The sequence below is a fragment of the Bradyrhizobium cytisi genome, assembly GCF_008123515.1.
Lineage (GTDB): Bacteria > Pseudomonadota > Alphaproteobacteria > Rhizobiales > Xanthobacteraceae > Bradyrhizobium > Bradyrhizobium cytisi.
In genome coordinates, this window is sequence record NZ_VSSR01000077.1 from 1 (window position 1) to 41089 (window position 41089).

The 41089-nt window shown below is 64.3% G+C and carries 42 protein-coding genes, 1 tRNA gene and 3 pseudogenes; 25 read left to right on the top strand and 21 right to left on the bottom strand.

Annotated elements, in window-relative coordinates; genetic code table 11:
- Positions 1–292 precede the first annotated feature (292 nt).
- From atzD to FXB38_RS44955, 5 genes and pseudogenes are all read left to right on the top strand, one after another.
- On the top strand, positions 293–1411 hold the full coding sequence (gene atzD / locus FXB38_RS36535) for a cyanuric acid amidohydrolase (RefSeq protein ID WP_148755781.1): 1119 nt from the start codon (positions 293–295) through the stop codon (positions 1409–1411).
- 108 nt (positions 1412–1519) lie between these two features.
- The gene (locus FXB38_RS36540) at positions 1520–2995 is read left to right on the top strand and encodes an amidase (protein ID WP_187435399.1); all 1476 of its coding nucleotides are present in this window, start codon (positions 1520–1522) and stop codon (positions 2993–2995) included.
- Between the two features lie 34 nt (positions 2996–3029).
- Positions 3030–3377: a hypothetical protein gene (locus FXB38_RS43240; protein WP_187435403.1), complete on the top strand. Its 348-nt coding sequence runs from the start codon at positions 3030–3032 to the stop codon at positions 3375–3377.
- On the top strand, positions 3325–3519 hold the full coding sequence (locus FXB38_RS45165; RefSeq protein ID WP_148755782.1) for a DUF1186 domain-containing protein: 195 nt from the start codon (positions 3325–3327) through the stop codon (positions 3517–3519). Before FXB38_RS43240 ends, FXB38_RS45165 begins: the two co-directional genes overlap by 53 nt.
- Positions 3520–3614: 95 nt before the next feature.
- A pseudogene (locus FXB38_RS44955) lies at positions 3615–3719 on the top strand (SEC-C metal-binding domain-containing protein); the annotation flags it as partial.
- A gap of 9 nt (positions 3720–3728) precedes the next feature.
- Here the strand turns inward: FXB38_RS44955 and FXB38_RS36555 are convergent.
- Positions 3729–4046 (bottom strand): hypothetical protein, encoded by a 318-nt coding sequence (locus FXB38_RS36555; protein ID WP_148755783.1) that lies wholly within the window; start codon positions 4044–4046, stop codon positions 3729–3731.
- Positions 4047–4191: 145 nt separating this feature from the next.
- Here FXB38_RS36555 and FXB38_RS36560 point away from each other — a divergent pair, with 145 nt between their 5' ends.
- From FXB38_RS36560 to FXB38_RS36570, 3 genes are all read left to right on the top strand, one after another.
- Positions 4192–5118, top strand: a complete 927-nt coding sequence (locus tag FXB38_RS36560) for a PaaI family thioesterase (protein WP_148755784.1) — start codon at positions 4192–4194, stop codon at positions 5116–5118.
- A gap of 140 nt (positions 5119–5258) precedes the next feature.
- The gene (locus tag FXB38_RS36565) at positions 5259–5582 is read left to right on the top strand and encodes a hypothetical protein (protein ID WP_148755785.1); all 324 of its coding nucleotides are present in this window, start codon (positions 5259–5261) and stop codon (positions 5580–5582) included.
- 128 nt (positions 5583–5710) lie between these two features.
- Positions 5711–6076 (top strand): hypothetical protein, encoded by a 366-nt coding sequence (locus FXB38_RS36570; RefSeq protein ID WP_187435400.1) that lies wholly within the window; start codon positions 5711–5713, stop codon positions 6074–6076.
- On the opposite strand, the gene poxB is transcribed toward FXB38_RS36570, so the two are convergent.
- From poxB to FXB38_RS36585, 3 genes are all read right to left on the bottom strand, one after another.
- The gene (poxB, locus tag FXB38_RS36575) at positions 6073–7809 is read right to left on the bottom strand and encodes a ubiquinone-dependent pyruvate dehydrogenase (protein ID WP_148755786.1); all 1737 of its coding nucleotides are present in this window, start codon (positions 7807–7809) and stop codon (positions 6073–6075) included. The two genes, FXB38_RS36570 and poxB, sit on opposite strands and share 4 nt — an antisense overlap.
- Positions 7810–7890: 81 nt before the next feature.
- The gene (locus FXB38_RS36580; RefSeq protein WP_148755787.1) at positions 7891–8523 is read right to left on the bottom strand and encodes a 2-dehydro-3-deoxy-6-phosphogalactonate aldolase; all 633 of its coding nucleotides are present in this window, start codon (positions 8521–8523) and stop codon (positions 7891–7893) included.
- A 13-nt stretch (positions 8524–8536) separates the two neighbouring features.
- Positions 8537–9451 carry a 2-dehydro-3-deoxygalactonokinase gene (locus tag FXB38_RS36585; RefSeq protein ID WP_148755788.1) on the bottom strand — a complete coding sequence of 305 codons (915 nt, stop codon included), beginning with the start codon at positions 9449–9451 and terminating at the stop codon, positions 8537–8539.
- 232 nt (positions 9452–9683) lie between these two features.
- Between FXB38_RS36585 and FXB38_RS36590 the strand changes: the two genes are divergently transcribed.
- Together FXB38_RS36590 and FXB38_RS36595 are read left to right on the top strand one after the other, a co-directional pair.
- Complete coding sequence (locus FXB38_RS36590) at positions 9684–10781, top strand: LLM class flavin-dependent oxidoreductase (protein WP_148755789.1); 1098 nt, start codon at positions 9684–9686, stop codon at positions 10779–10781.
- Positions 10782–10838: 57 nt separating this feature from the next.
- Positions 10839–11393, top strand: coding sequence for a flavin reductase family protein (locus tag FXB38_RS36595; protein ID WP_148755790.1), 555 nt, complete (start codon positions 10839–10841; stop codon positions 11391–11393).
- A 168-nt stretch (positions 11394–11561) separates the two neighbouring features.
- Here FXB38_RS36595 and FXB38_RS36600 read toward each other — a convergent pair whose 3' ends face one another.
- The 4 genes and pseudogenes from FXB38_RS36600 to FXB38_RS36615 all read right to left on the bottom strand — a co-directional run bounded on the left by FXB38_RS36600 (position 11562) and on the right by FXB38_RS36615 (position 19442).
- Positions 11562–13412, bottom strand: coding sequence for a sigma-54-dependent Fis family transcriptional regulator (locus FXB38_RS36600; RefSeq protein ID WP_187435401.1), 1851 nt, complete (start codon positions 13410–13412; stop codon positions 11562–11564).
- Between the two features lie 228 nt (positions 13413–13640).
- Entirely contained in the window at positions 13641–16946 is a 3306-nt protein-coding gene (locus FXB38_RS36605; RefSeq protein WP_148755792.1) for an acetyl-CoA carboxylase family protein, read from the bottom strand.
- A 127-nt stretch (positions 16947–17073) separates the two neighbouring features.
- Positions 17074–17747 (bottom strand): annotated as a pseudogene (locus FXB38_RS36610) (aspartate/glutamate racemase family protein).
- Between the two features lie 12 nt (positions 17748–17759).
- A complete protein-coding gene (locus FXB38_RS36615) occupies positions 17760–19442 on the bottom strand; it encodes a methyl-accepting chemotaxis protein (RefSeq protein ID WP_148755793.1) in 1683 nt (560 codons plus the stop codon).
- A 301-nt stretch (positions 19443–19743) separates the two neighbouring features.
- Between FXB38_RS36615 and FXB38_RS36620 the strand changes: the two genes are divergently transcribed.
- Positions 19744–20244, top strand: a complete 501-nt coding sequence (locus FXB38_RS36620; protein WP_148755794.1) for a hypothetical protein — start codon at positions 19744–19746, stop codon at positions 20242–20244.
- Positions 20245–20255: 11 nt separating this feature from the next.
- A complete protein-coding gene (locus tag FXB38_RS36625) occupies positions 20256–20660 on the top strand; it encodes a hypothetical protein (RefSeq protein ID WP_246230412.1) in 405 nt (134 codons plus the stop codon).
- Positions 20661–20663: 3 nt separating this feature from the next.
- Here FXB38_RS36625 and FXB38_RS36630 read toward each other — a convergent pair whose 3' ends face one another.
- Complete coding sequence (locus tag FXB38_RS36630; RefSeq protein ID WP_148755795.1) at positions 20664–21263, bottom strand: TetR/AcrR family transcriptional regulator; 600 nt, start codon at positions 21261–21263, stop codon at positions 20664–20666.
- Between the two features lie 164 nt (positions 21264–21427).
- On the opposite strand from FXB38_RS36630, the gene FXB38_RS36635 reads away from it, so the two are divergent.
- Positions 21428–21805, top strand: a complete 378-nt coding sequence (locus FXB38_RS36635) for a tautomerase family protein (protein ID WP_148755796.1) — start codon at positions 21428–21430, stop codon at positions 21803–21805.
- Positions 21806–21914: 109 nt separating this feature from the next.
- On the opposite strand, the gene FXB38_RS36640 is transcribed toward FXB38_RS36635, so the two are convergent.
- From FXB38_RS36640 to FXB38_RS36655, 4 genes are all read right to left on the bottom strand, one after another.
- Entirely contained in the window at positions 21915–22787 is an 873-nt protein-coding gene (locus FXB38_RS36640; protein WP_187435402.1) for an urea carboxylase-associated family protein, read from the bottom strand.
- Between the two features lie 44 nt (positions 22788–22831).
- On the bottom strand, positions 22832–23761 hold the full coding sequence (locus FXB38_RS36645; protein WP_148755798.1) for a CobW family GTP-binding protein: 930 nt from the start codon (positions 23759–23761) through the stop codon (positions 22832–22834).
- A 3-nt stretch (positions 23762–23764) separates the two neighbouring features.
- Positions 23765–25255: an amidohydrolase family protein gene (locus FXB38_RS36650; RefSeq protein ID WP_148755799.1), complete on the bottom strand. Its 1491-nt coding sequence runs from the start codon at positions 25253–25255 to the stop codon at positions 23765–23767.
- An 810-nt stretch (positions 25256–26065) separates the two neighbouring features.
- A complete protein-coding gene (locus FXB38_RS36655) occupies positions 26066–27025 on the bottom strand; it encodes an AraC family transcriptional regulator (RefSeq protein ID WP_148755800.1) in 960 nt (319 codons plus the stop codon).
- A gap of 132 nt (positions 27026–27157) precedes the next feature.
- On the opposite strand from FXB38_RS36655, the gene FXB38_RS36660 reads away from it, so the two are divergent.
- The 6 genes and pseudogenes from FXB38_RS36660 (at position 27158) to FXB38_RS45170 (ending at position 29916) form a co-directional block, all read left to right on the top strand.
- Complete coding sequence (locus FXB38_RS36660) at positions 27158–27694, top strand: carboxymuconolactone decarboxylase family protein (RefSeq protein ID WP_148755801.1); 537 nt, start codon at positions 27158–27160, stop codon at positions 27692–27694.
- 42 nt (positions 27695–27736) lie between these two features.
- On the top strand, positions 27737–28234 hold the full coding sequence (locus tag FXB38_RS36665; RefSeq protein WP_148755802.1) for a YkgB family protein: 498 nt from the start codon (positions 27737–27739) through the stop codon (positions 28232–28234).
- 20 nt (positions 28235–28254) lie between these two features.
- A complete protein-coding gene (locus tag FXB38_RS36670) occupies positions 28255–28431 on the top strand; it encodes a hypothetical protein (RefSeq protein ID WP_210250982.1) in 177 nt (58 codons plus the stop codon).
- Between the two features lie 75 nt (positions 28432–28506).
- Entirely contained in the window at positions 28507–29217 is a 711-nt protein-coding gene (locus tag FXB38_RS36675; protein WP_488226229.1) for a DUF7986 domain-containing protein, read from the top strand.
- 123 nt (positions 29218–29340) lie between these two features.
- Positions 29341–29419, top strand: a pseudogene (locus FXB38_RS36680) (SEC-C metal-binding domain-containing protein); the annotation flags it as partial.
- The gene (locus FXB38_RS45170; RefSeq protein WP_187435404.1) at positions 29392–29916 is read left to right on the top strand and encodes a hypothetical protein; all 525 of its coding nucleotides are present in this window, start codon (positions 29392–29394) and stop codon (positions 29914–29916) included. The pseudogene FXB38_RS36680 and the gene FXB38_RS45170, both read left to right, overlap by 28 nt.
- Positions 29917–30097: 181 nt before the next feature.
- On the opposite strand, the gene FXB38_RS36685 is transcribed toward FXB38_RS45170, so the two are convergent.
- Complete coding sequence (locus FXB38_RS36685; protein WP_148755804.1) at positions 30098–30631, bottom strand: 2'-5' RNA ligase family protein; 534 nt, start codon at positions 30629–30631, stop codon at positions 30098–30100.
- 46 nt (positions 30632–30677) lie between these two features.
- Entirely contained in the window at positions 30678–31397 is a 720-nt protein-coding gene (locus FXB38_RS36690; RefSeq protein WP_148755805.1) for a hypothetical protein, read from the bottom strand.
- 287 nt (positions 31398–31684) lie between these two features.
- Between FXB38_RS36690 and FXB38_RS36695 the strand changes: the two genes are divergently transcribed.
- The 3 genes from FXB38_RS36695 (at position 31685) to FXB38_RS36705 (ending at position 34050) form a co-directional block, all read left to right on the top strand.
- Positions 31685–32710, top strand: coding sequence for an alpha/beta hydrolase (locus tag FXB38_RS36695; protein WP_148755806.1), 1026 nt, complete (start codon positions 31685–31687; stop codon positions 32708–32710).
- A 345-nt stretch (positions 32711–33055) separates the two neighbouring features.
- A complete protein-coding gene (locus tag FXB38_RS36700) occupies positions 33056–33526 on the top strand; it encodes an aminoacyl-tRNA deacylase (protein ID WP_148755807.1) in 471 nt (156 codons plus the stop codon).
- Positions 33527–33630: 104 nt separating this feature from the next.
- Entirely contained in the window at positions 33631–34050 is a 420-nt protein-coding gene (locus FXB38_RS36705; RefSeq protein ID WP_148755808.1) for a CBS domain-containing protein, read from the top strand.
- Between the two features lie 194 nt (positions 34051–34244).
- Here the strand turns inward: FXB38_RS36705 and FXB38_RS36710 are convergent.
- Together FXB38_RS36710 and FXB38_RS36715 are read right to left on the bottom strand one after the other, a co-directional pair.
- Positions 34245–34319: transfer RNA gene (locus tag FXB38_RS36710), tRNA-Glu, on the bottom strand.
- A gap of 57 nt (positions 34320–34376) precedes the next feature.
- A complete protein-coding gene (locus tag FXB38_RS36715) occupies positions 34377–34721 on the bottom strand; it encodes a hypothetical protein (RefSeq protein ID WP_148755809.1) in 345 nt (114 codons plus the stop codon).
- On the opposite strand from FXB38_RS36715, the gene FXB38_RS36720 reads away from it, so the two are divergent.
- From FXB38_RS36720 to FXB38_RS36730, 3 genes are all read left to right on the top strand, one after another.
- Positions 34720–35727: an RluA family pseudouridine synthase gene (locus FXB38_RS36720; protein WP_148755810.1), complete on the top strand. Its 1008-nt coding sequence runs from the start codon at positions 34720–34722 to the stop codon at positions 35725–35727. The genes FXB38_RS36715 and FXB38_RS36720 overlap by 2 nt on opposite strands.
- A gap of 219 nt (positions 35728–35946) precedes the next feature.
- Positions 35947–36846 carry an RNA polymerase sigma factor RpoH gene (rpoH, locus tag FXB38_RS36725; RefSeq protein WP_148755811.1) on the top strand — a complete coding sequence of 300 codons (900 nt, stop codon included), beginning with the start codon at positions 35947–35949 and terminating at the stop codon, positions 36844–36846.
- A 187-nt stretch (positions 36847–37033) separates the two neighbouring features.
- Positions 37034–37375 (top strand): hypothetical protein, encoded by a 342-nt coding sequence (locus tag FXB38_RS36730; RefSeq protein ID WP_148755812.1) that lies wholly within the window; start codon positions 37034–37036, stop codon positions 37373–37375.
- A gap of 9 nt (positions 37376–37384) precedes the next feature.
- On the opposite strand, the gene FXB38_RS36735 is transcribed toward FXB38_RS36730, so the two are convergent.
- The 4 genes from FXB38_RS36735 to FXB38_RS36750 form a co-directional block, all read right to left on the bottom strand.
- On the bottom strand, positions 37385–38005 hold the full coding sequence (locus tag FXB38_RS36735) for a peptidoglycan recognition protein family protein (RefSeq protein WP_148755813.1): 621 nt from the start codon (positions 38003–38005) through the stop codon (positions 37385–37387).
- Between the two features lie 36 nt (positions 38006–38041).
- The gene (locus FXB38_RS36740; protein WP_148755814.1) at positions 38042–39244 is read right to left on the bottom strand and encodes a GGDEF domain-containing protein; all 1203 of its coding nucleotides are present in this window, start codon (positions 39242–39244) and stop codon (positions 38042–38044) included.
- Positions 39245–39824: 580 nt separating this feature from the next.
- Positions 39825–40436 (bottom strand): LysE family translocator, encoded by a 612-nt coding sequence (locus FXB38_RS36745; RefSeq protein ID WP_148755815.1) that lies wholly within the window; start codon positions 40434–40436, stop codon positions 39825–39827.
- Positions 40437–40525: 89 nt separating this feature from the next.
- Positions 40526–40900, bottom strand: a complete 375-nt coding sequence (locus FXB38_RS36750; protein WP_148755816.1) for a response regulator — start codon at positions 40898–40900, stop codon at positions 40526–40528.
- Between the last annotated feature and the right edge of the window lie 189 nt (positions 40901–41089).

A 41089-nucleotide genomic window follows, 5' to 3' on the forward strand; every position in this document is an offset into this window, starting at 1 on the left:
CCATGTGAGCAATCCAGAATCCCTGCGCGGAAATACTCTGGATTGCTTCGCTGCGCTCGCAATGACGGAGTATGGAGCAACAGCGTCACTCTTGCAGCTCTCTTTTCATCTGCAGAACACCTTCGCATCCTCCGAATTTCGGTAAAGTGGAATATTTTGGCAAGCGTTGATTGACCCAGCGGTCGTGTCTTGCCTGGTGGAGGACACATGATCTTTTTGCCGCTTGACAGATGCCCCCTTCCACGGCTGGTTGCCCCCTGCCGGACCACCGAACTTCCCACGAGGACTATCCATGCGGACAATATCGGTCGGCGTCTTCAAGATCGCCACCAGGGGCCCCGGCGACGTTTCCGGCCTCATGAGCCTGATCGGCTCGGGCGCGATCGATCCGACATCCATCCTGGCGATCCTCGGCAAGACCGAAGGCAATGGCGGCGTCAACGACTTCACCCGCGAATATGCCGTCGCTGCGCTGTGCGCGGCGCTGGCGCCGAAGCTCGGCTTGACGCCGCATGAGGTCGAGCAGCGCATTGCGTTTGTGATGTCCGGTGGCACCGAGGGCGTGCTCAGCCCGCACATCACGGTGTTCACGCGCCAGGAGGCGGCGGCGCGTCCGGCAGGCATCTCCGGCAAGCGCCTGAGCATCGGCATGGCTCAGACGCGCGATTTTCTGCCTGAAGAGCTCGGCCGCTCGGCACAGATCGCCGAGACCGCCAAGGCGGTGAAGGCCGCGATGGCGGATGCCGGCATCGCTGACGCCGCCGACGTCCATTTCGTCCAGATCAAGTGCCCGCTGCTCACCAGCGACCGTGTCGAGGCGGCGGCCGCGCGCGGCAACAAGACGGCGACGATCAGCGCCTACAGCTCGATGGCCTATTCGCGCGGCGCCTCCGCACTCGGGGTTGCGGTTGCGCTCGGCGAGGTCGCGTCCGACATAAGCGATGACATCATGCTGCGGCGCTACGATCTGTTCTCGAAGGTCGCCTCGACCTCATCAGGGATCGAGCTGATGCACAATGTCGTCATCGTGCTCGGTAATTCGGCCTCATCAGTAAGCGAGTTCGAGATCGGGCATGCCGTGATGAGCGATGCCATCGATTCCGCGGCGGTGATGTCCGCATTGAAGAGCGTTGGGCTTGACGTCGATCTTGGCACCACGCCGCAACCGGGCCGCGAGCTCGTCAATATCTTCGCCAAGGCCGAGGCCTCGCCGAACGGCAGCGTCCGCGGCTTCCGTCACACCATGCTGGAGGACACCGATATCAGCTCGACACGCCACGCCCGCGCGGCCGTCGGCGGCTTGATTGCGGGCCTTGCCGGCACCAGCTCGGTCTACGTCTCCGGCGGCGCCGAGCACCAGGGACCTGCCGGCGGCGGACCAGTCGCGGTGATTGCGAGGCTTACGGACTGAGGTGGCGACCTCTCCGCCCGGCGCAACCCTGCCCTTCGCGCCGGCTCAGTTGATTCACGCGAGCGCTTGCGAAAAAGGTGGCCCCCGCACCTTGAGGGATTTGATTTCATGACTTTGCCGATGAGCTGGAACGAATGGGCGCAGCAGGATGGCGTGGGCCTGGCGGCGCGCGTCCGCAAGGGCGAGCTGACGGCGAAGGAACTGGCACGTCAGGCCGCAGCGGCCGTTGCCAAGGTCAATCCGACGCTGTCGGGCGTGGTCGAGCTGTTCGATGACGTGATCGCCGATCCCGCCAAGGACGGCGCCAATCTCGCCGGTCCGTTCGCCGGCCTGCCGTTCCTGATGAAGGATTTGGGGCCGACCATGAAGGGCCGTCTGCAGGAGATGGGATCGCTGCTGATGCGCGGCAATCGCGCTGCGGCAGACACGTTCCTGACCGGCAAGTTCCGCCACGCCGGCCTCAACCTGATCGGACGCACGACGACGCCGGAATTCGGCGTGTGCAGCTCGGCCGACAATCCCGCCGTGTATGTCACCCGCAATCCCTGGAACACCGACTACACCACCTGCGGCTCGTCCGCGGGCAGCGCCGCGATGGTCGCGGCCGGCGTGGTGCCGATCGCGCACGCGACCGACGGCGGCGGCTCGATCCGCATTCCCGCCGGCGTCAACGGCAATATCGGGCTGAAAGTGTCGCGCGGCGTGTTCTCGCTGGCGCCGCAGATGTCGGATCTCACCGGCCTGGTCTCGATCCAGGGCTGCCAGTCGCGCACGGTGCGCGACACCGCCGCTTTCGTCGACCATGCCCGCGGGCCGGCGCCCGGCGAGTTCATGCCGTTCTGGACCACGGCACAGCCCTACGGCGAGATGATCAAGCGCGACCCGTCAAAGCTGCGCATCGCGCTATCGCACACCTGGGGCGATTACACCGCGACGGCTGAGATCGCCGCCGAGCTGGAGAAAACCGGCCGCTTCCTCGAAGGTCTCGGCCATCACGTCGAGTACGCGCTGCCCGAGCTCGATTTCCGCGCCGCCTTCGCGGCGCAGACCACCTGCTACATCTCGAATTTTTCCGTGGTGATCTCCAACATGCTCGCCGCGCGCGGGCTGGAGCGCCCGCCGGAGGATCTGATCGAGCCGATGAACATCCGGATCTGGGAAGCCGGGCTTCACACCAGCTTTGCCGATCGGGCGAAGATGCAGGCTGTATTCAATACGACCTCGCGCGGCTTCGGCAGCTTCTTCGAGCAGTGGGACGTGATCCTGACGCCGATCACGGCGCTGCCGACGCCGAAGGTCGGCACCAGGGAATATCTCACCATCTCCGACAATCCCGATGTGCTCGACTGGTTCGGCAATCTCTGGCGCTTCTTCGCCTTCACGCCGCTCGCCAATCTCTGCGGCATGCCGGCGATCTCGATGCCGATGGCAGCACAAGAGCACGGCCTGCCGCTCGGCATCCAGGCGATTGCGAAGCAGGCCAATGACGGCCTGCTGCTGCAGCTCGCCGCCCAGATCGAGCGCGCGCTCGACGGCAAGTGGAACGGCGGCAACACGGCAAAGGTTCACGTGGCGAAGGGATGAAGTAATATTACGCTGATCCATCGGAGGACACGACGTGGACCCGTTACAGATCCTGGACAGCCTCAACAAGAAAGAGGGTCTTCGGACCGAAGCGATTCAAGCGGCGCGGGCCGATAAAGACTCGGTCATTCCTGTCTTTTTACGTGCCTTCGAAGAAGTCGAATCTCCTGGTCAAACGGATTACAAAGCAGCCTTGTTCTTCGCGTTTCACCTCCTTGGCGAATGGCGCGTGAACCCTGCCTACCCCGAGCTTGCAACATTCTTGCGCAAGCCCCCGACATCGTCAAGTCGTCTTGGGCGGTGCAATCACCGAGACGACTCACCGCGTGATGGCCTCCGTGTTCGATGGCAACCCGCAGCCATTGTGCGAGATCATCCATGATGAAAATGCTGATGAGTTCGTTCGTTCACGCATGATCGAGGCGATCGCACTGTTGACCTTGCGCGGAGACGTTTCGCGGGGGATCTGCAATACATGCTCGACAATCCCGATGCTCCGCCTTTCCGCGCCGAAAATGATTTGACCTTATTCGACGACACGATTCTGGAACTGTCCACATGGGCCGCCTTCAATCGGGAGCCACCCGCAAGGAAACCAGCCCCGGTCTCTTTCTATCATCCCGAACGCAATCCGTTTCGTCACGTCGGCCGCAACGATCCCTGCCCCTGTGGCAGTGGAAAGAGATTCAAGAAATGCTGCCTTAATGCGAGTCCCGCCGGCTGAGTTCCGGCCTCAGTTCTTCACGGTCGGAATCGCTTCGTCGGGCTGCTGCTGTCCGAGCTTGAGCATTGCAAGCGCCTTGTCGAGCGCTTCGCGCAAGGCCAGCGCCGCTGCCGGGCTGCAGCGCAGATGCGCGGTCTGAACCACGTCGACCCTGACGGCGGCGCCGATCGGCATCAGGAGGTTCGCAGCGAGCTCGATCTGGATCGCACCGTTGTGATGGCCGAAGCAGGAGGCGCCGTCGAAATAGATGATCGGCGCCCGCTCGGAGCTCGAGCTGGAAATGGTCACAGGGCCCTGGCTGGTGGCGGGCGTTTCGGGATCGGCCATGGGCACTCCTTGGGCTAGTCGACGGGCGAAGCGCGCCCACCATCGTTGCTTCGGCCGGCTCTGTCGAGGCCAAACCGGCCGCAGGGCCGCCGCGGGGCACATTCAGAGTTTTGCGCCGTTCCCGACACTGGTCTAAAACGTCAGCATGTCCACCACACCGACCACACTTCCCTTCGAGGAACTCGCCGAAGCCATCAAGGGCCGCCGCTCCGATTACGGCCATATCAGCGGGCTCCAGCTCGACCGGTTCGCGCCGGGCGAAGCCTGGTCGAGCCTGCCCTACCGCCCCGTCTTCGTCGGCGACACCGAGACCGGCGTGCTGCATGGCGGCGTCGTCACCGCGATGCTGGACGAGAGCTGCGGCATGGCGGTGCAGCTCGCGCTCGACGGCACCAGCGCGATCGCGACGCTCGATTTGCGCATCGACTACCAGAAGCCGGCTACGCCCGGCCTCGACATCAAGGCGCATTCGGTCTGCTACCGCACCACCCGCTCGATCGCCTTCGTGCGCTCCACGGCTTACCAGGAGTCGGAGGACGATCCGGTGGCGACCGCCACCGCCTGCTTCATGATCGGCGCCAACCGCACCAACATGCTTGCAGACCGCAGGATGGAGTCGCGCAGCATTCCGACGCTGGAGGCGCCGGAGGATCCGGATGGGCCGTTCGCCAACAGCCCGTTCGCGCGCTGCCTCGGTATTCGCCTGAATGATGACGGCACGTTGACGATGCCGTTCTCGCCAAAAATCATCGGCAACCCGATCCTGCCGGCGATCCATGGCGGCATGACCGGTGCCTTCCTCGAGACCACCGCGATCCTCGGCGTGCGGCGCGAGCTCGGGATCGCGACGCTGCCGAAGCCGATCGGGCTGACCGTCAACTATCTGCGCTCCGGCCGGGCACTGGACACAATTGCCAATGTCTCCATTGTGAAGCAGGGCCGGCGTATTGTCGCTTTCGAGGCGCGGGCCTGGCAGGACGATCCGGACAAGCCGATCGCCTCGGCCTTCGGTCATTTCATGCTGCGCCAGAGCCCGGGGATGGAGCAGGATCAGGCCGAGATCTCGCGGTGACGAACACGAGGCTGCCATGCGGCCACCGCGACAATGCTCCGTAGACTCCCGGAGGTACCGAAAACCGATCGTCTCCTTCACGAGCGCTTAAGTTGCACGTCTTATGATCGCCCATCATTGATCAGCGGGCGGTGCAGCACATGAGCATGCGGGAAAAGCGCCGCAAGAAGCGCGTCGCGTTCGACATTGCATCGCTCGCGGAATCCATTGATGCGGTCATTGCCGGACTCATCGCCGAGCGGACCGGTTTGATTCGGCGGGTGAAGCGACTTCTGGATGAACCCGAAACTCTCGCGAAATGGAGTTCCGCCAGCAACGTGCAGCCGTCCAAGTCGGAGTTAAAACGTGTCGAGAACCGTCTCCGATCGCTCGACCTTCAGCTCTCGGAATGCCGGCACATCGAGGGCGCAATCGCGAATTTGCGCGGCCTGACAGGTGGCACGGGGCGAGCCGCAGGCGTATGAGGCGCCAACAGGCTTGCGGGCCGGGTAACGCCGCGCGGATCGATACGCCCGGTCCTCGCCACATTGGGACTTGACGGGCGACACCCGCGCCTACAACGATACCGCGGTTTCCACGAGAGGTACCGTCCGTGCGGCATCCGATCGACATCGTCGCCATGTTCGCCGCCATCTGGCTGTTGGCGTCGATGGTGCTCGACGCGCTGACGCCGAAGGAGCTGACGGCGGTCATGATCGCCATCGCGATCGGGCCCGCCGTAGTCATCACCGCCGTGTTCTATTACCTGCGCTGCCCGCGCATGGATTTCGCGGTGATCTTCGCAGCGCTCTGGCTGATCTCGGACATCGGCATTGCCTTCATCTCGCCGAAGGAACTGCCGCATTTCCTGATCGTGCTCGGCTTCGTGCCGGCGGCGCTGATCGGCATCGTGCTGCACTGGCAGCGCTTCCAGCGCCGCCATGAGCGGTTGCCTGTGCCGTCGGCGAAGCGCGGCTAGCGCGGCAGCAGATTCGTCTTCGCGAGATCCACGACCTCGTCGCCGCGGCCGTTCATCACCGCACGCAGCACCCACAAGCTAAACCCCTTGACCTGCTCCGCGGTGATGGTCGGCGGCATCGACAGCTCCTGCTTGGCGGTGACGACGTCGAGCAGCGCCGGACCGTTGTGGGCCAGCATCTCCTTCATCGCGCCCGGGAGCTCGCCGGGGTCCTCGACGCGCTTGGCGAAGATACCCATCGCACGTGCCATCGCGGCGAAATCGGGATTCTCCAGATCGACATTGGTGTCGACAAAGCCCGCCGCCTTCATCTCCAGCGCGACGAAGCCGAGCACGCCGTTGTTGAAGACGACAATCTTCACCGGCAGCTTCATCTGCGTCAGCGTGATCAGATCGCCCATGAGCATGGTGAAGCCGCCGTCGCCCGAGAGCGAGATCACCTGACGGGCGGGCTGCGAGGCCTGCACGCCGATCGCCTGCGGCATGGCGTTGGCCATCGAGCCGTGCACGAAGGAGCCGATCAGCCGGCGGCGACCGTTCATATTGAGATAGCGCGCAGCCCACACAGTGGGCGTGCCGACATCGGCGGTGAAGACGGCATCGTCACTCGCGTGGTCGCTGATGACTTTTGCGAGATATTGCGGATGGATCGGTTTGCTGCCCGGCGTGCCCTTGGCAAGCGAGTCGAGGCCCTCACGCGCCTTCTTGTAGTGCGCGACGGCATCGTCGAGATGCTTGCGCTGCGTCCTGGTCTTGAGCAGCGGCAGCAGCGCCTCGATGGTCAGCTTGACGTCGCCGACGAGGCCGAGATCGATCTTGCAGCGCCGTCCCAGATTTTCCGGGCGAATGTCGATCTGCGCGATCTTCGCATCATCAGGGAAGAACTGCCTGTAGGGAAAATCCGTGCCGAGCATCACCAGCGCATCGCAGGCGCGCATGGCGGCGTAGCCCGAGGAGAATCCGATGAAACCGGTCATGCCGACATCGTAGGGATTATCGTATTCGACATGCTCCTTGCCGCCGAGCGCGTGAACGATCGGGCTCTTCAGGGCTTCGGCAAGCTGCATCAGCGGCGCATGCGCGCCGGCACAGCCGCGGCCGCAGAACAGCGTGATGCGCTCGGCGCCGTTAAGGAGATCCGCGAGCGTCCTCAGCTCGTCGGCCTGCGGTACGACCTTTGGCGCTGCGAGCGCAAGCCCGCGGGTCGTCGACAGCGCGCGCTTCGGCGGCGTGCGGAAGGCGACATCACCGGGCATGGCAACGACGGCGACGCCACGCAGGCCCACCGCCGCGCGGATCGCGTTCTCCAGCACGAAAGGTAGCTGGCTCGGATCCGAGATCAGCTCGCAATAATGGCTGCATTCGCGAAACAGGTTTTGCGGATGAGTTTCCTGAAAATAGCCGCCGCCGATCTCAGCCGAGGGGATCTGCGCCGCGATCGCCAGCACCGGAACGCGGCTGCGATGGGCGTCGAACAGGCCGTTGATCAGGTGCAGATTGCCCGGCCCGCAGGAACCCGCGCACACCGCAAGGCTGCCCGTCATCTCGGCTTCGCCGGCGGCCGCGAAGGCCGCGACCTCCTCGTGGCGGACGTGCACCCATTCGATGGTACCGCGGCGGCGCAGCGCCTCGGTAAGACCGTTCAGGCTGTCGCCGACAATGCCATAGATGCGCTTGACGCCGGCCTGTTCGAGCGTTGCCACGAACAGATCGGCTATGTTGTTGATCGCCATGTCGGTCTCCTGATCTCGCGGATAGCAGCAAGATAGGACAACGCACGACCGTGACGACATCACGGCTTGTTTATTGCGGTTTCAGTCTTTCACAATCGCCCGATCATAGGCGTCGATCGTCGCCTTCGCGCGCGCCGCGACATCCGTAGCCGTCATGCCGGGCTTGTAGAGGCTGGAGCCGAGCCCGAACGCGGTGACGCCGCCCTTGATGTATTCCGCAAAGTTCTGGTCGGAGACGCCGCCGACGGCGGCGATCATCACACCGGCCGGCAGCACGGCGCGGATCGCGGCGATGCCGGATGCGCCGAGCACACTCGCCGGAAAGAATTTCAGGCCGGACGCGCCGGAACGCGCCGCAAGCAGCGCCTCGGTCGGCGAGAACACGCCCGGCAGCGTGATCATGGCGTACTGATGCGCACGCGCGAGCACCTGTGTATCCACATTCGGCGAGACCATCAGCGTGCCGCCGACGTCGTTGAGACGATCGACATCCGCCGTGGTCAGCACGGTGCCGGCGCCGATCAGCACGCCGGCGGGTGCGAGCTTCACGGCGGTGCCGATCGAGCGGAATGGGTCCGGCGAGTTCAGGGGGATCTCGATCGCGGTCATGCCGGCCTCGATCAGCACGCCGACGATGGCCTCGGTCTCCTCGGGCTTGACGCCGCGCAGGATCGCGACCAGGGGCCGTTTCATCGGCGGAAAGGGAACGCTCATCTCGAAGGTCCTTCTATGTCGTCCAGATTGCCGCAGCGGCCATCGACAGGCCGCGGCGCACCGCGTCATCGGCATCGATCGGGTTCACGTCGACCTTCAGCGCGTCAAAGGCCTGCCGGTACAGAGCCGCCAGCCGCCCGGACGCGATCAGCGTGATGCCGGCTTTCGGCATAGTGCCTGAGAGACCCGCCGCGAGCTCGACACCGATCAACGTGCCCGACAGCGTCTCACGCGCCGCCGCCGGCGTGCCGCCGAACAGCAGCTGACGCGACCGCGCACCGAACAGGAGGTTTGCGGCGAAGGCCGGCGCCCCGTAGGCGGCTTTCACCGCCGCATTGAAGCTCGCGACATCCTCGGCCTCATCGGCGCCGGCCACCGCGAGCGACAAGATCGTCTCGCGCGATACGACGCTGAAGAGCTCACCAGTCATGAAGGTCGAAAAATGCGCGACCGTGCCGTCCTTCACCCGCACCCATTTGGAATGCGTGCCGGGCATGCAGACCAGCGCCTCGCCGGCGGGTTCCAGGCCGAGTGCGCCGAGCAATTGCGTCTCTTCGCCCCGCATCACGTCCGGCGCGGCTGTGTCGCGCTGCGCGATGCCCGGCAGGATGCGGATGTCGCGCCCTTCGCCCGGCACACGCGCGGCCTGCTTGAGGATCGCCGGCAAGGGCGCTGGCGTGTCGACGTAGCCGGCCTCGACCCAGCCGGTTTTGGCGCCGGCCATGCCGCAGACCAGCACCGGCAGATGATCCGGCGCGGCAACCGCCGCCAGGTGCGATTGCAGCACGCCGGGAAAGCCGGTCCTGGCGGCCGCCATCATGCCCTCGTCGCTGCGGCGCTCGGCCAGCACGTGACCTGCGCGATCGACCAGCCAGAGCCGAAAGCTGCTGGTGCCCCAGTCCACCGCGACAAAAGCGGGTTCGGTCATTTCGAATCGTATCCCTTGGTCTTCCCTTGGTCTCACGGCCAAGACGTCGTCTCGCGACAATGAGACGGGCGCTTCGCAAATCTGCCCCGGGATATCGGCAATTGGTGCCCCAAACCAGCCTTTTCTCGCAGGTCTGGGGCACGGCCCACGCTGGCACACCGCTTGCTGAAGCTGTTCTTGTTTACGTCCCGGAACGCGCAGCAAGACGCGTCAACATCAGATGAGGAAACCCATGGAGATCGGCTATTTCACGATGCCTTCGCACCCGCCGGAGTGTGGCCTGAAGGAAGGAAACGACTGGGACCTGCAGACCCTGCGCTGGCTCGACGAGCTCGGCTATCAGGAGGCCTGGGTCGGCGAGCATCACACTGCGCCGTGGGAACCCAATCCCACCCCGGACCTTCTGATCGCGCAGGCGCTGATGCAGACCAAGAATATCCGCATCGGCCCGGGCGGCTTCCTGCTGCCCTATCACCACCCGGCCGAGCTCGCCAACCGCGTCGCGATGCTGGACCACCTCTCCGAGGGCCGGCTCAATTTCGGCGTCGCGGCGAGCGGCCTGCCGAGCGACTGGGCGATGTTCAACGTCGACGGCATGAGCGGGCAGAACCGCGACATGACCCGCGAGGCGCTGGAGATCATCCTGAAGCTGTGGTCCGATCCCGCGCCCTTCACCTACAAGGGCAAATTCTGGACGGTGACCAAGCCGGACACGATGTTCGATTTCCTCAAGCCCCACATCAAGCCGTTGCAGGCGCCGCATCCGCCGATCGGCGTTGCCGGGCTGTCGAAGAACTCGGATACGCTCAAGCTCGCGGGCGAGCGCGGCTTCATCCCGATGAGCCTCAACCTCAACCCGGCCTATGTCGGCAGCCATTGGGATTCGGTCGAGATTGGCGCTGCCAAGACCGGACGCAAGCCGAACCGCGCGGACTGGCGTCTGGTGCGTGAGGTGTTCGTCGCCGACACCGACGAGGAGGCCTGGAAGCTCTCGACCGGCGACATGATGGGCCGGATGATGCACGAGTACTTCCTGCCGCTGCTCGGCCATTTCGGCTTCAAGGATTATCTGAAGCACGCGCCCGACGTGCCCGATAGCGACGTCACCGTCGAATATTGCGCCAAGCGGAACTGGGTCGTCGGCTCGCCCGCGACGGTCGCCGAGAAGATCGAGAAGATCTACGACGAGGTCGGCGGCTTCGGCGTGCTGCTGGTGTTTGGCTTCGACTACAAGCACAAGCCGGAAGCCTGGCACCACTCGCTCTCGTTGCTCAAGAACGAGGTGATGCCGCGCCTGAAGCATCTCGGCTCCGCGAAGAAGGCGGCTTGACCGAATGCGGGTGCGGCGCGAACCTGCCGCACCCGTATTCAATTCGGAGATTTTCGCGTGAGCGTCGACGCCAAGGATTTCAAGCAGGCGATGCGCCAATGCGCCGGCGCCGTCGCGCTTGTCACGGTCGGCTCCGAGCACGGCAAGCGCTCGGGATTGACGGTGACTTCGGCCTGCTCGCTGTCGGATAATCCGCCCTCGCTGATCGTCTGCGTCAACCGCAACGCCAGCGCGCATGGGCGCATCCGCGAGGAAGGTGCGTTCGCGATCAACTTCCTGCACGAAGACCACGCGCTGCTGGCGCTGACCTTCAGCGGCCAGAAGGGCATCAATGGCGACGACCGCTTTGCGTTCGGCCAGTGGACACGCGGAGCAACCGGGGCACCGGTGCTGACGGATGCGGTGGCCGCGTTCGACTGCGTGCTGACGCAGGAATTCGAGACCAGGACGCATTCGATCTTCGTCGGCGAGGTGCGCGGCGCGACGCATTCCGACGGGGCCTCGCCTCTGGTCTATCTGCGCAGCAGTTTCCACAGCCCGCACGAAATCCGCGGCACAGTTTCAGTCGGCGACCTTGATTCGCGGCATCTGAGCTGGAGCGATTTTTCGTAGTGTCTTCCCTTCTCCCCTTGTGGGAGAAGGTGGCGCGAAGCGCCGGATGAGGGGTATCTCTCCGCGCACACAAGTGGCGATGTGAATTCGCGGAGCCAGACCCCTCACCCGTCTCGCCGCTGCGCGGCGAGCCACCCTCTCCCACAAGGGGAGAGGGAAAGAAAAGCGCTATTGCGCGGTCTCGATCTTCAGCTGCTTGATCTTGCGATACAGCGTCGCGCGGCTGAGCTTCAACGCGCGTGCCGCTTCGGTGACGCGGCCGCCATGCTTGCGCAGCGCCTGGACGATCGTCGCGCGTTCGGCCGCTTGGAGATCCGTCTCCGCGGCCCTTCCGCCAAACGGCGGCAGGTCGAGATCAGCGTCGGTGATGACGCCCTCCTCCGCCGTGCAGCCGGCGAGCCGCAGCACGTGGCGGAGCTGGCGCATATTGCCGGGGTAGGGATAGGCCGACAGCAGCGACCAGGCTTCCGGCGACAGCCTGCAGTCCGGCGCCTCCTCGCGCGCGATCTGGCGGATGATGTCATCCCGGTCGGCGCGCTCGCGTAGCGCCGGCAGCCGCACCTCCATGCCGCGCAAGCGGAAATAGAGGTCGGCGCGGAAGGCGCCCTGCTCGGCCATGCGGCCGAGATCGCGATGGGTCGCGCTGATCAATCGGATATCCACCGGCACCGGCTTGAGCGCACCGAGCGGCCAGACCTCGCGATTCTCCAGCACGCGCAAGAGCCGCGTCTGCAGCGCGATCGGCATGTCGCCGATCTCATCCAGGAACAGCGTACCGCCGTCGGCCTGCACGATCAGGCCCTTCGAGCCGTCGCGGCGTGCGCCGGTGAAGGCGCCGGCCTCGTAGCCGAACAGCTCGGCGTCGATCAGGCTCTCCGGCATCGCCGCGCAGTTCAGTGCAACGTAGTTGTTGCGGGCACGGTTGCTCGCGGCATGAATCGCGCGCGCGAACACATCCTTGCCGACGCCGGTCTCGCCATGCAGCAGCACCGGCAGATTGTGATCGCCGATGCTCCTCAGCCGCTTCATGCTTTTGACCAGGCCGGGATCATTGCCTGCTAGCCGATGCAACGCGTCGAACCGATCGACGGACGCATCACGGCGCAGCGTCGAGGATTTTGCACGCAGCGGCGGCGCAACATGGCCCTGGCCCAAAGGGCGGCCATCGGCGCGGCGGAGCTCGACGATCTCGTCCGCATGGCGCGAATGGTCGATCTTGACGTAGCGCGACAGATCGATGCCGGATGCAATCAGGCCATCGGTCAGGCCCAGCAAGGCACGCGCCGATCGGCAGGCGCCGACGATGCGGCGATCGTCATCATAGGCGAGCAGGCCGCTGCCGCCATCGCCCGGCACAGTCGCGATCCACGCATTGCGGAAATGATCGCGGAAGATCGCGCCCTCCATGCGCCGCGTCGCCTCCATCGTCACCGCAAGTGCAAGCTGATGCGCGGCGCGTTCGAGATCCTCGCGGCAGGAGGTGATGTTAACGGCGCCGGCGAGGCGCCCGGCCTGATCGAACAGCGGAGCCACCGCGCAGGAGAACATGTGCCACTGTGCACGAAAATGCTCATCGCGATGCACCAGGATCGGCTTCCGCTCTGCGAGCGCGGTACCGAGCCCGTTGGTGCCCTCAAACGTCTCGGCAAAGTTCGAGCCGGTGTAGATCTTCCAGTCCATGAACATCCGCGCGTCGGCCTCGCCTGGCAGACGACTGAACAGCATGGTCGCATTCGCGTCAGCGAGATTGACGCAATAGCCGGCATCGCGCAGCACCCGGGCGAGATCGTCGAGCTCGGGCGTGAGCAGCCTGATGGTCTGTTCCAAGGGCTCGGCGACGTGACGGACTTCGGCTTCAGTGAGCGTCTGCGGCGGGCCCTGGCGGGCGGGATCGAGCTTGTGGCTGATCAGGCAGCGCCGCCAGGAGGTCGCGATCCGCGACTCCGCGTCGACGTCAGCCGCATGATTGGCCACGGACAAGACACGGGCGACATGATTCGAGGCCGAAAGGCTGGCCATCGCGGACGTCTCCACCCTGTATTATTGTGCAAAGTCTGGCACCACAGGCGGGGATGTCAATCCGGAACCGGGACGACCCAACGGCGCACATCGCCGTCATGGCCGGGCTTGTCCCGGCCATCCACGCCTCTGCCGCGCATGCGAAGGAACGTGGATGCCCGGGACAAGCCCGGGCATGACGACGTGGAAGCAGATTGTCTCAAGCGACTCTGATTTGCTGCACCGCCGTCACCACGTGTCGATACACGGCCGCTTCTTCTCCGTCCGCACCGGCGGCTTGGGCACCGAACGGAGCCCCGCCATGATCCAGCGCCGCGTCTCGGCGGGGTCGATCACGTTGTCGATCTCGAACACCGAGGCGATCGAGACCGCCTTGCCGTTGGCGTAGAGCTCGGCGACCTTGTTGCGGTAATAGGTCTCGCGCTCCTCGGGATCGGCGATCGCCTCCATCTCCTTGCGGAAGCCGAGGCGAACATAGCCCTCCAGCCCCATGCCGCCGAACTCGCCGGTCGGCCAGGCCGCCGTGAAGAACGAGGCGTGGAAGCCGCCGCCGATCATCGACTGCGCGCCGAGGCCGTAGCCCTTGCGCAGCACGATGCCGAACAGCGGCACGGTGAGGCTCGCACCCGTCACGAACATGCGCGAGACGTGGCGCACGATCGCAGTCTTCTCGGCTTCCGGGCCAACCATGAAGCCGGGCGTGTCGCACAGCGAGACGATCGGCAGATCGAAGGCGTCGCAGAGCTGGAGGAAGCGCGCGGCCTTGTCGCCGGCATCGGCATCGATCGCTCCGCCGAGATGGCGCGGATTGTTGGCGATCAGGCCGAACGGCTTGCCTTCGATGCGGATCAGGGCGGTGATCATGCCGACGCCGTAGTCGCGGCGCAGCTCCAGCACGGAATCCTTGTCCGCGACGAGATCGATCACGCCGCGGATGTCGTAGACGCGCAAGCGGTTCTCAGGAATGGCACGGCGGAGCAGGCGCTGGTCGGCCGCCTGCCACTCCGTTACCGCGCCCTGGAAGTAGGACAGGTATTTCTGCGCGACGGATGTCGCCTCTTCTTCGTCCTCAACCACGATGTCGATGACGCCGTTCGGCGACTGGAACGAGACCGGACCGACCTCGGCCGGGTGATAGACGCCGAGCCCGCCGCCCTCGATCATCGCAGGACCACCCATGCCGATCGAGGCGTTCTTGGTGGCGATGATGACATCGCAACAGCCGAGCATCGCGGCGTTGCCAGCGAAGCAATAGCCGGAGACCACGCCGATGACAGGCACGAGACCGGAGAGCCTTGCGAACTGCACGAAGGATGGGCCGTCGAGGCCGGTCATGCCGAGCCGGTCGGTGTCGCCCGGACGGCCGCCGCCGCCCTCGGCATAAAACACCAGCGGCACGCGCCAGTCTTCCGCCAGCGTCAGCATGCGGTCGATCTTCTTGTGGTTCATGTGACCCTGCGTGCCCGCGAGCACGGTGTAGTCATAGGCCATGACAATGCAGCGCGCGGCATCACCGCCGAACTTCTCGGCGTTGACGGTGGCAACGCCCATGACGAGGCCGTCGGCCGGGGTGTTCTTGATGAGATCGTCGAGCTTGCGACGACGCCGCTGGGCGGCAATGGCGAGGCTGCCATATTCCATGAACGAGCCGTCGTCGACGAGCTGCGCGACGTTCTCGCGCGCGGTGCGCTGATTGGTGTTGCGGCGGCGCTCGACCGAGGCCGGGCGGTTCGCATCGAGCGTGTTGGCCTGGCGCGCGATCAGCTCGGCGAGATCAGGGCGGATGTGGTCGAGATCGACATCGGCTTCGACCGCCGACGCATCCGCGGCGACGTCGAGCGGCTCTATATAGAGGATCGCCTCGCCATGCAGCAGCGTGACGCCGTCGCCGGCCGCGAGCTTCATGACGCGGCCGCCCTGTTCGGCCATCACCAGATGCTCCATCTTCATGGACTCGATCACGGCGAGCTGCTGCCCCGGGCGCACGATCTCGCCTTCCTTCACCTGGATGGTGACGATGGTGCCTTGCAAGGGCGCGGCGACCATCACCGTACCCTCTGGCACGATCTGCGCGACGTGGGTCTCGGCGGCGTGAGCGCCGCCTCGCTCGGCCGCAGCAAAATAGAGCGGCTTGGCCACGCCATCGGCCGCCTCGACCAGCTTTGCGACATTGCGATCGATGAAGTCGGTCGCAATGTGATTGGTCTGGAAATCCGGGTGCGCCAGCACTGCCTGGAGGAAGGCGATGTTGGTGACGACGCCGTCGATCCGGAACTCCCGTAGGGCACGCGACGCCTTAGCGACGACATCGTGCCAAGCTTCACCCGGCGTATGCACGATGACCTTGGCCAGCAGGGAGTCGAACGCCGCGCTGGTCTTGTAGCCGGCATAGCCAAAACTATCGACGCGGACGCCCGGCCCTGACGGCGGCTCGAACACGGCGAGCACGCCGCCGGTCGGATGCGTCGCGCCGGTCTCGTCCAGCGTCTCCATGTTGACGCGGAGCTGCATGGCATAGCCGCGGGGCTTCGGAATTGAGCCCTGCGCCAGACCGAGCGAGGCCAATGTGCTGCCTGCAGCAATCGCAAGCTGGGCGCGGACGAGATCGAGGCCGAGCACCTCTTCCGTCACGGTGTGCTCGACCTGGAGCCGCGGATTGGCCTCGATGAAGGCAAAGCTGTCCTCGGCCGTGCCGTCGACCAGGAATTCGAAAGTCCCGAGATTGTCATAAGCCGCCGCCGTCGCGAGCTGCCTGGCTGCCTCGATGATGCGACCGCGCAAGCCCTCGCTGAGCGACGGGCTCGGCGCGACCTCGATCAACTTCTGGTGCCGGCGCTGAATGGTGCATTCGCGCTCCCAGAGATGAGAGATCGCGCCGTGGCGGTCGCCGATGATCTGTACCTCGATATGGCGCGCCTGCCGGATCAGCCGCTCGGCATAGACGCCGTCATAGCCGAACGCCGCCTTGGCCTCGGACTGGCAGCGCGCATAGGCTTCCGCGAGATCGGCTGCGTTCTCGACAACACGCATGCCGCGGCCGCCGCCGCCGGCCATCGCCTTGATCACGATCGCCGCGTTGCTGCCGAGCGAGGTGAAGAACGCCGTGATCTCGTCGAGCGACGACGGACCGCTGGTGCCCGCAATGATCGGCACGCCGCAGCGTTTTGCCAGTTGCCGTGCCGCGACCTTGTCGCCGAACAGTTCGAGCGCTGCCGGCTTAGGCCCGACAAAGACGATGCCCGCGTCCGCGCAGGCCTTGGCGAACGCGGCATTCTCGCTCAGAAAACCATAGCCGGGATGCACGGCATCGCAGGAGGCAGCCTTCGCCGCCTTCACCACCGCTTCGATGTCGAGATAGGCCCGCGCACCGCGGCCGGAAATTTCCGCCGCCTGGTCGGCCACGCGCACATGCAGCGACAGCGCATCGTCGGCCGGGTGGATCGCGACCGTGGCAATGCCGGCATCGGCCGCTGCGCGCGCGATGCGGATGGCAATCTCGCCGCGATTGGCGATCAGGAGTTTTTTGAACGACATGCAGCGGTCTCCATGGCCCCGCAGCCAGACGCCGGGCGGCAGGTTCGATGATCCTGCTTCTTCACTTTAGCCGCAGTCGTCAAGGGAGAGGAAGCGGTCGCTGTGATAGCTCCCGCGGGCCGGAATATCAGTTGGCCGGTCGCGCTTCGATGAGGCGAATAATCCGCATCACGGCGGACGGGATCGGCGCGATGACCGGCACGGTGAAGATCAGCCGCAGGTCGCGCGCGGCCTCACCGAGCGGCCCGCCGCCGATGATGACCGCCTCGGCACCATCCTGCGCGTGCAGGCTTCGACCGTGCCGGCGAGCGCTACGCGCAGCCGCGCCGGATCGCGCATCAACTCTTGCGGATCGCCCTCGGCGAAGCGGGTACCGGTGTAGTGGGATCGCAATCCCAACGCGACCGGTAGCGCGTCGATCTTCGCCTTCAGCAACGGCGTCGTGGTCGCCACGCCGAAGCGGCGGCCGTTCTCTGCGGCTTCCAGCATCGAGGACTCGCCGATGCCGACCGCGGGCAGCGTCATCGCCGACTTTATTCCCGCGAGGCCGGGATCTCCAAACGCGGAGACGATGATGCCCTCGCAGGAACTTTGATGCGCCCTCGCGATCTCCTCGACCTCAGGGGCGGTCGCCTCGAGCGCGTGCGGCGTCACGATCATCGACGGCGCGCGCTCTGCCGTAGCGCCGACGACGTCGAACCCGCCTATCGCGACGGACTTCGCGATGGCGACCATCATCGCGGTGGTCGCCTCAAGGCTGTTCGGATTGATCAGGAGGATGCGACGAGGATTGGAGACCATCCCCCGGCTATACTAGGCCGCCCGCACGCCGGCAACGAAAGTGCTGACCTCGTTCTCCAGCGATTGCAGCTTCTCGGTCAGGCGTCCGCTCGACTGCAGCACGAGGCCAGCGGCCTGGCCGGTCTCCGCCGTCGCATCGGTGACGCCGGAGATGTTTTGCGAGACCTGGTCGGTGCCGGAGGCCGCTTCCTGCACGCTGTGCGCAATGGCCTGCGTCGCGGCGCCCTGCTCCTCGACTGCGGCTGCGATCGACGAGGAGATCTCGTTGACCTCCATGATGGTCTTGCGAATGTTGTCGATGTTGCCGACGACCTGGTTGGTCTCGGCCTGGATCGCACTGATCTGCGCGCCGATCTCGTCGGTCGCCTTCGCGGTCTGGCTCGCCAACGACTTCACTTCGCTCGCCACCACGGCAAATCCCTTGCCGGCCTCACCCGCGCGGGCGGCTTCGATCGTGGCATTGAGCGCAAGCAGATTGGTCTGCGAAGCGATCTGGTTGATGAGGTCGATGACCTCGCCGATCTTGTGGGCGGCCGCGGCCAGACCCTGCACGGTGTCGTTGGTGCGCTGGCCGTCGGCGGCCGCCTTGTCGGCCACGGACGCCGCCTGCGCGACGCGCTGGCTGATCTCGGTGATCGAGGACGACAGCTGGCCGGCGGCCGAGGCCACCGTCTGCACATTGCTCGAAGCCTGCTGGCAGGCGGTGGCGACGAAGCTCGCGCGATCGGTTGCCTTGTTCGCGGTCTCCGACATGCCTTGCGCAGCCTGCTGCATCGTCCGCGCCTCGTTGAAGACGTCGCGGACGACGGCCTGGACGCTCGCCTCGAACCTGCCGGCGAGATCGGTCATGGTCTTGCGCTTCTCGTCGTCGGCCCGCTGCTTGGTCTCCTGCTGCTCGGCATGCATCCGGCCTACCGCCGACGCATTGTCCTTGAACACGGCGAGCGCCCTGGCGAGCCCGCCGACCTCGTTGCTGAGGTTGGTGTAGGGCACCTCGAAGGCGCCGTCGCCAGCGGCGAGGCGCTCGGTCAAGTCGGTGATTTTCGCCAGCGGCCGGGTCACGCTGCGGCCGATCACGAAGGACGCACCGAGCACGAGCAGGAACACCGCGAGGCACACCAGGCCGAACGTCATCGCGTCCTGGCGGAAGACGGCATCGACGTCGTCGAGATAGATACCTGTGCCGACGATCCAGCCCCAGGGCGCAAAGCCCTTTACATAGGAAATCTTGGCTACGGGCTGGTCGAAGCCGGGCTTCGGCCAGAGGTAGCTGTAGAAGCCCGCACTCTGCGTCTTGACGACGTCAACGAACCCCATGAACAGCGCGTTGCCGGCCGGATCTTTCATCCCGGAGAGATCCTTGCCGTCAAGCTCGGGCTTGATCGGGTGCATGACCATCTTGGGGGCCATGTCGTTGATCCAGAAATACTCGACCTTGTCGTAGCGCAGGCTCTTGATTTCGGCCATCGCGGCGGCCTGCGCCTGCTCGCGCGTGAGCTTTCCGTCGCTCTCGAGCTTCTGGTAATGCGCCAGGATGCCGTAGCCGACATCGACCATGTGCTGCGTCTTGGCCTGGCGGTCGGCGACCATCTGGCTACGCAGGGTCGACAGCGCGATCGGCACCAGCGCGATCATGCCGAGGAGGCTGATGCCGACAATGAGGACCAGCTTGAAACTGATGCGGGAGAAAATCATCGGTGCTCACAAAATTGGCGGGGCTGATATGCCATTTTATCCTGATCGTCTTAGCAAAGCCTTAAGCATTCAGGTTCCCGAACTCCCGCAAAAGGTGCCCGGAAGCCGCCAGGGCTGGTCCGTCTGATGCGTACTTTGGAATTCGTCGACATTTTGCAATCGTATTGGAATGGCTCCAAAGACCGAGCGTCCAATGCTTGCGCGTTTCTAGAAGACCTCGATATCGGTCTTGCCGGCGTTGACTTGCGCGTTCCCCTGGCAGAACGATCGGCGCAAGGCGTAGCCATTTGCCAGAGGCTCCATGCATCAATCGACAGACACCAGGACGCTTGACCTTCCCGCGCTGAGCGCGGCGGAGCGGCTCTTCATCTGGGGATTTCGCGCGAAGGCGCGAAGCGGGACCGCCGTTCCGACGGCGGCCGACATCCAGCAGGTCTACGACCATTTTCGCGTCGGCGACGCCGTGCCCTCGCTGGAAGCGATCATCGAGATCTTTGCGTGCACGGCACATACGGCCATTGAGGTTCATTGCCCCACTTGCCCGAAGATGTCGGAGAGCGAGCACGGAATTTTGCACGCGATCGCCGCGGCGCAAGAGGAGCGCATCGATGTCGCGCGCGAGCAGTTCGAAAGCTGGCTGCCTCCAGTTTGCGCGGATTGGGCGCTCGCCCCTGTCAGAGGACTTGCGACGATCTTCCGCATGGCCGGTCTCATCTTGCCGGATCGACACGTCCGGACTCCCGGCGTTATGCAGACGATGGCGATGAAGAGCTGGTTCGTCGGAAGCCCCACACTGCACTGACGAGATCGTTCATGATGCAGGACAATCCGCGAGGCATGGAAGGCTGCGATGATTTCTGCCGCACTGCGCTCTCGCTGTTCCGGTTCATCGGCGCGGCCTATGCGACCGGCGCGTCCGATTGCTGGGAGGCGGCCTATCGCTTCGCGGACGAGGCGCCCGGCATTTCCGACAGCCCGCTGCTGGTCGCACGCGTTGCCGCGCTGGTCCGAATCCTGCGCTGCGGACGTGCCTGCGATCTGTGCTTCATGCCGCCGTCGTGCCGGCGGCTGTCAAAGGACGAGGCGGAATTGATGCGACTCCTGGCTGTTGCGCGTCGCAGGGACCCAGGTGAACTCAAGACCGCCGTCGGCCAGCTCGTCGGGATCGAGCAGGAGAGCGCGGCCACGCAGGCCGTCAACGCGCTTGCATTCTGCTGAGGCCTAGCGGGCACCCCTGCCGAGCACGAGGTCGATGGTGTGGGCAGCAATCTTGCGCAGCTGGGGCTCGTCACCGAAGGCGCGTTCGAGCACCGCGAGACCGCGCGTGACCGTGATGATGTGCAGCGCTGCGGCCGCCGGGTTGCCGCTGAACTCGCCGCGCTCGGCGCCCGTCGACAATGTGTCCTCAACCAGCGCGGTGATGCGCGACACCAGGTTCGCAAAAGCTCTCCGCGCGTCTTCGTCGAGCCCCTCGCCTTCAGCGGCGCCGAGCTCCATCAGCCCGCGCGTCGTCGGACATCCGCGCGGCGGCGAGCCGGATCGGAAATTGGTGATGGTCAGGTCGAAAAATGCGATGAGGCGCTTACGCAACGAGCCCGCGCCGAGCGCCTTCTGCAAGGCCAGGAGATAGTCGCCGGCGTAGCGCTCATAGGCCTGGAGGAACAAGGCCTCCTTGCTGCCGAACGCATTGTAGAGGCTGCCGCGCTGAACGCCGGCATCGCGCGCGATGTCGGACAGCGAGGTGCCGCGCACGCCCTTGCGCCAGAACTGGTCGAACGCGATGCGCAAGACGTCGTCGTGATCGAACTCGCGCGGCCTCACATCATGCTCCCTGTCGACGGCATATTTGACACGATGTCAAAAACATGCTTTCTGGACATCGTGTCAAAAATAAATTGAGATTGATAGCCCGTCTCGTCAATGGGCCGAACGGCCGGCGCTTGCATGCGCCCGGTCGATTGGCTCGCATGCAAAGGGACCAGCTGATGCCTCTGCTTCACATCTCCATGCGCGCTGGTAAGCCCGAAGCCTACCGGCAGGCAATCCTGGACGGCCTCTATTGCGCGATGCGCGAGGCGCTGAACGTGCCTGAAGGTGACGAGTTCATGACCATCAGCGAGCTGTCGCCTGCAAACTTCCGTTGCGGCAACGCCTATGGCGTCAAGCGCAGCGACGACGCCGTGCTGATCCAGATCACCGTGTTCGCCTCGCGTACCCCCGAGCAGAAGAAGGCGCTGTACCGCCGGATCGCGGAACTGCTCGGCGACAACCCGGGCATCCGCCCCGAGGACATATTCGTCAACGTGCTCGATGCCCCCGCGGAGAACTGGTCTGTTGGGAACGGCGTCGCGCAATTCGCGTGAGGCCGCCGCGGCCTGTGACGCCCCCGAGCTCCGGGGCACATGTCCCCAAATCCCTGTCTTTGCGTGAAGTCGACGTAGTCGCAGCTTACTTTTCCCGTGATCAGACGGATCAGAGGCTCTTGTGCGTGGAAGACGCTCCGTGGCCGCGGTGATATCCACTTGGCGACGGCCAGCTCCAGGCCTTCAGTGTCGCTCGGTCCGGCTCAAAGATCTCGATCTTGAGCGGATGGCATGCCGCAGCGTCGCTGGAATGGGTTGCGCTACAGTCTCCACCGGGACAGGCCGACAACGCGCCGAGCAGATCGATCTCCGCGAAGAACTCGATGAAGTCGCCGGGACGGACGGGGCTTGCCTTCATGAAATATTGGTGCGTGTCCCTGGTGAAGCCGGTGCACATGAAGACGTTGAGCACATCGTGGACGTGGTGCTCGACCGCGCGCGGCTCCATCCTCAGCTCGGCGGCAAGCGCGCGGGACAGGTTGGAATGGCAGCAGAAATCATAGCTGCCGCCGTTGAGCATCAGATTGGTGTAGGGATCGCAGCGCGTGCCGATGACATCGTGAATGCCGGCGCCGTCCTCATCGAAACCATACCAGCCGAGCGTGTCGTGGCTGATGGTCGCCATCGGCCTAAGATAGGGCATGTTGCTCCAGAGCCGGTCGCCGGCACCGACATGCGTGCCATGAAGCGCCCGCGTCTTGCCGCTGAAGAAACGCTCGGAGAGAACGTCCGCGTTCCAGAGATTGAGGTCGCCGACCTGAGGGCCTTCGATGCTGACGATGCGGAAGAACTGGCCGCGCGCCACGCGAAATGTCCTGGCGTCGCGAGGCGGCACGGTGAGCTCGTGCGCCTTGACCATCGTGCTGCGCGCTTGCTCGAGCGCCGCCATGTCGGGCTGGGGCATTGTGCCCGCCGGATAGACGATCGTCGGTTTGGCGGCGCGGCGCGAAGCGGCGTCTGCGGGTGCGATTTTGGGCGACATGCAAGGCTCATCCCTGTGACTGCAATCCATCCTATCGCCTCACCTCAGCCGCTCGCAACGCACCCCTCCATGATTCCGTCGAGCTCGGCTTTCGATAGCACCCCGAGCTCGGCGATGAAGACGATTCGTGCGCGCGGCACGCCTGGTGTCGGCGCATCGCCCGGCGCCAGCGTCGCCCGGCCGCCGGCGAACTGAAACACCATCGGGCGTCCGGGCTGCTCGATCGTCTCGAACAGGCCTTTCGCGCGCGCGAGCTTCGGCGCCAGCTTGCCGATCGCCTGCTGCAAGCGCGGCAGCGAGAGCGGCCGGTCGGAGGTCCAGCTCAGCGTCTCGAAGCGTTCTTCTGCCGGCCGTTTCGGCCCCGGCTCGCGCCGTGCCGGCGCGCGCTCGGTGCTCGCGGGAAACAACAATGCTGCGGGAATTTCACCATGCCGCGCGTCGACCACCACGGCAGGTGAGCGTAGCGCGCGGATAGCATTGCGTATCCGCTCCCCCGCCTCCTCGTCCGCCAGATCGAGCTTGCTCAACGCCACGATATCGGCGACGCGCAACTGCGATCGCATCAGCGCGTCGTCCAGGGCGGCCGGCGGCGTCGCCGCGTCCATCACGCAGAGCACGGTTTCCAGCGGCGCCTCGCGCAGGATCACGGGGTCCAGCAGATTGCGCACGATGTCGGCGGGATCGGCGACGCCGCTGGTTTCGATCACGATGTACTCCGGCTTCGGATCACGCCGCAGCAGCGTCGAGAGCGTGCGCAACAAATCGCCTTCGAGCGAACAGCAGATGCAGCCATTGGCAAGGCTGACCACGCCGTCGCTCGCGCCCGCGATCAGCTCCGCATCGATGTTGATCGCGCCGAAATCATTGACGATTGCGGCGATGCGCCGTCCGTCCGCGTTTGCCAGCAGATGGTTGACGACCGTCGTCTTGCCTGCCCCCAGAAAGCCCGTGACCAGGAGAATGGGGACCGGCATGGCTCAGCTCTCGACGACGGGGCGGCGGACGGGCTTACCGGGCCGCGCGGTCACATCCAGAATGCCGTCGCTGATCAGCGGCTGGCCACTGACGACGAGATGCCGCACGCCTTCGGACGGACGGTTCATCGCCGTGAAGGTCGCGCGGTCCGAGAGCTTCTCATAGTCGAACACGACGATATCGGCATCGGCATCCTTCGTGAGCCTGCCCTTGGCCCGCATCGCCGGTGTGCTCGTCGACAGGATCTCTGCGGGGATCAGCGCGCATTTGCGCACGCCTTCGAGCAGCGACACGGCCTTGCGCTCGCGGACCCATTCGCGGATGAATTTTGTGAAGCAGCCGGCGGAGCGCGGATGCGAGGTGGCGTCACCGGGCAGCGGCCAGGCATCACCGGTGTAGGTCTTGCCGTCGGACGTAGTCCACGGCATCGCATCGGATGCGATCGCGCCGCCGGGATAGAGCACCGACATGTCGAGAAGGTCGCGATGATGCGCATTGTTCTCGGTATCGAGGATGTGCCAGAGCACCAGCGAGGACGGCTCCTCGGCTTGCGCCTTGAGCAGCTCCTCGCGGTCGTGGAAGCGATAGCCGTCGGTCACGCGCTGCACGGAGTCGTAGCCAGTGCCGTTGCGCTCGACGAACTCGGGATCGCTGAAGAAGGCCGCCGCCAGCACGGTCGAGCCGGTGCCGTAGGGGTAAGCCTCGACCGTGATCGGCAGGCCCTGGGCCTGCGCCTTCTCGATCAGCACGCGGCAGCGTTCGATGTCGGTCTTGCTGGACGAGTTGAAATGGCAGATGTGCATGTGCGCGCCGGTGGCGCCGGCATAGCCGATCAGGCGGATATAGGCCTCCGCCGCGCTTTCGGGGTCGATGCGCGACATGTAGGCGACGTGGGTGAAGGTCGGCACGTCCTGCTTGGCCGCGAGCTGGCACACCGCGGTCAGCTCCTGCACGCCGGCGCCCGGCGCGTAGGCGTTCAGGATGCCAATGCCGATACCACCCTCGTTCAGTCCGCGCGCGAGGCGTTCGAGGATGCCGGCGACCTCCGCATCGGTTGCGACGTTGTCCATCCAGCGGCGATCGCGCATGGCGTTGCCGAACGCTTCGAGCGAGCTCTCCGCGTTGGAGCCCGTCATCGCGCCGATGCGCGCAAACGCCCAGTTGGTGGCGGCGCCATAGTTCAGCACCCGGCCCTTCCGGGCCTGGCGCTCATACCAGGAGGCGACCGGCAGCACGCCGGCCTCGAGATCGAGCGTCGTCGTCACGCCGTCGAAGGCCTGCATGCGGTCGGCCGGGATCGACTGGCCATGGGCGTGCAAATCGATGAAGCCGGGCGCAACCACGAGCCCGGTCGCATCGATCACCCGCTCGGCGCCGCCGAGCGAGGAGCCGACGGCGGCGATCCTGCCGTCCACCACCGCCACGTCGCCGATGGCGTCCATTCCGCTCGCCGGATCCACCACCCGGCCGCCAGAGATCACCAAACCGCTCATATCGTCACTCCCGAAAGCAGAATGCCAGAACCTCCGAAGGCCCGGCAGCAGCTTCGGAGGCAGGTTCGGTCACATAGAGGCAGATTCTGGCAACAACGACCACCTCCGAGGATGCCGATGCATCATGCTTGCATGGGAGGTCCGGACGCGCGTTCTCGTCCTCGCGGCATGTTTTGCCCGAGCTATGCGCTCCTCTTCACACCCTCGTCCTGACGGAAAAGGGCGCAGGGAAGACCGGGCGCCGGCTGGCACCCATAAAACCCCCATGCGAAAATGATGCACACGCAATGCACAGGGGAGACACAGGGCAACCGAAACTCGGCCTGGTTGACGGCTTATGCGCGCTCTCCCCGGAGACGAATTCCTTTTGCCTCCGTCGCGATCGCGAAATTCACGACCATCGCGCCGGTTGACGCGATGACGCCTTCGCAAACGCTTGACCGTAGCGACGACGGCCAGGACCACGCGGTTTCGCCGTACGCAGGCATCCTGCTTCGCCAGGAGGCTTCGCAGGATACGGTCCTGCTCTGCCAACAACTCCGCAAGTATGGGCGCCGTTCGTCGACGCGGTTCGCGCCATGCTCACGAGGTTCATCTCGCCCTGCACGCTCGATTCCGCCTTGACGCCGCCCGCGTCCACCGCAACCCAGCCCGCGTTTCGTGACGACGTACGACCGCCCCTTTTGTGGACTGGGATGGCCGACACATACGACATTTCCGAATTTCGGTAAAGTGGAATATTTTTGATATAGCGGCTTGACAGCGGGTTTACTGTTTCGTCCGACTGCACGCTGGTGCGGCCGAACCGGATCAAGCTGCAGGCCTTTCGGGAGCCTCCCCGCTGAGTTCCCGGCTTTTGCGCCACTGAGCCGGCGTGATGCCCATGTGGCTCTTGAAGGCGCGCTGGAACGCCGCTTCGGATTGATACCCGACAGCTTCCGCCACGGCGCCCGTCGAAAGCGAAGATTTTTTCAGTTCGTTCGCGGCGAGCGCCATCCGGATATCGGTCAGGAGATCAGCGGCTGAGCGCCCGAGCTTCTCCTGGAATTGCCGCGCGAGCGTGGCTCGCGACATGCCGCACAGACGCGCCAGTTCGGGCAGCGACCATGCGCGCGCCGGCTCCTTGAACAGGGCGGCTACCGCCGGCGCGAGACGCGGATGACCGGCTAATGCGAGCAGACCGCGTGGCGCGTCGTCCGTCAGGCTGGCGAGCCGCAGCACCAGCGCGAACATCGCGCTCGACAGCGCGTTCAACATCGCACGTCCACCGAGGCGATCGCCTGCGGACTCGCTGCGCATCAAGGCGACGAGACCGGCGAGTTGCCCCGCCGTGTCTCTGTCGCCAGCGTCAGAGCCGGCATGCACGACGAGGCGCGGTGGCAGATAGCTACGTAGCAGGCGGTCATGCGGCGGCGCGATGGCAAAGTGTCCGCACAACAGATCGAGCCGTTCCTCCGAGCCGGGATTTTCGCTGATCGTGAAATTGAGAGATGCGCGATTGCGCGCCGGCAGCGGCACGGCCCCGCTGCCATCGTGCATGACGTGTCGGGGATTGCCCGGAAGCAGCAGGATGTCGCCGGGCTTAAGCTTGAGCGGCCGGCCCCCCGCCGGATCGTCCAGCATCGCCGAGCCGGCAAGCACGGCGTGATACGGAATTTCGTTCGGCTCGCCCGGCCCCTGGTCGATGCGCCACGGCGCGCCGTAGGCGCAGCGCAGGTCGAGCCGTCCGCGCACGGGCATCATCTCGAACAGCCGGCTCAGCCAATCCATGCGGTCTCCTAAGACCATCTCATCTCGAGACGTTTGAGCATATAATCGAGATTTATTGACATTCAAAGTATCAGTTCGCGACCCTATTGTCACTCCGCAATCGTTCACCAACCCGAACCAAGGAGTGGCACCATGTCCCGTCTTTCCGTTCCCCGTATCGACTCCGCAACCGGCGCGACCGCTGAAATCTATGCTCAGATCAAGAAGGCGATCGGTAGCGTGCCCAACACCTTTGCCGCGATCGGCGCCCATGGGCCGGACGCGCTCAAGGCCATCCTGCTTGCCGACAGCGTGCTCGCGTCGGGCACGCTCGCGAAGCGCGACCAGGAAACCATCAAGCTTGCCATCTCCGAGGTCGCCGGCTGCGACTACTGCGTCGCCGCGCACAGCCTGCTTGGAAAACTCGCGGGCCTGAAGCCCGACGAGTTGAAGAAGATCCGCGAGCGCCGGGCGACCGGCGATGACAAGCGCGATGCGCTGATCCGCTTCGTCCGCAAGCTCGCGCAATCCAGTGGCACTGTCAGCGACGCGGATTTCGCCGCGATCAAGGCTGCCGGCTACACCGACGCGCAACTCGTCGAGATCAGCCTTGCCTTCGCGACCACCGTCTTCACCAACGTGTTCAACCGCATCAACGACACCGAGATCGACTTTCCCGCGCTCGCCTGAAGCGACTGCGCCAGTCAGATCTTGAATGAAAGGATCACGACAATGACCGCGATAACCAGCAACATGCAAAATCCGTTTGTCCGCGCACTGCAAAAGTCCGGCCTGCTTGCGAAGGATCTCGACTACCACGTCGTTCGAGCGTCGATGGTGATCATGTTTCTCTTCTTCGGTTACCAGAAGTGGTTCCCGTATGAATTCGAGCGACTGGTCCCGTTCATCAGCAACGGGCCGCTAATCTGGTGGCTCTATCCCGTCTTCGGTCACGCGGGCGCCAGCTATTTCCTTGGCGCTTCGGAGTGGACGTTCGGGACGCTGTTGCTCGCCGGCTTCTGGAACACGCGGCTCGGCGCCCTCGGCTCGACCGGTACCTTCATCGCGACGGTCACGATCATTCCGTTCATGCCGGATGGCTGGGACGTCGCTGCGGGAGGATTCCCCGCGATGACCGGCAACGTCCCCTTCCTGATGAAGGACGTCGTCCTGCTGGCGGTATCGTTCTATCTGCTGAGGCGGGATGTGGTTCGGCTGATCCGGCAATAGGATTTGGGATCTATCATTCGGTGGCGGCGGTCCGTTCGCTCGGCGGGCCTGCCGTCACGGTAGACACTGCGCCGCGGCTCGACAAATTTTTCAAGACTGGCGCCGTGTTCCGGATGAACATTCAGACACGCTTCGATCTCGAAACCGCAGAAGACGCGCTCGCATGGCGAATCAAGAAGATCGCGGCTTACGGTTGATCGGGAGATTCTCACTCCGCGAATCGGTGAACAGCGCTTATCATGCGGAGCAATATTCCGCCTCCGGAGAGTTCCATGGCGTTGCTCCACACTCAACGGCAATTAACGCTACCCTGGGGCGGCGAATGTCGCTCGACACGCGATGATCTTCTCGCCCGGTATCTTCACCTGCGGGAAATCTCGAAACGCCTTCATGACGAGGTGCTCAAGTCGATATCTGATGACACGCTGCTGGATCGTGCACGTCGCCTGGAATTGGCGCAAGGGAGGACATTGGCTCTCGAAGACCCGGACGAGGTGTATTATATCTATGACTTGGCGATCTACACCGCACCGGCCGATCGTTCCCGCGCGATCGATCGCTATGCGAAATCGGCCAGGTTCGAAGCGCAGTCTGACGAGCGGCGAATGCTGGAGGCGATGCGCGCCTCGCAATTCGCGATACTCATGGTCGAGCGACGTCACGACACGGTAGGCCTGATCGCAACCGATATCCTTCGGAATTCCAAGGTATGGCTGATCGACGTCGGGCTCGAGCATTCGATGGACAGCGGACAATTATTCGCGACCCGGTTGCTCACCGTCGAGACGTTCTCGATGACAGCCGGCGTCAACGTGCCGTTCGAGATCGATATGCTCGAACCGATCTGCATGATGCTGCCGCGGCGCGTGGCCGACAGCAAGCTGAGCCAGGTCGCCGACGACAGACGTTTTGCGGAAGCCGTATACAAGGTGGGGTTGGCCGACGGCGTCATGGATCGCCTGGCCTACGTCGAGCCCGGCTGAGCTGGTTGATTCATTCAATGCCCTCTAGTCGAAGAACTCGCTAATCTGAGGCTCTCGGTTCACCCGGCGGAGCGACATTGCGGGGTCGCTCGGGCAGGATGTGTGAAGGCGTGCTCCATGGTCAATCCTCAGAGAAGTGTCGGACGAAACGACCCCTGCCCCTGCGGCAGCGGCATGAAATTCAAGAAGTGCTGCCTCAATTCACAACGCCTGGACGAGCCGTCGTCCGGATTGCAGCGAGCTGATCCGCAAGCGCGCGACGTTTCCCGAACAGCGATCGAGCAAGAGAAAGGCGCGACCTGGCGATATGATCCATTCGTGGAGCCACGCCCGGATCGGTGGCTTGCGCTGGAAGAAGAAGAGCGGGTCGATCTCGTATTGGCGTATCATCGACATGCTGGCATCCGCCTCCCGCGGGAGAAATTGCACGCTGTCATTCACGCCGTTGTCGAGAGCCAGATTGCGGATGCCGAGCTGCCGGTGCGAGGAACCGCGCAGCGATTGATGTCCGAAGGGCTCGATCGTCACGAAGCCATACATGCGATCGGCTCTGTGCTTGCCGGACATATCAACGATCTGATGCGCGGCATCAAATCGGACGGCAACGACCTGGACACCACGTCCGGCCACGATCCGAATGAGGCCTATTTCGCTGAGCTCGAAGCTTTGACCGCAGAAGGGTGGCGCCGGTCGGCCTGATCGGCGCGTCAACGCCTCGAAATGGCGCGCCCTCGAGGAATCGACTTCGGTCCCAACCTTCAGGGGACGAGGTGAACAACGTGCAGCTCCCCAGGTTCTCCGCGCAGTCAAAAGCTCCGGGCCAAGGCCCGGAGGTCGCGACGAGGGAAAAATTGTCGCCCGGTTGTGAGGCGACAACCAGCTACTGCGCCAATCTCCGCTCGGCGACGATCCGTACAGGCGGAAACGCAACGCAATCCACCACGTCGAACATCACTTCGATGCTGCGATCGAACGCCTGAGCAAAGGCAATCGCATCGTTGCGCCGTTCGTCGGCGATATGCATGCCGAGCGTGCAGTGCGGGGTCCATGTTCCCGGCCGGTAATGCGGACGGCAATGCGCCGGGTCGATTGCGGCGCTGATGGAGCTGTGGATGCGGGTTAGCGCCGCATTGGAGATCGGCTCCGCCCAGAGAACGAACGGCGAGCCTTCGAACCAACGAAGTCGTTTGAACTCGATGCGCAACTGCGCCTCGTCGGCGACAGCGGCCCGCATCGCGCCCCATGCGGTTTTCTCGTCGATCTCAGGCGCATCGTAGATCGCAAATGTAAGATGCGGCCGGTAGCCGAGCGCACGCATCGACGGCTCGGCTTCGAACGCAGCGACGTGATCCCACAGCCGCTCGATCTCCCTGGCTGAACCGTTGTCGGCTCGGATGTTGATCGCTAACGCCACCGGCTTACCCGACGGGCGAAGCGGGGACGCAGAGTGCTGCCGGCCATCAGCCGCCTCCGGGCGCGGGAGTTGGTCGGGCCGCATCCGCTGCGGCCTGGGGCTCGACCAGCAGCCCCTGTCGTTCGTAGCGGCGGCGGGTCTTGCTGAAGCGTACGACGACGGCATATCGGGTGCTCCTCGCCTTGGCGCGCCGCGTCAGCAGAGCCTCGCCCGCGGGAAGAAATTCGAGATCGTCGAGGCCAGCGCAGCGCAAGCATGCCGGGCCGGGAGTCTCCATCATCAGGAGATCGCCGGTGCCGCCGCACCGATGGCATGTCCAGTCCGCTTTCAACGGTTGAACAACGACCAGCTCCGGGGCACGACTCACCTTTTCCGCCAGGCGCTCGCGCTTCTTCTCGGAAAGTTCCGGCGACACCCAATGTGTGCGGTACGACTCCTCGAGAGCCGGATCACCGCTGCGGCTGAATCGGAGCGGTTGGCGACGCGGCGTACGCGCGACATATTCCGTCGGGTTTGCGAGCAGTCCCTGCGCGGTCGCCCAAGACCGGAACAGCCGCATGGCTTCCGAGACGCGCGCCGGATCGGTCGGGATAGCCTCCTCAAGGCAGTCGACCTGGCCACGGCGCCAACGCTCCGCCGCTCCAGGGTCAAGCCATCCGATCCCGACGAGAATATCGATGGCACTTGCAAAGTGCCGGGCGGCAAGCGAGGCCTCAGCCGACCTGACGACGCGATCAGCAAGGGGAACCTTATTCTTCCGGCTCATGGTGACTCAACCAAATCCGCTGCAAACCACGACCAGCCCGCCATTCCGGGAAAAACGAGCTACGAAAGCCCTGCCACACGCCATCTTGCCGGGATTCAAAGGCTGATGATCGGGAGTTTCAAGTGGAAATTTTCCGAGCCGCTCGTATCTCGGTCAGCCACTACGAAGGATCGGTTTCGAACCCATGCAACCCGCCGTGAAGCTGCTCCGCCGTCTTCTCGCCCCCATTGTCATTCAGTGAGCTAGGCGGGGTGGCGCTACGGTGGGCAAAGTTCCAAAGGTTCCGTGTGATCGTCCGACGTATTCTGCAACGCGACTCCTGTCATTCTATTTCGCGCCGCGCGCTCCTCGGCGGAATTTTGTCGGCGGGAAGTGCCCTCGCGCTCGGCGGATGCGCCGGCCTGAGTGCGGCCGGCGCGCGCTTCGACGCGTCGTCCCTCTCGGCTGACCCCACATTGCTTGTCACCACCACGCGCAAGCCCGTGAACGGCGGTCGCACGAAACCCTGGTTCGGGCCGGAGCGCGCCACGACCATGACAGTCGCGCGAGCGAAGCTGGTGGCGCCGGACGAGGGCCGTCTTTCTCTCGCGTCGGTTGGAATTGGCGATTGGCGCCTTGACCGGGTCGAACCGGTGTCGGCCGACGTTGGCGATCTCGTTGCGCAGGCCGGCGGAGGAGACGTGCTGATCTATGTGCACGGCTTCAAGCAGACATTCGAGACGGCGGTGCTCGATGGCGCCCATCTCTCCGATGGGATCAAGTTTCGCGGCCGGACCATGGTGTTCTCCTGGCCCTCCAAAGCAGGACTATTCGACTACGCCTACGACCGCGACAGCGCGATGTGGTCCCGCGACGATTTCGAACGCGTGCTCTCTGCGCTGGTGTCGGCGCCAGGCGGCGGCCGCGTGCACATCGTTGCGCACAGCATGGGAACCATGCTGACGCTCGAAAGCCTGCGTCAGCTCTATGCGCGATACGGCGACACAGTCACGGGCAAGATCGGCGCGGTCGTGTTTGCCGCGCCTGATATCGACATGGATGTGTTCTCGTCGGCGATCCAGCGCATCGGTCCGCTTGCCGGAAAGATTACCGTGATCGCCGCGACGAACGATCGCGCGCTGGCACTGTCGGGACAGATCGCAGGCGGAATGACCAGGGTCGGCGCCGCCGAGAAGGCCGCCATCGCGCGGCTCGGTGTGCGCGTGGTCGATGCCTCGCAGGAAGGCTGGGGCATCATCAACCACGATCTGTTTCTGTCCAATGCGGAAGTGCAGCGGGTGATCCGCCGCTCGATCGACGGCACGACCGCGTAAGAGAGCGCCTGGACGGCGAAAGCTCGTGGGCACGCTGGTTGCGGCTACAAGCGGAAAAACGGCCGGGTTTCGGAATGCCCGGTCTCGTACGCAAATGGCGCGCCGTTCAGAATAAAACTACGAACTCTTATGTAATTGAAATCGCTACATAACCTCGACGCAAACCCTGCATGCGATGCTCGCATGTGCTCAAAGGACAGCAGCCAGAGCCCGTCAACGAATTGCGGCTTGCCGATGAAAGACCTATGTTGGATTCATAGTCAGGCAGCCGCCCATCGCGTGGTGAGAGTCTGCTGGGATGACCCTCACGGTGGATGGTTTGCATTCCGCATCGGAGGTGATGTCATGGCCATTGCTCCCACGCTCCAGAAATACCTAGCCGCTGAAAACATCCAATACGAGGTGATACCGCACGAGCTCAGCATGACGTCCGCTCGGACGGCCGAGGCATGCCATATCTCGGGCGACCGCCTCGCCAAGGGCATCGTATTGCGGCGCGACGGCGGATACATGCTGGCCATCTTGCCCGCATCGCATCATCTCCGCCTGTCGGACTTGAGGACAAGTCTCGGCGACAATCTCCACATGGCCGATGAAACCGAGATCAATCGGCTGTTCAGCGACTGTGCACACGGTGCGGTTCCTGCCGTCGGCAAATGCTACGGATTGGATATCATCGTGGACGACAGCATCGAGGCACAGCCGGACATCTATATCGAAGCCGGCGATCACGAGACGCTGCTTCATATGGGTCATGCGCAGTTCGCGCGCCTGACGGCCAATGCGCCGCACGGGCGGTTCAGCGCGCACGATTGAGCATTTCGCACACTGCCTGTTACGGTCGTACAATTCGGAAGATGGGGTTGGGGGCGCCGCTGCATTGCTTCAATGCACCTGAAACCCACGAACGGAGGTTCGCCATGAAAGTCAAGGACGTGATGCACAAGGGTGTCGACTGGGTCAGCCCCAACACCCCAATCACCGAGCTCGCCAAGTTGATGCGGACGCATGACATCGGCTGCATTCCGATTGGCGAGGACGACAAGCTGGTCGGGATGGTGACCGACCGCGATATCGTCTGCAAAGGGCTCGCGAGCCACAGCTTCGACGCCGGCCGCGCGACGGCGCGCGACGTGATGACCGAGGGCATCCATTGCTGCCGGGAGGACGATGACCTCGCAAAGGCGATGCATCATATGGAGAAGCTACAGGTCCGCAGGCTGCCGGTGATCAACAAGAGCAAACGGATGGTCGGCATCATCAGTCTGGGTGACGTCGGCCATTCCGCGGCAGGTGATTTGCTGACCGAGACCGTCAGGAGCGTTTCGGCGCACCACTGAAATACGGCCAGGGCTCCGCTCGCGATCGCCGCTCGGTCAGGCGTCGAGCTGGGCCGGAGCTATGCCTTCAAGGAGCTATGCCTTCAACATGCAACCATCGCGCGGCACAAAGGCGCCGGCGCGAAGCGCTTTCCATTACGCCGGCTTGAACGCAAGGCGATGTGGGTGGACGTCGATCTGGAATATCGCGGATTTGGCGCTCCCTAGGGGAATTGAACCCCTGTTTCAGCCTTGAGAGGGCCGCGTCCTAACCGCTAGACGAAGGGAGCGTGAGGGCTAGCCAATAACCTCGAAATTTGTCCGCCGCAAGGACCCGAACGGGCCTTTTACGGCTCATTGGCAAATTTCAGCTTTCCGGCCGGCTTGAGCGTGTGGGCATCGAAGGTGCGGATCTCGATGACCCCACCGATATCCAGCGTGACCACGAGACGGTCGCCGGCGACCCCGGTGGAAACGATCTTGGCGCCCTTCGGCAGGGTGGCGGCGATGTCGCTCACGGGATCAGTCGCCCTTCCCTCCGACTTGAAAAGGCGGTAGCCCACCGCGATCAGGACGGCGCAGATGGCCAGCGCCGAGGTCAGCCCCGCGATCAGCATCATCCGCCGCACCCGTGCAAACAGCGCGGCCTGCTCAGGGGTCGGTTCGGGAACAGCGGTATCAGACGTCGTCATGGATAGCTCAGGCTCTGCGCAAAGGTTGGAGGTCACGGTCGAAGGCGACGAGGGCTCGGCCCGGCTCGACCGCGTGCTGGCGGCGCGCCTTCCCGACCTGTCGCGATCAAGGCTCAAAACCCTGATTCTGGCGGGTGCCGTGAGCTTGAAGGCCACCGCGGTCCGCGACCCCGCTTATCACGTCGCATCCGGCGATACGATCATAATCGACGTGCCGGAGGCGGCCCCACCGGAGCCCAAGGGCGAGGATATCGCCCTCGATATCGTGTTCGAGGACGACGACATCATCGTCATCAACAAGCCTAGGGGGTTGGTGGTGCACCCCGCGGCCGGGCACGAGACCGGCACTTTGGTGAACGCACTGATCGCCCATTGCGGCACCTCGCTGTCGGGGATCGGCGGAGTGCGCCGGCCCGGCATCGTGCACCGGCTCGACAAGGACACGACCGGACTGATGGTGATCGCCAAGAACGACCTGGCGCACGCCTCGCTAACCGCCCAATTCGCCGACCATGGCCGCACCGGGCCGATGCGGCGCGGCTACATGGCGTTCGCCTGGGGGCTGCCCGGCCGCCATCGCGGTACCGTCGACGCGCCAATTGACCGCCACCCGTATGCGCGGGAGAAGATGGCGGTGCGCCAGGGCGGCCGCGAGGCGGTGACGCATTGGGAGCTGCTCGAGAGTTTTACAGGGCGCGACGGCAAGCCGATCGCGGGGCTGCTGGCCTGCGAGCTCGAGACCGGACGTACTCACCAGATCCGCGTCCACCTCGCCCATATCGGCCACCCCCTGATGGGCGACGCGGTCTATGGCCCGCATTTCAAGACCAAGGCGAACCAGCTCGGACCGGAGTCGCAAGGCGCTTTGACGGCGCTTGGCCGTCAGGCCCTGCATGCTTATTTGCTGGTACTTAAGCACCCCCGGACCGGAGAACTTCTTCACTGGGAGGCCGGCCTGCCGGAGGATTTGCTTCTCCTGGAGCGCGCTTTGAAAGCGGCGCTATGACGCAGGGGTTTTGAGAAAACCATTACCTTACAAAAAGTTATAGCTGCCACACGGGGACGTGACGTCAGCAATCCTTCCCTTTTTGACCCCCGATAGGGTATATTGCGCCTGCGTTGGAAATGACCAACGTGGAACATCGCAGCTACGACCGGCTTTAACCAAGCGGTCGTCTGCCTGGCCCGCCGCTATCGGGGGCCTGAACCTCTGGAGGGCTTCACAATGGCCCGTACCGCTGCTTTGCCGGTCCTCAATGGAGAATCCGGCCTCTCTCGCTACCTCGCCGAGATCCGCAAGTTCCCGATGCTGGAACCCCAGCAGGAATACATGCTCGCCAAACGTTGGCGCGAGCATGACGATCGCGACGCGGCGCACCAACTCGTGACCAGCCATCTCCGGCTCGTCGCCAAGATCGCCATGGGCTATCGCGGCTACGGCTTGCCGATCTCCGAGGTCGTCTCGGAAGGCAACGTCGGCCTGATGCAGGCGGTCAAGCGCTTCGAGCCCGAGAAGGGCTTCCGTCTCGCCACCTATGCGATGTGGTGGATCAAGGCGTCGATTCAAGAGTACATCCTGCGTTCCTGGTCGCTCGTGAAGATGGGCACCACCGCGAACCAGAAGAAGCTGTTCTTCAACCTGCGCAAGGCGAAGAGCAAGATCAACGCGCTGGACGAAGGCGATCTCCGCCCCGACCAGGTGAAGATCATTGCCAAGCGCCTCGGCGTCACCGATCAGGACGTGATCGACATGAACCGCCGCCTCGGTGGCGACGCGTCGCTCAACGCTCCGATCCGCGACGACGGCGAAGCCGGCGAATGGCAGGACTGGCTGGTCGACAATACGCCCAACCAGGAAGCCATGCTGGCCGAGCACGAGGAGTATGATCACCGCCGTGACGCGCTGAACGGCGCCATGGGCGTGCTCAACCCGCGCGAACGCCGCATCTTCGAGGCCCGTCGCCTCGCCGATGAGCCGATGACGCTGGAAGACCTTGCCGCCGAGTTCGGCGTGTCGCGCGAGCGCGTCCGCCAGATCGAGGTCCGCGCCTTCGAGAAGGTGCAGTCCGCGGTCAAGGGCACGATCGCAAGGGCCGAACAGGCCGCGCTGGAAGCCGCGCACTAAGCGCAGGCTTCCGCGGCCCACGAATTGGCGGATCGAGACAAGACGAAAAGCCGGCGGCAACGCCGGCTTTTCTATTGTGTGTGAGCTGCAGCATGTTCGCGAGAGGCGCCGGCGGGGCATCTTGAACGCACGCGACGGGTCAGACGACCAATATGACCGGGCCACATCCAGAGAACGGGCACACATCGTGTCGATCATCCTGCAATCCACCGTCGGCGGCTTCTCCGCCCAGTTCATGCGCAAGCTGCCGCTGGTCGAACAGGCCATGCGCGACCACGAGCTCGATCCATCGGAATTCGTGATCTCCAAGGACTATGCCTCGACCGCGACGATCCCGATCATCGGGCCGTTCTTCTTTAACTACAGCGTGTATTTCGGCGAGGAGACATTCACCGTCACCGAGCCGAATGACATGGTGTTCCTCGACTACTTCCTCAAGCGCGTGCTGGCCGCAGACGGGCCGCCGGAATTGCCGGAGCAGCCGGGACTGATCCGGCGCTTGTTCGGCTGGATGACGCAGCCGGTGTAGTCTCGACCGTCACTCCCCCCACGTCCGCGCCAGCGTCGCGAGCCAGCAGCCTTCGCAATAGCGCGCGTCCTTGAAGTCGATCCAGTTGTGGGCATAGACGTGGTCGAGCGGGATGCCGTAACGCGCGCGCAGGACCTGGACCAGGATCTTCCAGGCAGCGACCTGCGCCGCCGTCGGACCGATCGTGACATCGGGATAATTGCCGGCGAACTCGACGCCGATCGAATTGTCGCGAACGACTTGATGATAGGTGGCCGTGTTATCGACGTACTTGTTGTCGTTGCGATTGGCGCCGTCGGTGTGGGTCGGCACCAGATTGTCCGCGACCGACCAGTATACCGTGCCGTCGGTCTCGACCCAGACCATCACGCCGCGCCGGGTGGGGTTCTTCGACTGCGCCTCGGCGCCGCCGTGCGCTGACCCGGCTGGCCCTTCGGTCTGGTGCACGATGATGTTGCGCCAGGCATGAGCATCACGGACATCGCCCCATGGCGCGAGCCAGACGATCTTCAGCCCGGGAATGTCGGGCGTGCCGGAGCTGCGCGCGAGCTTTGTGAGCTCGGCGTCCAGTGCGGCGGCGGGAGCGATCAGAAGAGCGGCGAGAATAGCCGCGACAAGGCGGGACAGCATATCGGGATCCAACAACGGACCCGAGCCTAGCAGGGTTCAAGCGAATTTGCGCGCGGCTTCGACCGGCTCGGGCGAGAGCGGCGGCGCCGGATCAAAGACCGCAAAGTCGTTCTTGCCGTTCTTCTTGGCGGCATAGAGGGCGTGGTCGGCATGGGCGATCAGCCGGTCCGGGAATTGGGCGATGCCGCGATCCCATTCCGCAACGCCGATCGAGATCGCGATCGGGATCTCGTTGCCGGAGCAGGCGGCGGCATCCTGGCGGCAGACCTCGAGCACGCGGCGGGCGATCAGCGCGCCTTCGCGCAAGGAGGAGGACGGCAGAACGACGCAGAACTCGTCGCCGCCGGTGCGGGCCAGCATGTCGCCAGGCCTCAAGCGCGTCTGCGCCATCAGGGTGAAGTGCTGGAGGCAGGCATCGCCCGCGGCATGGCCATGGGTATCGTTGATGGTCTTGAAGCCGTCGAGATCGATCACCAGCAGCGAGAACGGCTCGCCGCTGCGCTCCGAGCGGGCGCATTCTTCCGACAGCCGCTGCAACAGATGGCGGCGGTTGGCTACTCCCGTGAGATCGTCGAGCAGCGCGAGGTCGGCGACCTCGTTGCGCAAGCGGTCCATCGCCATCAGCAGGAAGCCGAAATTGAGCGTCATCGACAGGAACATGAGCCCCAGCACCATGACGGCATGGGACTGGCTGCCGGCGATCGACGAGAAGTCGCCCCCAAGCAGATTGCCGACCGTGCGCGCCACGAAGATCGCGATCATGGTGATGATCACGATGCCGGACAGCCGGGCCCCCGGGCTGGCGCGGCCTTCCGGCGGCGACAGCAGCAGATTGAGCGTCAGCAACAGCGGCAGTGCCTGACCGATCGTGTAGCAGAGCATGCGCAGCGGCATGTGGTCGAAGACGAACCTGAAGAACACGACGCCGCAGATGCTCAAGACACCGGTCGCGGCCGTGACGCGCCAGGACACCGGCCGATCGTAGAAGCGCTGGATGCCCATCGCGGCGAAGCAGGTCGCCGCGATGATGCCGACGCCCCCGATCAGAAGCGGCAGAGGAGACATCACGAACAGGCGGACCAGCGCCGTCGACGCCCCCGCCGCGCCGACGAAGGCCGATGCCATCCAGAACCGCGCGGCCTCAAATTTGGGATAGGAGCGGATCACGTAGGCCCAGATCAGGCCCAGCGCCAGGAAGTTGACGACGAACACCGTCCAGAGTGTCGGCACGTTCAGCATGACGCCCGCGATACGCGCAGCGTCCCGCCCCCTGTCTCTGGCAGAAGTTCGTCCATGACCCGTCCCCGTGTTCTTGCGGAGGATCATGCGCGGGTGCGCTTAACGGAACCTCACTGCGATCGTCGAAAGCGCGCCCTTGGTTTTGGATTCATGAACGCCGCGTCTCGATTATCAGATCGTTAGGTACGTCACCGGCGCATCGCGCGATCAGTCGATCGCGCTTCGCGAAGCGGATTCGCGGAGCAAAATCACCCAAAAATGCATCTGAGCTGTGGATAACGGGATGACACGGATGTGACAGCGCGAGGCAGCGCCCCGCGAATCTGCTGAGCTTGTCGTCGAGGATGTTGCGAGGCTGGCCCTCCGCCGAGCGTTCCTCGTGTCGCGTTTCACCATTAACCCTTAAGAGGATCCTATGGCTAAGAAAGCGAAGAAGGCGAAGAAGGCGACGAAGAAAAAGGCCAAGAAGGCGAAGAAGAAGTAACGCAGCTTCTTTTCATTTCGCCCGGGTGGAGCCTCGCTCCGCCCGGGCTCCGGGTGAGGCTGAAGGTAGCGGGCGCGAGGCCCGCTTTTTTATTGGCTACCGCTCGGCGAACGCGAGCTTGGCGCCCAACAGGGCAAAGCCAGCCGCAAAGGAGCGGCGCAGCCAGGCCATCACACCTGGACGGGAGATGACGCGCTCGCGCACCGACGCCGCGCAGAAGCCGTAGACGACGAACACCGCAAAGGTCATCGCCATGAAGGCGCCGCTCAATTCCAGCATCCGCGCCAGCACGGAAGCCTCATCCGCCGCAATGAATTGCGGCAGGAAGGCGAGGAAGAAGATCGAGAGCTTTGGGTTGAGGATGTTGATCAGGAAGCCGGTGACGATAACCTGGCCGCTGGAGCGCGCCTTGATCTCGCCGTCGACTGCCAGCGCACCGGTTTCGCGCAGCGCCTGCCAGGACATATAGAGCAGATAGGCCACGCCGCACCATTTCAGGGCGGCAAAGGCGAGCGCGCTGGTGTGCAGCAAGGCGGCGAGGCCAAGCATCGCCGCAATCATGTGCGGCACGATCCCCAGCGTGCAACCGAAGGCCGCCGCGACGCTGGCGCGCGAGCCGTGCGTGAGTGCGGCTGCCAGCGTGTAGAGCACGCCGGTGCCTGGCGAGGCGACAACGATGAGCGAGGTGAGCAGGAAGGACCAGGACATACCTCGTCCCTACCACCCCTGACGCTTGCCGAGAAGTCACGACCCGGTCAGCAGCGCCACCAGGCAGGAAGCCAAAGCGCGAATGCGTCTCAGTTCAGCTGGGCGATCTCGGCTTCGCGCAGGACGTCGAGCGGCGCCCATGGCTTGGCCCAGAACTTTGCGCCGTCAGGCAGGGGCTGCATCAGGGGGCGGCCCGAAGTGACGACGACGTCGAGCTTCGGATTGCGGTCCTTGGCGACGTGCGCGAGCTCAACGCCGTTCATACGGCCGGCGAGCTGCACGTCGGTCAGCATCAGGCAGAGCGCACCGGCACTCTTGTCAAGCACAAGCTCGGCCGCTTCCGCGCTTTCGCATTGGATGACCTGGTACCCGCTTTCTTCCAGCAGGAGACAGAGCATCTCCCGCTGCATGGCGTCGTCCTCAACGATCAATGCGGTCGCTTGATATGGCTGGGCCTGTGCCATTTGGCTGCTCCATGCTCGCATCCGCTCTAACTAACCTGGGTTAAGAACGCGAGAGGCGATATGGTTCGGTTCCATACTGAAAATATGTACATTGAAGTTGCATCTGGGATTGCAGCGCTTCCGCCCGGGGACGCGCCGACCGCGCCACAAGCTCGTCATTGCGAGCGGAGCGAAGATTCCATGGGGGGT

Coding starts and splice junctions, on each gene's coding strand:
- FXB38_RS36560 (WP_148755784.1), top strand. CDS start 4,192: ATGTCCACCACACCGACCACACTTCCCTTCGAGGAACTCGCCGAAGCC.
- FXB38_RS36625 (WP_246230412.1), top strand. CDS start 20,256: ATGATGCAGGACAATCCGCGAGGCATGGAAGGCTGCGATGATTTCTGC.
- FXB38_RS36740 (WP_148755814.1), bottom strand. CDS start 39,244: ATGCTGAACGTGCCGACACTCTGGACGGTGTTCGTCGTCAACTTCCTG.
- FXB38_RS36590 (WP_148755789.1), top strand. CDS start 9,684: ATGGAGATCGGCTATTTCACGATGCCTTCGCACCCGCCGGAGTGTGGC.
- FXB38_RS36615 (WP_148755793.1), bottom strand. CDS start 19,442: ATGATTTTCTCCCGCATCAGTTTCAAGCTGGTCCTCATTGTCGGCATC.
- FXB38_RS36565 (WP_148755785.1), top strand. CDS start 5,259: ATGAGCATGCGGGAAAAGCGCCGCAAGAAGCGCGTCGCGTTCGACATT.
- rpoH (WP_148755811.1), top strand. CDS start 35,947: ATGGCCCGTACCGCTGCTTTGCCGGTCCTCAATGGAGAATCCGGCCTC.
- poxB (WP_148755786.1), bottom strand. CDS start 7,809: ATGGCGATCAACAACATAGCCGATCTGTTCGTGGCAACGCTCGAACAG.
- FXB38_RS36640 (WP_187435402.1), bottom strand. CDS start 22,787: ATGTCGCCCAAAATCGCACCCGCAGACGCCGCTTCGCGCCGCGCCGCC.
- FXB38_RS36660 (WP_148755801.1), top strand. CDS start 27,158: ATGTCCCGTCTTTCCGTTCCCCGTATCGACTCCGCAACCGGCGCGACC.
- FXB38_RS36620 (WP_148755794.1), top strand. CDS start 19,744: ATGCATCAATCGACAGACACCAGGACGCTTGACCTTCCCGCGCTGAGC.
- FXB38_RS45170 (WP_187435404.1), top strand. CDS start 29,392: ATGAAATTCAAGAAGTGCTGCCTCAATTCACAACGCCTGGACGAGCCG.
- FXB38_RS36720 (WP_148755810.1), top strand. CDS start 34,720: ATGGATAGCTCAGGCTCTGCGCAAAGGTTGGAGGTCACGGTCGAAGGC.
- FXB38_RS36735 (WP_148755813.1), bottom strand. CDS start 38,005: ATGCTGTCCCGCCTTGTCGCGGCTATTCTCGCCGCTCTTCTGATCGCT.
- FXB38_RS36540 (WP_187435399.1), top strand. CDS start 1,520: ATGACTTTGCCGATGAGCTGGAACGAATGGGCGCAGCAGGATGGCGTG.
- FXB38_RS36705 (WP_148755808.1), top strand. CDS start 33,631: ATGAAAGTCAAGGACGTGATGCACAAGGGTGTCGACTGGGTCAGCCCC.
- FXB38_RS36750 (WP_148755816.1), bottom strand. CDS start 40,900: ATGGCACAGGCCCAGCCATATCAAGCGACCGCATTGATCGTTGAGGAC.
- FXB38_RS36690 (WP_148755805.1), bottom strand. CDS start 31,397: ATGAGCCGGAAGAATAAGGTTCCCCTTGCTGATCGCGTCGTCAGGTCG.
- FXB38_RS36655 (WP_148755800.1), bottom strand. CDS start 27,025: ATGGATTGGCTGAGCCGGCTGTTCGAGATGATGCCCGTGCGCGGACGG.
- FXB38_RS36600 (WP_187435401.1), bottom strand. CDS start 13,412: ATGGCCAGCCTTTCGGCCTCGAATCATGTCGCCCGTGTCTTGTCCGTG.
- FXB38_RS36700 (WP_148755807.1), top strand. CDS start 33,056: ATGGCCATTGCTCCCACGCTCCAGAAATACCTAGCCGCTGAAAACATC.
- FXB38_RS36645 (WP_148755798.1), bottom strand. CDS start 23,761: ATGCCGGTCCCCATTCTCCTGGTCACGGGCTTTCTGGGGGCAGGCAAG.
- FXB38_RS45165 (WP_148755782.1), top strand. CDS start 3,325: ATGGCCTCCGTGTTCGATGGCAACCCGCAGCCATTGTGCGAGATCATC.
- FXB38_RS36585 (WP_148755788.1), bottom strand. CDS start 9,451: ATGACCGAACCCGCTTTTGTCGCGGTGGACTGGGGCACCAGCAGCTTT.
- FXB38_RS36665 (WP_148755802.1), top strand. CDS start 27,737: ATGACCGCGATAACCAGCAACATGCAAAATCCGTTTGTCCGCGCACTG.
- FXB38_RS36580 (WP_148755787.1), bottom strand. CDS start 8,523: ATGAGCGTTCCCTTTCCGCCGATGAAACGGCCCCTGGTCGCGATCCTG.
- FXB38_RS36650 (WP_148755799.1), bottom strand. CDS start 25,255: ATGAGCGGTTTGGTGATCTCTGGCGGCCGGGTGGTGGATCCGGCGAGC.
- atzD (WP_148755781.1), top strand. CDS start 293: ATGCGGACAATATCGGTCGGCGTCTTCAAGATCGCCACCAGGGGCCCC.
- FXB38_RS36745 (WP_148755815.1), bottom strand. CDS start 40,436: ATGTCCTGGTCCTTCCTGCTCACCTCGCTCATCGTTGTCGCCTCGCCA.
- FXB38_RS36675 (WP_488226229.1), top strand. CDS start 28,507: ATGGCGTTGCTCCACACTCAACGGCAATTAACGCTACCCTGGGGCGGC.
- FXB38_RS36715 (WP_148755809.1), bottom strand. CDS start 34,721: ATGACGACGTCTGATACCGCTGTTCCCGAACCGACCCCTGAGCAGGCC.
- FXB38_RS36605 (WP_148755792.1), bottom strand. CDS start 16,946: ATGTCGTTCAAAAAACTCCTGATCGCCAATCGCGGCGAGATTGCCATC.
- FXB38_RS36635 (WP_148755796.1), top strand. CDS start 21,428: ATGCCTCTGCTTCACATCTCCATGCGCGCTGGTAAGCCCGAAGCCTAC.
- FXB38_RS36555 (WP_148755783.1), bottom strand. CDS start 4,046: ATGGCCGATCCCGAAACGCCCGCCACCAGCCAGGGCCCTGTGACCATT.